The following is a 53,665-nucleotide window of genomic DNA, read 5'->3' as shown; positions in this document are numbered from 1 at the left end:
CGCTCAGGTCCGGCGTGGAGGCGCTGTGGAACTGGATCACCGCCAAGTTCGCCGCCGGCTGGAACTTCGTGTCGGGGCTGATCCCGGATTGGGCCAAGAAAGGCATCGGGATCACAGCGAACGCGACCGGATCGCTTGGCAGCGTATCGGCGGGGTCGGTCGTGAATGCGGGCCGCTCTGCGGTGAACCAGACCGTAACCCAGACCGCGAGCGTCCAAGTTACCGCACCTCCTGGCGGCAACCCCGCCGCCTATGGCGCAGCCGCACAGCGCGGCACCAGCAAGGCCATGACCGGCTTCCAGTACCAGCTGCCGACGCCGGTCGAGAGCTTCTAAACCACTCGGCGCGCGCCATGGCTTTGGCCGTGGCCGCGCCCGCAACATGAGGCCAGTTGGCGCATGGAATTCTTCCAAGGTTTCACCGTTACCTGGGCGGCAGACGGTCCGGTCGCAGATCTGTCCGAAGAGGCCGTTCGAGCCGGATGGGGCTTCATAGGCCAGGTTCCGCCTGCGGTCGAGCAGTTCAACGCGGTGCACCGCGGCGACGGTCTTCGACAGCAGTGGCTGTACAACCAAGTCAAAGGAGTCACCAACGCGGCAGGAATGCCGCTGGCGGCGGATGCAACCGATACGTTGTGGCTCGCCATCAAGTCCAAGTTGGACCTGAAGCAAGACGGCTTAGGGTTCATGCCCGTGCAGCAGGGTGGCGGCGTCGGGCAAGGGAACAACAAGGTATTCATCGGCTGGTCCGGGAGCACGCTGCAGGCGCAGGTCGAGTCCACGAACCTTGGCTCATTCGTGTTTGCTGGCAGGCAGTTCACCGCAGGGGCGGGCCTGACCGGCGGCGGCACCCTTGGCGCGGACCGCGTGATCGCCATGGGAACACCCAGCGCCATTACCGCGGGCAGCCAGAACGCGGCAGGCGGGACGACCCATACCCATGCATTTAACGTGCAACTGCAGGAGATGGGCGGAACGCTTCCACTCAACAAGGGCGGCACCGGCGCAACAACCGTAGGACAAGCGCGCAGCAACCTCGGATTGGACCCGTTCGCAGCAATCGCGGACGCAATGATGTCCGAGAACGGCTTCATGGAGCTGGTGAATGGGATCAACAGCTTTCGCTTCATCATCCAGTGGGGCGTCGCCACAGTGCCGGCTGACTCCTCGCTGCGGATCTCGTGGCCGAAGCCATTCCCGACCGCCTGCCTGAACGCGTTCTCCTGCCTGGGCTTCATCTTCAGCACGACCGGCGATGCAGGTTGCTCCATCCGCGACCTCGACGCGAATGGCGGAACATTGCTACAGGGCACTGCTACACCTGGGATCGTCCGCTACTTCGCAATCGGGTACTGACCATGGCGCTGACTGCACTGACCTTCAGCTCGGTGTTCGGCACTCGTGCGGCCGTCGGCGCACTGGAGTTGGATGCTCTCATCAGCGAGGACACGGTGCTGGATAGCTATGCGACCGTCTACCCCGTCGAGGATGGCAGCACCATCACCGACAACGTGTCGAATGATGCCGAGAAGCTGTCGCTATCGGGCATGGTGACCTCGGCGCAGATCACGGTCTTCGGCGCCAACGGCTGGCAGAAGCTGGTCCAGGCCAAAGACGTTCTGAGACGACTTCATGAGGCCCGCGAGCTGGTCACGATCAGCACCGGCATGGATACCTACACAGAGATGGTCATGGAGCGGTGCCGAATTGGCCGCACGAACGAAGGAGACCACTTCTCCATCGACTGCGACTTCCGGAAGATCGTCAAGGCCCAGTTGAAGACGGAAACCGTGCCTGAGGATAAGGCTGCGCCCAGGGCCAAGGGCAAGGCGGGATCGACACGTACGAGCGCCGGTAAGGCCAGTACGGAAGACCTTGACGAGAGGAGACGTCAAGAGGCCACGCGTTACGTAGATGAGGGCCTGAAGCTTGGACGTGATGGCGTTTCGCCGGGGGTCATCTGATGTTCGAGATCACCACGATCGATGCCAATGACCAACTGCTGGAGGTCGAGCTTGACGGCGAGACCTACTTTGTCCGCTTGAGCTGGAACAGCGAGGCCTCACAGTGGTCGATGGAGGTCCAGAACTACAACCGAGAGACCATCGTTGCCGGGATCGTCGTGGTGCCCAACGTTCCGCTACTTGCTCGGTTTCACTACCTCGCGCTACCGCCTGGAGAGCTGATGGCATTGGTGCTGGGCGACACGCCGGGAATCCCCCGTGACGGATTCCGGAAGGGCTTGGCCAGCCTTATCTACATTCCCGCTGCGGAGATCGCCTGATGCCACGGTTCCGCCGCACCTATCGCCTGGTCGTTGGACCTCCAGGCGGGCAGGGCACAACCATCCTGCCGCCGATGCAGATCCAGTTCGACGTGCAGAAGGATGCTGAAGAAGATCCTAACGTTCACTCGATCCGGATCTATAACCTCGCTCCGTCGACGCGGAAAGCTCTGGAGAAGCCTGACCTTCGCGCCTATCTGTACGCGGGATACGAGGAAGAGAGTGGAGCCATCCTGCTGGCGGCTGGCACGGTGGTCGATGCCTTCACTCGCTTCGATTCGCCCGATGTGGTCACCGAGCTTGCGATCGCCGACGGGTATGGCGAGCTTCGCGACAGCGCGGTGAGCCTGAGTTATGGCGCAGGATCAACGTCGGCCACCATCATCCAGGACGTGGCGGGAAAGATGGGATTGGTCCTGAACATGCCTCGGTCTCTGACGCCAAGGACGTGGGAACACGGCTTCAGCTTCTACGGGCCTGCCCGTGCCGCGCTGCACAAGCTATGCAGGGGGGCAGGTCTGGAATGGTCAATCCAGAACCAGACCCTGCAGGTAGTGGCCACCAAGGGTGTGACCGAGCGCAGCGTGGTCGTGCTGAACGCTGCATCCGGACTGATCGGTTCACCGGAGCGTGTGCGCGAGGCCAGCCGGGAGAAGGACGCCGGCGGTGGAAAGACTGTCCGATCCGAGCGGCAGCGTCGAGACGGCTGGCGCGTCCGGTCACTGCTGCTTCCCTGGTTGAATCCGGGCGACCGGGTGCGCATGGACAGCCGGCAGGTTAAGGGGATCTGGCGCGTCGAATCAGTCTCGCACAGTGGCGACTACCACGGTGGTGACTGGACAACCGACCTGCATATCGTGGAGGTGTCATGAGTCAGGCATCCGACCTTCGGCGGCTGATCGCCACCGAGCTGGCAGAGGTACACACATGCCTGCCTGGCAAGATCGTGAGCTTCGACGGGCATGCTGCTGTAGTTGAGCCAGCTCTTAGCAAGGCTCTGTCCTCGGGCGAGGCGCTGGTAGCGCCACGGATCGTCAGCGTTCCCGTGCACTTCCCGCGCGGCATGGCCGGCCAGGCAACCATCTCGGTGCCGCTTGCGGCTGGGGATGACGTGACGCTGCACTTCTCCGAGCGGGCGCTGGAGAATTGGCTGTCCGGGGAAGACGGAGAGCCGGGAGATCCCAGGATGTTCGATCTTAGCGACGCGTTTGCGACGCCAGTCTGTCGGCCTGGCGTGCAGAAGGTCGACACCGAGAACCTGGTGGTCCAATTCGGCTCGGCCAGCATCACCATATCTCCCGCAGGTGATATCACCATCACGGCAAGCGGTGCAGCGAACATCTCTGCTCCTGCTGGCCTGACCATCGATGCGGACGTTCTGCTCAGAGGAAAGCTGGAGGCTACGGGCGATGTCACCGCAGGCGGCGTGAGCCTGATCGAACACATCACGACCGGCGTCACGCCGGGAACTGGTACTTCTGGGAAGCCGCAGAAATGAGTTTGGACCTCAAGCTTAATGCGGTGCACGACCTTGCGGTGGACGGCGCCAATGTGGTGCTCGTGGACGGCGCGTTCCGCGTGCGCCAGCAGATCAAAGTGACACTGATGACGTGGTTTGGCGAGTATTTCCTCGACGTTACCTTCGGTGTCCCTTATCTCGAGTCGATCCTCGTGAAACGGCCCAATCGCAGCGAAATCGAGGCGGTGCTGCGGCGACGAATCAACGACGTTCCGAGCGTGACCGCAGTCACGAGTATGCGGCTCAACATCGACCGCGAGGCCCGCAAGCTGGAAGTGAGTTTCCAGGCAAGCACCGACGAAGGCCTCGTTGCGGACACCATCACTCTGGAGTAACCCATGGCCGACTTCGGCGTAACCCCGGCCGGCTTCATCCGTAAGCGCTTGGCGGACATCCGGCCTGAGATCATCTCCGCACTTCGCAACAACCTCCAGGGGGCAGGACTCTCCGGAGACATTGAGACTCGGCCTGATTCAGTTATGGGAATTCTGATAGATACCTTCGCCGAGCGTGAGGCTGCTCTCTGGGAACTCGCCGAGGGGGTCTACGGAGCCATGTATCCGATCAGCGCATCGGGTGTCTCGCTGGACAACGCAGTTTCCTTCACGGGGGTGCAGCGTGAGGGTGCCACCGAGTCCAGAGGGTACGTGCTTCTGTCAGGAGCTCCGGGTACGGTGATTGCTGCCGGGTCTCGCATCAGGAATGTCGCCACGAAGGAGCTGTGGGAGCTGGCGAGTCAGGCCAGTATCAGCACCAGCTCGGCCGGCGCGGCGCGGCTGCTGGTTCCAGCCGATGCGGTCGCCGGCGAACAGTTTGTGATCCGTATCGACGGAGGCATCTATACGTGGTCGGCACCACCTGGCGGAGCCACGGCGCAGGTGGTGGCCACCGGGCTGGCTGCGGCCGCATCCGGTTCTCCAGTAGCAGTTCTGGCCGATGGAGCGCGGGTGCTGGCAGCCACTGCCGCCGGATCCGCATTCGTCCTGGCCCACTCGAGCAACCTGGTACTGGAAGCTCTTTCCTCGCCGGCCATTGCTCAGACCATTGAACCGTCCACCCTTGGAGCCGAGGCCGGGGTCCTGACCGAGATCGTTGATGCCGCTGCGGGCTGGGATGCCGTGACCAACCCCGAGCCGGCGGTCGCCGGCTCACCCCCTGAAAGCGATTCGGACCTGCGCAATCGCTACGCGACGGGAATGTTCGCTTTGGGTGGAGCGACTCTGGACGCGATTGCCTCGACCATCAAGGCCCGTGCGCCAGGCGTGACGAAAGTGGTCGGGTTCGAGAACGTTGGGAACTATCCCGACATGGTGGGGCGTCCGCCACACTCGGTTCACATGGTGGTTGATGGTGGCCTTGATCGGGAGGTGGCGCAGGCGATCTATGACTCCAAGGCTGCCGGCATCGATACCTTCGGTGACACGACGGTCGCTGTGCAGAACTACATCGGCGTTCCGACCTTGATCAACTTCGATCGGCCTGTTCCGATCTACATCTGGATCAAGGCCTCAGTGTCGCTTTTGTCCGCGAGCGAGCAGCCCTTCCCTGACAACGGCTTCGAGGACATCAAGCGCGCCTTGGTCGAGATGGGACAGCAGCTCGAGATTGGCGACGATGTGATCTGGCAGAGCTTCTTCAAGGCCGTATACGGCGTCTCCGGGGTCGCATATGCGAATCTTCTATTCGCATCGTCGCTGGATCCCGACTCACCACCAACATCAGGCGCGTTCAAGGCGGCCAACATCCCGATCAGCGATCGGCAAAAGGCGGCGTTCTCGGCTCAACGCGTGGAGGTGAGCAGTGGATCTTGATCAGGATCACGCTGCCGTCGCGTGGTCAAATTGGACCGCTCAGTTCAAAGACTCGCCAAGGTTGAGGGCGCTCGTTCAGGCGCTGCTGGAGCCAGCCAATACGGTTCAGGCGGCAATCAAGCAGCTCCGGGACGAGAGGTGGCTCGACACTGCAGTGGGAGAGCAACTGGACGGCATTGGCAGCATCCTGGGCCGTCCTCGCCGCATCTCGAACACGAGGGCAATCTGGCATTTCGGCTTCGACGGACAGCCCTACATTGGCGGGTTCGGCGCGTTCCCGATGTTCCAGGCCGGTGGCGGGCTCTTCACCGGCGGGAAGGTCCTTGGCGATGACGACTATCGACGCCTGCTGCGCTGGAAGTTGCTCGTCAACAGCGGATACGGAACGGCATGGTTGATCGAAGAGGCAGCAAGGACACTCTTCGACGTAGAGAGAATCGCGGTCGAGGATATGGGGAATGCCCGAATCCGCGTGCATATCGGTCGCCAACCAACCCCTGAAGACAGCTTCCTTGGGAACCCTTTGCAGTGGCTTCCCAAGGCTGGTGGCGTGATGGTCGATTTCAGGACATACGATCCCGACGATGACTTCGAGCTGTCGCCAGGGAACGGAATTTTTCGCTTGATCAGTGAAGAGGGAGATCCCCTCTTCGATGAGAGCGGTTTTCCTCTTTATGGAATCCAGTGATGGCCGACAAGACTCTATCTTCCTACCCGTCTATCTCCGCCGACGATATTGATGAGAACACCCGCATTGCGGTTGTAACGGGATCTGTGGGCCGGAACCGTCAGCTGCCCGGTCCCCAGCTCGGAAAGTTCGTAGACCGGAAGGGCTACACGAACCCCATGGCGCGGGCAGGCGTCGGATATCCCCAGGCTCCTGTGGATTATGCCGGGGGAATCTTCGTTGACTCCACTGAGCTGACTGTGGTTTTTAACGAACGCCTGTTCCAGCCGGTCGCTGCGGCACTACCATTCGTCACCACAGAGGCGTTCAACCCCTCGTTGTGGAACGTAGTGCAGGGCGTGAGCACGAGCCTTCTGAAGGCGAATGACGGCGCTGCCCTGATCGGATTCATCCAGGATGGACCCGGCGCGGTGCTTCGTACGCTGGAGCGAAAGTCGCGTGAGCAGACTTCTCCTGAAGACTTTGGCGCTATCGGCGATGGACAGCCTCACTTCTTGTCAGAGCGATTCTCGACGCTGCAAGAAGCTCAGGAGGCCTATCCCTTTGTTACGTCGCTGACGCAGAGCATCGATTGGGCTGCAATCACCGCTGCGGTCTTGACCGGACGCCAGGTGCTTGGCAGTCCGACGGCCAACTACATGCTCTCTCAGTCGGTTGAAATGATCGATGCAAGCTGCTTGTTTGACGGCAGGCAATGCCAGATCACGGCGATGAGTGGAAGCTTCCCGACCTTCAGCGTGATTGCCAACTACGGCGCCCAGGTGGCGGTGAATGCCATTGAGATGGCTGTGGTTGACTATACCGAAGGGCAGGGCGGCGGTGCGACGCCGACGCACTCGCTGGTTGTCAGCACTACTACTGGGTTCTCTGTCGGCGACATCATCAAGGTCATGTCGGACGACTTTATTCCTGGCTCGCGTGCGGCAGATCTGGAGCGAATCGGAGAGCACACGGCGGTAGGTGGGATCGACGCGAACAGGATCAATCTCTACAGCTACCTTTTTGAGAAGTACGTGTCGAACATCCGAGTGGCAAGGATGAACTCGGACGTCCTGGTCGACATCAGGAACTTCAGGTCCGACTACGTGGAGCCAGGCAATGCGGCGATTGTCTACGTTCAGGGGTGCTTGGCGCCAGATGTGTCGGGGATCCGCGCCATGCGTGCAAAGTCTGAGACGGTGGAGTTCGTTTCCTGCCTTTTCGACCGGACACACAACATCGTAACCTCCAATGGCACGACCGATTTCACAACAGGCGCTTACGCCTACGGGGTAGTCGAGTACGGGTGCGAGTTCGGCATGCACAGCGATCTTTTCGGCTATCAAATCCGGCATGTATACACCGACGGATCATTGATCACGCAGCCCAACGACGAGAGAACCTACCGCTACGGTCGAACCAAGGGATCGGCAGTGGTCAACTCAAAGGGGTGGCTGTGCCAGAACGCCGCTTTCGACACTCATTGGAGCAGTCACGGCATTCAGTTCATGGGTTGCCACGGGTATGCACCCTTCAATGGCCCCAACTCGTCGCAGAGGAATTTTCAGCTGCGTGGAAGCTTCGGCCTCGTGCAGGATTGTGTCTCTTACGGCGGCACTGGAGTCAACGTGTTTCAGGGTGTCGCCCACCCGGAGGCGTGTCAGGGCAACAGGATTGAGAATCTGTCGCACTTCTTCTTGAAGGAGTCTCAGGGGCGAGCCGCAATCCAGATCACAGGACAGTCCGCCAACGAGGATACGATCCCGACGGTTTACGTGGACGGGCTGGTCACGAACCAGGACAATAGCGGAACCTATCCACATGTTGTCGCCACGCGTGGAATCGCGCGCGTTAGCCGGCCCACGATGGTCACAAAGCAAGGCGGCGCGAACGTTGCCTGTGCGTTCCTTGCAGACGAGGGCGGGCAGATCTACGTTGATGGAGGAAGTGTCGACGCACGTGGTGCGAGCGGAACCGGTCTGCGTCTGTGCAAGATGGGTCCGGGTAGCCGAATTGAACTGAGCAATCTTCAGGTCCAGGGCCAGTTCACCCACTTGCTGGATGGGCAGCAGAACAACGACATCATGTTCGACTGTAGGGACGTCCGTCTTGACCGGGCCCTGGCACAGGGGCCTGGCTACACGAACTCGCTCAGTTCCAACATCCGGGTCGACTATACCGTCGGCTTCCGCCGCACCAGTCGCGCTGTTTTCGCGCAGACCTACGCACAGGCGGGCGACAAGGTCCTTTCGCTGGAGCGTCGGGGAGGCCGGACGTTGCACTTCTCGGCAACCGTCTCTGCTGGCACCGGGGTGACGAGGATCTCAACCATTGATGCCGGTGCGATGGATGGTCAGGAGTTGGTGATTCGCAACAGCAGCAGCTCGGTTGCCTTGCTGCGTGTCGCCGCAAATGCAGCTATCGCCATCAGCGCGGACCGAGATCTGGCCCCGGGGGCGCTGCTCAGGCTTATCTACTCAGACGCCGCTGCAGCATGGCTGCCGGCATAACAAGCGGAGATCACATGGCAAAGTACGTGGAGCGGGCCGTCGATGCGGTCCAGTGGAACCAGCCTGGGGACCACCCGGATGTCGTCAGCATGCCGGAGTTCGCTCAGCAGTCTGGCATGCGGCCTGCGCCGGGCACGCTGTTCGATCCCGGCGCACACGTGTTGGTCACGGGTGAGGGATACGCATTCCTTGCGCCCGGTGACTGGATCGTCACTGACTGGGAGGGGAGAACGTCGCTCGTGAACGAGGAGGCCTTCGCGGAGCGCTTCCAACCCGTGGAAAGCTCGATGCCGGTCAGCGAGGACGGTTGAGCTGGTGGCGCTCTATTCCACCTGGTTGAGTAGCGCCTCGCCGTTATTTCGCGGGGTGTTGACCGCCCGGCTGACCCGGTAGGCCTCCATGGATGGGGGCTCGCTGGCCAGTAGCATCGCCATCGCATCGTCGGGGCTGGCTGCCATCCACTCATCGATCTGGCTGGCCAGCAGCCAGACCGGCATGCGGTCGTGGATGTCGGCCGACACGCCGCTGCTGTCCCCGGTGATGACGGTGAAGGTTCCCAGGTTGCCGTCTGCCAGCAGCGGGCTGCTGTCCTCCCACAGGCCTGCCGCCAGCAGCGGCTCGGCCGCGTGGATGAACCACGGATCCTTCTTCCCGTCGATCGGGCTGACCGACCACTCGTAGTAGCCGGCCATCGGGATGACGCATCGGCGCTTCTTAAACGCGGTGCGGAATGCCGGCTTGGTGGCCACGGTCTCGATGCGGGCGTTAATGGTTGAGCCCTGCAGGCCTTTGGCCTTGGCCCAGAACGGCAGCAGGCCCCAAGCCAAGCGGGTGACCTGCCGGCCTTCGCCGCGGTCCAGGATCACGGATGCGCGCTGCGTCGGCGCCAGGTTGTAGCTGGGCTGGATCTCGGCCAGGCCGGGAGCAAGGTCAGCCAGCCCCGCCTGGCCGAAGTCGATCACGGGGAGCTGGACGAATCGGCCGCACATGGCCGGATCGTAGGCTGAGGGAGTGTATCCGGCGCGTGTATTAGGGATGGCTAAGTTGTTGATAACCATCGAAACTTACTTGACTGCGCAGTTTGGATGGGCATCGCATAAGTTATTGATCCGCGCGCCGATGCTGGAACCCTTGCAGCACAAAGGATTGCCGAATTTCACTACATTTGGCGTTGACGAGGCTGAACCGCCTCACTATCTTGTGGCCGTCGGGATTCCCCGGCCACCGTCGGGGCAATAAAAAGCCCCACCTAGCGCCAACTAGGTAGGGCGGTGTTACGCAAGCAGTGCCGAGCAGTGGCAACAACTTACCTAGAAGTAACGGAGCGAATCATACGCCGTATGTCATATGTGTCAATCAGTCGTTACTAACGATTTGTGACGTGCGTCGTAGTTCCGCTAGTTGAGGCCATGGCTTTGCCTGCAACACAAGAGGCTAAGTCCACATGACCAGCAACACCCAGCAGCTGTCGCTGCATCTCATCCATCGCCAGATGGAGAACACCCTCATTGAGCAGCGCAAGCTCGATGGGTACATCAATGCCACTGCCATGTGTCAGGCAGTGGGAAAGCTCTTCGCGGACTACCGGCGCCTAGCTTCAACCGAGGCCTTCCTGACAGAGCTTTCCGACGATATGGGAATTCCCATATCGCTTCTTGTTCAGTCAGTTAGGGGCGGGCAGGGTGCCCAAGGAACGTGGGTTCATCCCGATGCAGCAGTGCATTTGGCCCAGTGGTTGTCCCCGAAATTTGCGGTAGCGGTAGCTAAGTGGGTGCGCGAGTGGCTGTCCGGTCGGCAGCCCAATGGTGCACCGGCGCCGGGCCTGCCTCCTCACATCCAGCGCTATCTGGCGAACAAGGACAAGGTCCCTTATACCCACTTCTCGATCCTGAGTGAGCTGGCAATTACCTTGATAGCCCCGCTGGAATCGCGCGGGTACACGCTGCCTGAACACATGGTTCCGGACATCTCAGAAGGGAAGATGTTCGCGAGGTGGCTGCGTGAGCAGGGAGTTGATACCTCCAAGATGCCGACTTACAAACATCGCTATGCAGACGGTCGTGTCTGCGACGCAAAGATGTATCCGGTCGGCTATTTGCACGCATTCCGCCTTCACTTCAATGAGGTCTGGCTGCCCAACAAGGCTCACCAGTATTTCCGCGAGCGCGATCCTACGGCTTTGCCTTTCCTCGACAAGATCCTGCTCGAGGCACCTGGCGTTCCGAAGCTTCCCGCTGCTTGAGCAATGCGCCCCGGCCAGCCCGGTCGGGGCGACCTTTCAGTAAGGCACACACTGAGGCTGACAATGTCATTGAGCAATGAGTGGGAAGACGAGCACCTGACACCGTCCGGTTGGGTGAGTGGTAGTTGCAAGCATGATTTCGGACGCGAAGAGCGTCCTGTTCCGCTGGACGCCGTTCTAACGGTGCGCAAGCATGTCGTTGTGGGGGCCATTGGCGCATTGCCGCATGTTGATGTGAGTGAAACGAATCTCACGGATGACATTGGCCTGATCGCTTCTCTCCGCAAGACGTTCGGCGAGCCGAAGTTCGGTTGTTGAGCAAGCCCGAGCCGGGTCGTTCTCGATGCGACCCGGCTTGGAGTAGGGCGCTTTTCTCGATCAACTTCGAATGATTCAGGGACGTGGGCGGGGCGTTCGCATGATCTGCGACGGCCGGTCGTATCCTTCCGGCCATGCTTCCTTCGCACGGCCACCATGGTTTCCGCACCGCCGCAGTCCCGTCCGGCTGGGTCCAGACCGGTGAGCGCTGGGCGCTCTGGTACAACGGCCGGGAAACGGCCGGCGTTGCCCCCGATGGTGCTGCCGGCGTGCGCCTGTGGATGGAAGGCCAGAAGATGTGGCAGGTGAAGGAAGTGCGCGCGGCCAGCGTCCGGCAGGCGAAGCGGTACGCCGAGCGCTGGTGCGCGGCCAGGCTTTATCCCGACCTGCCCCTGCGCGAGGCCGTCGCCAGGCTGACGGACAGCACCCCGATCCGTCTGCCCCCGCCACTGCCCGGCCTGCCGCCTACGCGCGAGCAGCAGCAACAGGCGCGCCGACTGGCTGAGTCTGGGGCGCTGGATGTGACACGGATCAAGGAAGCCCTGGAGCCGCGCAAGCCGCCGGCAGAGACGAAACCCCGCGCGAGAGACGTCCGCACCAAGGCGTGGGTGAGGGCAGGGCTGCAGCAGCTGCGGCGGGGCGTTTAGCGTTCTGAAAAATGCGCTGCGACGCATGGTCGCAGTGGCGCTGTCTTCGCGCTACGGCATCATTCCTCTGGCGGTGCGCCAGGGCCGCGCTGTCTCAGCGTGTAGGTGGGGATCGATGTCGACCGCCAACTATCCAGCACATTCCCGCACACGCTGCAGTTGACCGCATCGTTGTCCTTGAAGGGCGCGGTGAAGATCTTGGTGCTGTAGATGGAGCCGCAACTGGCGCAAGTCTTGTCGGCGCCGGTCGTGGTTTTGAACGTGTTGCTCATGGTCGTCCCTGTGTCTATCCAATGTCCATTTGCGGAGCGAGCTTGAAATTGCGGAGCAAAGGCTTATCGCTGAAATGTCGCAAAAGCCTTGGTGCCCGGAGCCGGAATCGAACCGGCATGACCTTGCGGTCGGCGGATTTTAAGTCCGATGCGTCTACCAGTTTCGCCATCCGGGCCTGCAGTGCGGCGCCGATTGTAGCCCAGCGGGGGCTCCAGCACCGGCGGCCGGGCATCGCACGGCGTGCTTAACTGTATCGCCCATTCATGCCATAGTCCCGACCATCGTTCCCAGGGGGGGAGCCACCTGATGTCGCTCTACGCGATCGCCTACGTCAGCGATGCCCGCGCCGATCTGCGGACATCCGATCTTGACCGCCTGCTGGCCGATGCCACGGCGTTCAATCGCGTGGCTGGCGTCACCGGGGTGCTGATGTTCGACGGTACACGCTTCCTGCAGTATCTCGAAGGTCCGCAGGATGGTATCGATTCGGTGTTCCCGCGCATCCTCAATGCCCGCAGCCATACCCAGCTGAAGGTGCTGTGCCGGGCGCCCGTGCCGCAGCGGGCGTTCCCCCGCTGGAACATGGGGACGCGACGCATCGAGGCGGAGCTGCTGGCACAGATCGTCGGTGAGGCGTGGCCGGGGTTGACGCTGGGCAGCGTGGGGTTCGAGCACCTGCTGCAGGCCTGGACCGGGGCCGATGGCGAGCTGGAGCCTGCCGCGGTCGCACTGGGCTCCTGACCTTGGCGACAAGGTCCTGACACCGTTACGCTGTAGCCCTCTTGCGAAGACTTCCCGGAGTGGGCAGCGAATGAGCGTGATGGCCGAAGCGGCGGCAGTGGGCGATCCGCCGCTGCCGGCATGGCGGGTGCATTGATGAGCGTGCCGGTGTCGGCGGCGGAAGCGCCCCGGTTCGCGGTGATCGGCCTGGGTTACGTGGGCCTGCCACTGGCCGTGGCATTCGGCCGGGAACAGCCGACGCTCGGCTTCGACATCGACCCCGAACGCATCGCCGAGCTGCGCGCGGGCCAGGACCACACGCTGGAGGTGGAGGCCGGGGAACTCGCCGCTGCACGCCAGCTGGAGTACAGCAGCGACCCTGCGCGGCTGGACGAGTGCAACGTGTACATCGTCACCGTGCCGACGCCCATCGATGCCTACGAGCAGCCTGATCTGGAACCCCTGCGCTCGGCGACGCGGTTGATCGCCAGCCATCTGCGCTCCGGCGATCTGGTGATCTACGAGTCCACGGTCTATCCCGGCACGACCGAGGAAGTCTGCGTGCCCTTGCTGGAGCAGGGTTCGGGCCTGCGATTCAACGAAGATTTCTATTGCGGCTACAGTCCGGAGCGGGTCAGCCCGGGGGACCGCCAGCGCCGTCTGGCCGACATCCGCAAGATCACCTCGGGTTCGACACCGGAGGTGGCGTCGGTGGTCGATGGGCTGTACCGCCGCATCATCGACGCAGGCACCTTCCCGGCGCCATCGATGCGCGTGGCCGAAGCGGCCAAGGTGGTCGAGAACATCCAGCGCGACGTCAACATCGCCCTGGTCAACGAGCTGGCGCTGATTTTCGACCGTCTCGGCATCGACACCCAGGACGTGCTGGACGCCGCGGGGAGCAAGTGGAATTTCCTGCCGTTCCGTCCCGGTCTGGTCGGTGGCCACTGCATCGGCGTGGATCCCTACTACCTGCTGCACAAGTCGGAAAGTGTGGGTTACCACCCGGACCTCATTCACACCGCGCGGCAGGTCAACAACCGTGTCGGCGAGCACGTGGCCACGCGTGTCCTGGCCATGTTGGCCGAGCGCGGGCGGACCGCGGCCCAGGCGCGCGTGCTGGTGCTGGGCGTCACCTTCAAGGAAGACTGCCCCGATCTGCGCAACAGTCGTGCGCTGGAGCTGGCGCAGCGCCTGGCAGACGCAGGCGCCCAGGTCGATGTCAGCGATCCATGGGTGGGCCCGGCGGCCTTGGCCGATGCCGGTGTGCGGTGGCTGGCCGAGCCGAAGGCCGGCTGTTACGACGCGGTCGTATTGGCAGTGGCGCATGCCAGTTTCAAGGCGATGGATGAAGCCCGCATCCGCGGCCTGCTGGCGCCCGGCGGCCTGGTGTATGACGTGAAATCGGCCTGGCCGCGCAGCGTGGTCGACGATCGCCTGTAGGCGTTGATGATGGTGGGCGCGGTAGACTCGGCTGCAGTTGCAACCAAGGAACGCCATGCACCGGTATATCGTCTACCTGCTCGCCATCCTGATGTTCCCCGTCTGCCTGTGGCTGGCCACGATATGGCCTGCCTGGTACTGGGGCGTCGGTCTGACCGCCGCGATGGTGGCGCTGGGGACCTGGGATCTGCTGCAGAAGCGCAGCACCCTGCGCCGCAACTATCCGGTCATGGCGCACTTCAGATACGGGCTGGAATCGATCGGCCCGGAGATCCGCCAGTATTTCGTGCAGAGTGATCTGGAAGACGTGCCCTTCTCGCGTCAGCAGCGCGCACTGATCTACCAGCGTGCCAAGAACGAGATGGATACGGTGCCGTTCGGCACGCTGCGTAGTGCATATGCGGTGGACTACGAATGGATCAACCATTCGCTGGCACCGACCACCATCGCCCGGCACGATTTCCGTGTGCTGATCGGCGCAGGCTGCGCCAAGCCCTATTCGGCCAGTGTGTTCAACATCTCGGCGATGAGCTTCGGCTCGCTGTCGGCCAACGCGATCCGAGCGCTCAACGAAGGCGCACGCCGTGGCGGCTTCTATCACGATACGGGCGAAGGCTCGATCTCGCCGTACCACCGTGAGATGGGCGGCGATCTGGTCTGGGAGATCGGCTCGGGCTACTTCGGTTGCCGCGACGAGAAGGGCGGTTTCAGCGAAGAGCGGTTCGTCGCCAACGCCACCCATGACCAGGTGAAGATGATCGAGATCAAGCTGTCCCAGGGGGCCAAGCCCGGTCATGGCGGCGTATTGCCCGCGCCGAAGGTGACGGCCGAGATCTCCGTGACCCGGGGCGTGCCGATGGGGGTGGACTGTGTATCTCCGTCGCGGCACTCGGCGTTTTCCACGCCGGTCGAACTGCTGCAGTTCGTCGCCCGCCTGCGTGAACTGTCCGGTGGCAAACCGGTCGGCTTCAAGCTGGCCATCGGCCATCCCTGGGAGTGGTTCGGTATCGCCAAGGCGATGCAGGAGACCGGCCTGTTGCCAGACTTCATCGTTGTCGATGGCGCCGAGGGCGGCACGGGCGCGGCACCGGCCGAGTTTGTCGATCATGTCGGCGTGCCGATGCACGAGGCACTGCTGCTGGTCCACAACACCCTGGTCGGGCTGGACCTGCGCGAGCGCATCCGCATCGGTGCGGCCGGCAAGATCACCAGCGCATTCGACATTGCCCGGACCATCGCGCTCGGCGCGGACTGGTGCAATGCCGGTCGTGGCTTCATGTTCGCACTGGGGTGCATCCAGTCGTTGAGCTGCCACACCGACAAGTGCCCGACCGGCATCGCCACGCAGGACCCGGCGCGCTGGAAGCACCTCGACGCGCCTGACAAGGCCACGCGCGTGCACAGCTACCACGAGCACACGCTGCATGCCCTGAAGGAGCTGTTGTGCGCGGCCGGCCTGAATGATCCGGCCGAACTGGGGCCGGAGCACATCCTGCGCCGCGTGTCGCCGGTGGAGATCCGCTCGCTGGCGACGCTGTATCGCTATCTGGAGCCGGGAGAACTGCTGCGGCGGGTGCCGGATCACGCGGTATTCCATGCGTTCTGGGCAGACGCGCGCAGTGATTCATTCCAGCCGCCGGCCCGGATCCAGGCGCTGAGAGCCAGCAAGTCGCGGTGATGGGTTCCACACGGAGGTTGCATGCAGTTCAGGACCGGGACGATCGACGATGTCACGCCGCTGTGGGCCCTGCGCACGCGGTGCGTGCGCGAGACCTGCAGCAGTCACTATCCGCCGGAGGTGATCGCACCCTGGGCGGCGTCGCCGCCGCCGGCGCAGTATCCGCGGCTGCTGTCGCAGGGCGGCTGTGTGGTGGCCGAAGGCGGGCAGGGCGAGCTGCTCGGCTTTGGCGTGCTCGATATCGATGGCAATGAGGTGGATGCGCTGTTCGTCGATCCGGATCGTGGTGGACAGGGTATCGGTCAGGCGCTGATGCAGCGGCTGCTGGCGCTGGCCGATCCGGGGCGCGAGGTGGTGCTGTCGGCCTCGCTCAATGCCGTGTCCTTCTATCAGCGGCAGGGTTTCATCCGCGAACGCGAGGAAATCTATCCCCATCCCAGCGGGGTACCACTCGCCTCTGTACGCATGCGAAGGCCGTGGTGAGGCGCTGCTTCCGGTAGCGCCGAGCCACGCCCGCTGCTACCGCAGGCGATTCAGCGTGTGGCCAACCACTGGATCACGCCTTCGGCGGCGCGCAGGCCACTGGCATAGCAGGCCGTCAGCAGGTAGCCGCCGGTCGGCGCTTCCCAGTCCAGCATTTCACCGGCACAGAACACGCCGGGCAGGGCACGCAGCATCAGCCCTGCATCGAGCGCGTCCAGCCTTACCCCTCCGGCTGTGCTGATCACCTCGGCCATCGGCCGCGGGCGCAGCAGTTTCAGCGGCAGGCGCTTGAGCGTCGCTGCGACCGCAGCAAGATCGTTGCCCGCGTCTTTGCCGAGGTGCTCGAACACAAGTGCCGCTTTCACTGCGTCCACCCCGGCCTGGCGGCGCAGGTGTTCACCGAAGCTGCGGCCCTTGCGTGGACGCGACAGATCGGCCAGCAGGCGTGCTTCATCGCGGGCAGGTGCCAGGTCCAGCCACAATGGCGCACAACCCTCGCGGTTGATGGTTTCGCGCAGGTCGGCCGACAGCGCGTAGATCAGGCTGCCTTCGATGCCATAGTCGCTGGCGACGCATTCGCCCTGCAGTGACCGTGGTTGGCCAGTCAGGTCGATCCAATGCGCTACCACTGGTTTCAAAGGGGCACCGGCATTGCGCTGGGCGAACAGGGGCGTCCAGTCGACGTCGAACCCGCAGTTGGCGGCCTGTAACGGCGCGATGTCCACGCCGCGCGCCTGCAGCGGTGCCACCCAGGCACCGTCGCTGCCGAGATGCGGCCAACTGCCGCCGCCCAGCGCCAGCATGGTGGCATCAGCGTGCACGTCGAGGTGGCCGTCTTCGGTGTTGAAGCGCAGCGCGCCGTCGCTGGCCCATCCGCACCAGCGGTGATTCACGTGCAGGCGTACGCCCTGCTCCTTCAAGCGGCGCACCCAGCCGCGCAGCAGGGGCGCAGCCTTGCGATCGACCGGGAACACGCGGCCGGAACTGCCGACATAGGTCTCCACGCCGAGATCGGCGGCCCAGTCGCGCAGTGCCTGCGCGTCGAACCCGTCCAGCCAGCGGCCGACTTCACCGGCCTGCTCGCGGTAGCGGCTGTCGAACAGCGGGCGCGCATCGGAGTGGGTCAGGTTGAGCCCGCCCTTGCCGGCGATCAGGAACTTGCGACCGGGGGAACCCTTGGCTTCATAGAGGTCCACCTCCAGGCCGGCGGCGCGCAGGCGCTCCGCGGCGAACAGCCCCGCCGGGCCGCCACCGACGACAGCCACGCGGCGCGGTGCATGTGGATCAGGGTTGGACATCGAGCAGCTCGACATCGAACACCAGCGAGGAGCCCGGCGGGATCGGGCCGGCGCGACGGCTGCCGTAGCCCAGGTCCGGGGGGATCATCAGGGTGCGCTTGCCGCCGACCTTCATGCCGGCCACGCCTTCATCCCAGCCGCGGATGACCTGGCCGGCACCGAGCACAAAGGTGAACGGCTGGCCGCGTCCGACCGAGCTGTCGAATGTCTTGCCATGCTTGCTCTCGGTGCGGTTGTCGTAGATCCAGCCGGTGTAGTGCACGGTGACCTTCCGTCCCGCCACCGCTTCGGCCCCGGTACCGGGCTGGGTGTCGATGCGCTCGAAGGTGGTCAGCGTGCCTCCCGGCGGTGGGCCGGACGGCTCCATCGAGCAGCCGGCAGCAGCAAGGGACAGCAACAGGGGAAGCAGCAGTCGGCGCATCGGGCATCTCCGTCGGGCGCAGGGCGAGGGCGGCAAGGGTAGCGCATCGGCGCCGGGTATCATGGCGCCATGGCCAAACTCCTGCTCAATCTGCGCAATGTCGGCGATGACGAATACGCCGACGTCTGCACGCTCCTGGATCGCCACGGCATCGCCTGGTACCGCACCGAACCCAGTCCCTGGGGCATTTCCAATGGCGGGTTGTGGCTGCGCGAGGATGGTGATCATGCGCGCGCCAAGGCATTGATGGCCGAGTACCAGGCCGAGCGCGCGCCACGCATCCGTGCCGAGCGTGAGCAGGCCCTGCGCGATGGCACGGCCGAGACCTTCGGCAGCCTGCTGCGGCGCCGGCCGCTGTATGTCGTGCTGGTACTGCTGGCGATGCTGGGCGCTGCTGCCCTGGTGCTGCTGCCGTTCATGCTGCTGCGGGGGTAGGGCGCTCCAGCCGCCGATCATTGACCCCGGGGCCTGACCCGATGGCGGCCAGGCGCTAAAATGCGCGGATGATCGCCAATACCGCCGCCTATCATTTCACCGCCATCGACGCCCCCGAGGTTCTGTGCGACCAGCTGCTGGCGCGTGCCGAAGCGGCTGGGCTGCGCGGCACGATCCTGGTGGCGGGCGAGGGCCTGAATCTGTTCCTGGCGGGCGCCCCGGCCGCTATCGAGGGCTTCTACGCGGCACTGCGTGAGGATCCGCGTCTGGCCGGAATGCGGGTCAAGACCAGCTTCAGCGAGCATCAGCCCTTCGCACGGCTCAAGGCCAGAGTGAAGCCGGAGATCATCAGTTTCCGCCGCGATGACGGCCAGCCGCTGGCCTATCCACGCGCGCCGGCGGTCGATCCGGCCACCGTACAGCGTTGGTTGCGGCAGGGCCACGACGATGCGGGAAAGCCGGTGGTGATGCTCGATACCCGCAATCTGCAGGAGGTGGAGTACGGCACGTTCAAGGACGCGCTGGTGCTGCCGATCCACAAGTTCACCGATCTGCCGGAGGCCCTGGCGCCGCACCGCGACGCATTGAAGGACAGCACCGTGGTCAGCTTCTGCACGGGTGGCATCCGCTGCGAGAAGGCCGCACTGTGGATGCTCAATGACGGCATGGACAACGTGCTGCAGCTCGATGGCGGCATTCTCGGCTACTTCGAAGAGGTGGGCGGCGAGGGCTACGACGGGCGCTGTTTCGTGTTCGACGAACGGGTGGCGCTGGATGCGGAGCTCAGGCCGCTGGTGGATGAGCCGCTGCCGGAACCACGCCCCAGCGCCTTCTGAGCGGCTGTCCCGGGCGCCGGTCGTGCACGGCTGTCCGGTCCACCTGGGGAGCTGACCCGCCCGGCAGGAATCAGCGTCCCGCCACCGGCACTGGCCGCCGTGCCGGGCCGACCCCATGCAGAGGGGATCTTTTGACGGAAACCGCCTGATGATCCCGTTGTCGATCCTCGACCTGGCCCCGGTCTGCGAGGGCAGCGATACCACCGCCGCCTTCTCCAACATGCTGGAACTGGCCCAGCATGCCGATGCGCTGGGCTACCGCCGCTACTGGCTGGCCGAACACCACAACATGCCCGGTATCGCCAGCGCGGCCACCGCCGTGCTGATCGGGCACGTTGCCGGTGGCACGCAGCGCATCCGTGTCGGTGCAGGCGGCATCATGCTGCCCAACCATGCGCCGCTGCAGGTGGCCGAGCAGTTCGGCACGCTGGCCTCGCTCTATCCGGACCGCATCGATCTGGGGCTGGGGCGGGCGCCCGGCACCGACCAGCCGACCGCCCGCGCGCTGCGGCGCTATTTCGACAGCGCTGACCAGTTCCCGCAGGATGTGCGTGAGCTGCTGCATTACTTCGAGCCGGTCCAGCCCGGTCAGGCGGTGCAGGCCGTGCCTGGCGGCGGCCTGCGGGTGCCGACGTGGATACTGGGTTCCAGCCTGTTCGGTGCGCGCATGGCGGCATCGATGGGGCTGCCGTACGCCTTCGCCTCGCACTTCGCCCCGGACGCGATGGATGAGGCGCTGGCAGTCTACCGCCGCGAATTCCGTCCTTCGGCCACGTTGAAGCAACCGCACGCGATGCTGGCATTGAACGTGGTGGCCAGCGACAGCGAAGCCGAATCGCGCCGCCTGTTCACCAGCCAGCAGCAGAGCTTCGTCAATCTGCGCCGGGGGCGTCCCGGCAAGATCCCGGCACCGATCGACGACATCGAATCGTTCTGGGAGCCGCACGAGAAACTGGGTGTCGAGCGGGCATTGGCGTGCACGGTGCTGGGTGATCCGCAGCAGGTGGCCGAGGGTATCGCCGCGTTCGTCCAACGCCATCGACCTGACGAACTGATGCTCACCGCCAATCTGTATGACCATCGCGCGAGGCTGCGCTCGTTCGAGCTGACCATGCGGGCGTGGCACGATCGCCACGCGGGCTGAACGATTGCATCACGGCGCATTGCAGACCTTCCGCGTCTGATGGGGGCTCCCTACCCCTGGAGCTCCCCATGTCGGATTCCCGCGCAGAACACATCGCCCAACTGGCCGAACTGATCAAGGACGTGGAGGTGGCGATGTTCACCACGGTCGGTGTCGATGGTCGCCTGTACAGCCGTCCGCTCGGCACCCAGCAGGTCGCCTTCGATGGTGACCTCTGGTTCGCTACTGCAGCCGACAGCCCGAAAGTGGCGGAAATCGCGCTCAATCCGCGGGTCAACGTGGCCTACGCTTCGACGTCGAAGAACACCTATGTGTCCGTGGCGGGCAATGCGCGCATCGTCGACGATCGGGCCAAGGTGGAAGCGCTGTGGTCGCCAGCGATGAAGCTGTTCTTCCCCGGCGGCAAGGACGATCCGAACCTTCGGCTCATCCACGTGCAGGCCGAATCGGCCGAGTACTGGGATGGGCCGGGCACGCTGCTGGGCAGGGCGCTGACGTTCGTGCTGTCTGCGGTACAGGATGAGCCAGGCCAGCTTGCCGACAACGGTTTCGTCGACCTGCGTTGATGGGCCCGGTTCAGAACCAGCGCTGGAACAGTTCGACGGTGTAGCTCACCAGTTGGCCGGAACTGAAACCAAAGAACGCGATTGCCGCCAATGCTCCGATCCAGTTGACCAGCATCAGCGCGCCGTCGCGCTCGAGCAGGGCCAGGGAGAACAGCAGCAGCTGGAAGCCGAACAGATAGTTGGTGAACGGGATCGGCAGCGACAGCAGGATGCCCAGCAGGACCAGCAGTGCGCCGGTGAACGCGTGAGCCGGCAGCGGCTTGAGCAGCTGCGGCAGGCGTGGCTTGAGCATGCGGTCCAAGCGCCGCAGCGGGCGGTCGATGCGGTCCAGGAACCGGTGCATGGTGCCGCGCTTCGGCCCGCGGCGGGCAATGAAGCCCGGCAGCCAGGGGCGCCGCATGCAGCACAGCATCTGCAGGCCGATGAGGATCACCAGGGGGCCACTGACCGCACCGCCCAGCCCCGGAATCGGGATGAACGATGGCAGGATCGCCACGAACAGGAAAACGCCGAAGGCGCTCTGCTGCAGATCCTGCAGGATCTGGCCCAGCTTCATGTGCTGGGCCGGATCACCCCAGGCGAACATTTCCAGCAGCGTGCGGATGCCTTCGTTGCGATAGGCAGGTGCTGCGTGGCGCGGGCCGGACTCAGGCGGTGAGCTCATCGGCCTGCTCGTCCGACAGCGTGCGCAGCAGCAGCTTGTCCACACGTGCACCGTCCAGGTCGACGATCTCGAAGCGCCAGCCGGCCCAGTCGAAGTACTCGCCCGCGTGCGGGATGCGGCCGAAGTAGTGGATGCACATGCCGGCCAGGGTGTAGTAGTCGCCCTCTTCGGCGTCGGGAAGCTCGTTGCTGCCGATCAGCTCGCGGAGGTCGTCCACCGGCAGCGAGCCGTCCACCAGCAGCGAGCCGTCCTCACGGGTCACCACCAGTGCGTCCTCGTCGGCATTCTCCACCGCCTGCAGGCGGCCGACCACTGCGCCCATCAGGTCGCTGATGGTGACCAGTCCCTGGATCTCGCCGTATTCGTCGACGACCAGCGCCATCGACTGCTGTTCTTCCCGGAAGATCTCCAGCAGCTTCATCGCATGGGTGGACTCGGAAACGTACAACGGCTCGCGCAGGGTCTGGAACAGCGCGTTGTCGCCGCGTGCCATGCGGGTCGCCAGCGATTTCAGTTCAAGCACACCAACCACATCCATGTCGTTGTCGCGATAGACCGGATAGCGCGAGAACTCATGCTCGGCCATGATTTCCAGGTTGCGGTCCAGGCCGGCCTGCGTGTCCAGCCAGGCGATCCGGTTGCGCGGCGTCATCAGGCTGTCGGCGGTGCGATCGCCCAGCCGCATCACGCGGTTCATCATGTCGCGCTCATGGGTGTCGATCACACCTGCCTCGTGGCTTTCGGCCACCAGCATGCGGATCTCCTCTTCGGTCACCGAGGCGGCTTCGTCCTTGCCCAGGCCAAGTGCCTTCAGCACCAGCTGGGTCGTCCTGGACAGCAGCCAGACGAAGGGCAGGGCCAGTTTGGCCAGCCAGCTCATCGGCATGGCCACCAGGCTGGCAATGGCCTCGGAGCGGGTCAGGGCCAGCCGCTTGGGCACCAGCTCACCAAAGATCAGGGTCACGAAGGTGATGAGGGTCACGGCCAGCGTGGTGCCGACCTGGGAGGCGTAGGCGAAGCCGGGCATCAGGCCCTGCAGCCAGCCGGCGATGGCGTCGCCGATGGCATCGCCGCCCAAGTAGCCGGTCAGCACGCCGATGACAGTGATGCCGATCTGGACCGTGGACAGGAAGCTCTCGGGCTTTTCGGACAGCTCCAGGGCCTTGGCGGCGCGCTTGGAGCTGCCGGCCATCTGCTTGAGACGGCTCTTGCGCGAGGTCATGACCGACATCTCGGACATGGCGAAGAAGCCGTTCAACAGAACCAGCGCGAAGACAATCAGGATCATTTCAAACACGGGCGTCGTCCCCGGTTGGTGGCAGGGAGGGCGGGTGCTTGCGATGGCGGCAGGCGCTCAGGAGCAGAGTCCGGCGCGGCGCTGGGGGATAAGGGTCGTCGTCCATAAGGTGCGCCCGAGGGCGCGCTGGCATCTTAGCAAAGGGCCATGGCAAGGTGGCAACTGCCTGTTCAGGTTGGCGGGTTCCACCCCCGGAAAGGGGGCGGGGATACCCGAGATGGTCATCTAGCCGTCATAATTCCGTCCGGTGCCGTCCTTCCCGCGACGGCTGACAGGTTTCTCAATGTTCTCTCTGCAGACCATTTTCGGTTCCGGCAAACAGTTCTACACCCTGCTCGATGAGGCTGCCGTCGCGGCCTCCGACGCCGCCAAGGCGCTGCATTCCATGCTGCGCGAGGCCGACCGCCAGCCCGCGCTGGACGCCTTCAAGCTGGCCCGCCTGCGCGAGCGCGCGGCGTCGGACAAGATCAGTCAGGCGCTGGTGGACAGCTTCATGACGCCGATCGAGCGTGAAGACATCGAAGCGCTGGGGTCGGCGCTGTACAAGATCCCCAAGCAGATCGAGAAGTTCGCCGATCGCTATTCGCTGGCCACGACCCACCTGGAGCACATCGACTTCGCGCCGCGCGCGGCGATGCTGGAGCAGGCCGCCGGCGTCGTGGTGGAGATGGTGGCTGACCTGCGCCACATGAACCTGGACCGGATGACCGCGCTCAACGAGAAGCTGCGCTCGCTGGAGAACGAGGCCGACCGGCTGATGCTGGAGCTGTACCGTGACATCTATTCCGGGCGCCTGGACAACCTGCAGATGTTCCTGCTCAAGGAATTCTTCGAGATCCTGGAAAAAGCCATCGACCGCTGCCGCGAGGCCGGCGTGGTGGCGTACCAGATCGTGCTGAAGAACAGCTGACGGACGCCGCCGCATGTTGACCCTCGTCCTGGTGGTGATCCTGGCTGCGCTCGTCTTCGAGTTCATCAACGGCTTCCACGACACCGCCAACTCCATCGCCACCGTGGTGGCGACCAAGGTGCTCTCGCCCGGCTGGGCGGTGATGCTCGCCGCCTTCATGAACCTGATCGGTGCCCTGACCGGTACGGCGGTGGCGCTGACCATCGCGTCGGGCCTGCTCAACACCAACGTGGTCGATGTCACCCCGCAGGTGATCCTGTGCGCCCTGCTGGGCGGCATCATCTGGAACCTGATCACCTGGTGGAAGGGGCTGCCGTCCTCGTCCTCGCACGCCCTGATCGGTGGCCTGTGCGGCGCCGGCCTGGCGGCCGCCCACAACAACTGGGATGCGCTGATCTGGTCCGAGCGGCTCGGCAGCTGGGCGCAGAACAAGGGCCTGCTGTGGAAGGTGTTCGTGCCGATGATCACCTCGCCGATTGCCGGCTTCCTGCTGGGCATCGTGGTGATGGTGCTGCTGTGGGGCCTGATTGCGGGTCTGGCCAGGATCGGTGGTGCGATCGGCCGCCTGGCCCGTCCGCGCTGGGTCAATGCCTTCTTCGGCAAGGCGCAGATCGTCTCGGCCGCCTACATGGGCTTCGCACACGGGCACAACGACGCACAGAAGACCATGGGCATCATCGCCATGACCCTGATCGGTGCCGAAGCCACCGGTGCACTGGACAACCTGCCGTCCTGGCTGGCCTTCATGCACCCGGATGCGCAGGCCGGTGACGGCATCGCGATGTGGATCGTGCTGACCTGTGCGGTGGTGATGGCCGCCGGTACGGCTTCGGGTGGCTGGAAGATCATCAAGACGCTGGGCCACAAGATGGTCAAACTGCATCCGATCCACGGCTTCGCCGCGGAGACCAGCTCGGCCACCATCCTGACCCTGGCCGCCCATTTCGGCATGCCGGTCTCGACCACGCACAGCATCTCCACCGCGATCATGGGCGTGGGCTTTGCCAAGAATCCGCGTTCGCTGAAGTTCGGCGTGATCGAGCGCATCGTCTGGGCCTGGATCCTGACCATCCCGGCGGCAGGCGGCTGTGCGTACCTGATCCTGAAGCTGTTCGAGCTGTTCGGCTGGACCTGATGCCAGCAACCCTGGGGTCAGAGCCCTTTCCCTGCAGATAGGGATCTGACCCCGGAAATGAAAAAGCCCGCCGGATTCCGGCGGGCTTTTTTCATGGGCAGATCGTTTTTCCGTATCCAGCGTGTCGACCAAGGTCGACACCCACCAACAGCAGCAGGAACCTCGCCAGCCCACGGAAACCCGGCTTTTGCCGTTGCCGTTGCCGTCAGCGGGCGCCGGGCCGCGACCCGGCCGAACCCCTCAGTTGCGCTGGAACAGTGCCTGCACATCCTTGCGGAATGCCGCCTGGCTGTCGGCACGGCTGTAGAACATGTGCCCACCCGGGTAGCTGCGCACCTGCACGCGGTCCGGATTGCTGCCCATCGCTGGCATCTGATCCACGGTCAGGATCGAGCCCATGAACGGGCACGACAGGTCATTCCAGCCGTGCGCGATCAGCACCTGCAGATTCGGATCGATCGCCACCGCCTGGCGCAGCTGGGTCACCGCGCCCTGGCGCAGATCGCCGTTGCGGTCCCACAGCCGGTTCACCTCGTAGTTCAATGCCTGGTAGCGCGCATCGACCTTCCAGCCCACCACGCGGGTGACGAAGTCGACCATCGCGGTGGTGGTCGGCGCGATGATGCTGTCGAGCAGGGGATCGTTGGCGCGCTGTTCCGGATCGTTCGGGAACGGATCAAACGCCGTCACGTTCGAGTCGTAGCGGCTGCCCAGCGTGCCCTTGTCGCGGAACACTTCGCGCAGATAGGCCTGGGTTTCCAGGCGGCCGCCGGCACGACGCACGAACTGCGGGTCCAGCCCGGTCAGCTCGGTGACCCGGCGCAGCATCGCCTCGGTGGCCTGTGGATCGCTGCGGCCCTTCATCAGGGCGGTGGCGTAATCGCCGCGGGTGTACTCGATCACCTCGCGCATCGCCGCGTCGGTCAGGCGGCCCTGGCGCTCCAGGTGCGCCGCTGCGATCGACGGCAGCGTCTGCATCCACGCCATCGGCGAAACGTCGGCATTGTCTTCCAGGGTCGGGCTCAGGTACGGCGAGACCAGCACCAGGCCGTTCATCGCAACGCCCAGCCGCGTCTGCAGGTAGTGGGTGATGCGTGGGCCGCGGTAGCCACCGTAGCTCTCACCGGTGAGATACTTGCGCGACGCCATGCGCTGGTTGCGCAGCAACCAGTCGTAGATCGATCGCGACAGGTACTCGATGTCGGCACTGGGGTTGTACAGTGCCTTCTTGGCTTCGTCATCGCCGATGCGGGCACGGCTGAAGCCGGTGCCGACCGGGTCGATGAAGACCAGGTCGGTGAAGTCCAGCCACGTTCCCGGATTGTCGTGCAGCGTGGCCGGCGCCGACGCGCTGTCGCCCTCCGAGCCGAAGGTCACGACCTTCGGGCCGATGGCGCCCAGATTGAGATACACCGAGGACGCGCCGGGCCCGCCGTTGAGCGCGAAGGTCACCGGCCGGTCCTTGCCGGGCATCGTGTAGGCGGTGAACACCACATCGGCGATCACCTTGCCCTTCTCGTCACGTACCGGCAGGGTCCCCACGGTGGCGGTGTAGTCGAGCGTGCGGCCCGCCAGGCGGATGCTCTGGCGGGTGGAGGCGTCGGCCGGCAGCGCAGGTGCTTCGGCCCTGTCGCCCCTGGCATCGGGCTTGGACTCGGCGGCGGGCGCGGCCAGCACGCTGGCAGGAGCGATAAGCAGGCCGACGCAGAGCGCGGCAGTGTGCAGCAGGAACTTCATGGCACCGGATCGGCAGCGGAAGGGGGTTCCGATGCTAGGCCTCCAGGGTGCCGCGTCGTATGTGTCCAAAGCCATGGCCGGGCGTTGTCGTCGGTTGCGGCCAGATTGGGTCAAGTGGGCAGGGCGCTCGCGGCTTCGTCATCGGCCAGCAGCCCGTACACAGCCGAGTCCGCCAACTCGCCCTGGATGCGCCAGCGCTGGCGCAGGAGGCCCTCACGATGGAAGCCGAGGCGTTCAAGCACGTGCGCGGAGGCCGCATTGCGCGGATCGATCTCGGCTTCGACGCGATGCAGGCGCAGCGTCCGGAACAGGTAGGCCAGCACCTGCTGCAACGCCTCATGCATGTAGCCCCGGCCCTGGACCTCAGGTGCCAGCAGATAGCCGATCTCGGCACGCGCAGCATCGCGATCGACGGCAAACACCACGCAGATGCCCAGCAACGGGCCTTCCAGCGATTCGCGCACGGCCAGCTTGAGCTGGGTGCCGATGGCGTGTGCGGCGAGGTCGTCGTCGATCTGTTCGCGGGCTTCGCCCGGCCGTGTCCAGGCAGGATGGTTCCACCAGCGCATCACCGCCGGGTTGGATTGCAGCGTGAACAACGCAGCAGCGTCATCACGACGGATCGGGCTCAGGACCAGCCGCGTGCTGTGCAGCGGCAGGCCGGGGAACAGCAGCGAGTGGCTGGGCAATGCGGTGGTCCACGCGGATGAGCGCGCATTATGGACCCGCAGGGTTTGCCGATGGGGGTGTAATGCCCCGGAGGGCGGCCTGGACCGGTACTGCCAGGCCATGCAGCCAGAGCCGTTTCCCGACAGGAAACGGCCCCGGCCCGCGCTGGGGTCAGACTTCCAGCGACGCCAGATCGCCCTTGGTCTCCAGCCAGCCCTTGCGGTCAGACGCCCGCTTCTTGGCCAGCAGCATGTCCATCAGCGAACGGGTCTGCTCGCGATCGTCCACGGTCAGCTGCACCAGGCGACGGGTGTCCGGGTGGATGGTGGACTCACGCAGCTGCGACGGGTTCATTTCGCCCAGGCCCTTGAACCGGGTCACGTTGACCGCGCCCTTGATCTTCTCGCGCTCGATCTTGTCCAGCATGGAGCGCTTTTCTTCCTCGTCCAGTGCGTAGAAGACCTGCTTGCCCACGTCGATGCGGAACAGCGGCGGCATTGCCACGAACACGTGGCCGGCGTCGACCAGCGCCGGGAAGTGCTTCAGGAACAGCGCCGTCAACAGGGTGGCGATGTGCAGGCCGTCCGAGTCGGCGTCGGCCAGGATCACCACCTTGCCGTAGCGCAGGCCGCTGATGTCATCCTTGCCCGGATCGCAGCCGATGGCGATGGCCAGGTTGTGCACTTCTTCCGAGGCCAGCACGCTGTTGGAGGAGACTTCCCAGGTGTTCAGGATCTTGCCGCGCAGCGGCATGATCGCCTGGAAATCCTTGTCGCGTGCCTGCTTGGCGCTGCCGCCTGCCGAATCACCTTCCACCAGGAACAGTTCGGTACGCGACAGGTCCTGGCTGATGCAGTCGGCCAGCTTGCCCGGCAGGGCAGGGCCCTGGGTGACCTTCTTGCGGACCACCAGCTTTTCGGTCTTCAGGCGTGCGCTGGCGCGCTCGATGGCGATCTGCGCGATCTTCTCGCCCAGTTCCACGTTCTGGTTCAGCAGCAGGCTGAATGCATCGTGCGCGGCACCTTCCACGAAACCGGCGGCCTGCCGCGAGGACAGGCGTTCCTTGGTCTGCCCGCTGAACTGCGGATCGGTCATTTTCAGCGACAGCACGAACGACACGCGGTCCCACACGTCTTCCGGCGCCAGCTTCACGCCACGCGGCAGCAGGTTGCGGAAGTCGCAGAACTCGCGGAGCGCCTCGGTCAGGCCGGTGCGCAGGCCGTTGACGTGGGTACCGTGCTGGGCGGTCGGGATCAGGTTGACGTAGCTTTCCTGGACCAGCTCGCCTTCCGGCAGCCAGGCCACGGCCCAGTCCACCACTTCGGTGTCCTTCTTCAGGTTGCCGACGAACAGGTCGGCCGGCAGCATTTCGCGCTCGCCCAGCTCCAGCTTCAGGTAGTCGCGCAGGCCGTCCTCGTAGTACCAGGTGTCGACTTCGCCGGTGGCTTCGTCGGTCAGCTTCACGGTCAGGCCCGGGCACAACACCGCTTTGGCGCGCAGCAGATGCTTGAGCGCGCGCACCGCGAACTTCGGCGTATCGAAGTACTTCGGGTCGGGCCAGAAGCGCACGCGGGTGCCCGTGTTCTTCTTGCCGACCGTGCCCACCACTTCCAGCGGCGTGGCGCGGTCACCGTTACGGAAGGTGATGCGGTGTTCGGCACCTTCACGCTTGATGTGCACCTCCACCAGGGTCGACAGCGCGTTGACCACGCTGACGCCGACGCCGTGCAGGCCGCCGGAGAAGGTGTAGTTGTTGTTGCTGAACTTGCCGCCCGCGTGCAGGCGGGTCAGGATCAGCTCGACACCCGGGATCTTCTCTTCCGGATGGATGTCCACCGGCATGCCACGGCCGTCATCGCTGACCTCCACGCTGCCGTCCTTGTACAGGGTGATCTCGATCGAGCGGGCGTGGCCGGCGAGGGCCTCGTCCACCGAGTTGTCGATCACTTCCTGCGCCAGGTGGTTGGGGCGCGCGGTGTCGGTATACATGCCGGGACGGCGCTTGACCGGGTCAAGGCCGGACAGGACTTCAATATCGGCGGCGTTATAGCGGGCGTTCATCTATGTTCTAAAGCGCGGAGCGACGCGCAAGTGTGCGGTCTGGGCGGCGAATTTGCACGCCTGCGGTTCAGCCTCGCCACCGGGGAGGGGGTAAAATGGCAGCCGCTGGAATCCGGACGCCAGCGTCCCCATGTCCCAGCCATACCGCGAGGAGGACTCCATGAAGAAGTTGCTGACCATTGCGATCCTGGCCGCTGCCGCCGTTGCGGTGCCGCTGGTGATGGCGCAGAACGCCGGCCAGCCGGCCCCGCAGCAGGGTGACCAGGCCGACAAGGCACAGGCCGAAGCCGACGCCAAGGCCAAGCGCCGCGCGCAGGCCAATGCGGAGCTGAAGGCCAAGGGCCAGCCGGTTCCGCAGCAGGAAGAAGAGGAAGAGGCGCGCAAGAAGCGCTGAGCGCACGCGCACCCTCCCTTTCCCACGGAAGCCCTGTAGAAGCGGGCTTCTGGCGACGCCACGCCCCCGCAAGGGGGCGTTTTTCGTTCGGTCGGCCTGCACAAGCCTCTTGGGTTGGCGGCCATCTATCTGTAAACTATGGCTTTCCGGGAGTAGTGCGTGTCCACCATTTGCGAATGGGCTGGCACGGCCATGCGTGGCCTCCAGCAATGCGGGTCGCAGGTGACGGTCGATGTGACCGGCGCGGTTGCCCCGACCTCGCGCGATGGTTACCGTCTGGCGCCAGCCGCCGCACGGATCGGCACCTCCCTCGCTGCCCCAGCGAACCGGAAAACCCCCTTCAAGCGCCATGTCCGCCCCCAGGGCGTGCGTGGCGCTGTCGTTTTCCATTTCCAGACAGGATGCTTGCAGCCATGACTCCCTTGATTTTCGTAACCGGCGGCGTGGTGTCCTCGCTCGGCAAAGGCATTGCCGCTGCGTCGCTGGCCGCCATTCTCGAAGCCCGTGGCCTGAAGGTCACGATGATGAAGCTCGACCCCTACATCAACGTTGATCCGGGCACCATGAGCCCGTTCCAGCACGGCGAGGTCTATGTCACCGATGACGGTGCCGAGACCGATCTCGATCTGGGCCACTACGAGCGGTTCGTGCGGACGCGCCTGAGCCGCAAGAATTCGGTCACCACCGGTCGCATCTACGAGAACGTGATCCGCAAGGAGCGTCGCGGCGATTACCTTGGCGCGACCGTGCAGGTCATTCCGCACATTACCGACGAGATCCGTCGTTGCATCGACGAAGCCACCGAAGGCTATGACGTCGCCCTGGTCGAGATCGGCGGCACCGTCGGCGACATCGAATCGCTGCCGTTCCTGGAGGCGATCCGCCAGGTGCGTACCGAGCGTGGTCCGGAGAAGGCGCTGTTCATGCACCTCACCCTGGTGCCGTACATCGGCGCGGCCGGCGAACTGAAGACCAAGCCGACCCAGCACTCGGTGAAGGAGCTGCGTTCGATCGGCATCCAGCCGGATGTGCTGTTGTGCCGTTCGGAGCAGGCCGTGCCCGATTCGGAGCGTCGCAAGATCGCCCAGTTCACCAACGTTTCCGAACGCGCCGTGATCAGCGTGCCGGACGTGGATGTGCTGTATCGCATCCCTTCGGGACTGCATGCGCAGGGCCTGGATGAGATTGTCGTCAACCAGCTGAAGCTGGCCGACAAGGCCGGTCCTGTCGATCTGTCGGTGTGGGAGGACGCGGTCGACGCCACGCTGCATCCGCTCGACGAGGTGACCATCGCCGTGGTCGGCAAGTACGTCGACCACCAGGATGCGTACAAGTCGGTCGGCGAAGCACTCAAGCATGGTGGCCTGCGCCAGCGCACCCGGGTCAATCTGAAGTGGCTGGAAGCGCAGGACCTGGAAGGCACGGACATGGCCGCGCTGGCCGATGTCGATGGCATCCTGGTGCCGGGCGGATTCGGCGACCGTGGTTTCGAAGGCAAGGTGCTGACCTCGAAGTTCGCCCGCGAGAACCAGGTGCCGTACTTCGGCATCTGCTACGGCATGCAGGCGGCCGTGGTCGATTACGCGCGCAACGTGGTCGGCCTCGAAGGTGCCAACAGCACCGAGAATGATCGCCAGTCGCCAAATCCGGTGATCGGCCTGATCACCGAGTGGCGCACCGCCGCCGGTGACGTCGAGAAGCGCGACGACAAGAGCGACCTGGGCGGCACCATGCGCCTGGGCCTGCAGGAGCAGCGCCTGAAGCCGGGCACGCTGGCGCGTGAGCTGTACGGCAAGGACGTGGTGGCCGAGCGCCACCGCCACCGGTATGAGTTCAACAACCGTTACCGCACCCAGCTGGAAGACGCCGGCCTGGTGATCGCCGGCAAGTCGATGGACGACACCCTGGTGGAAGTGGTCGAGTTGCCGCGCGATGCGCATCCCTGGTTCCTGGCCTGCCAGGCGCATCCGGAGTTCCTGTCCACGCCGCGTGACGGCCACCCGCTGTTCATCGGCTTCATCCGCGCCGCACGCGAGCGCAAGGCCGGTGGCCAGTTGTTGCAGGAAGCGCGCGCCTGACTTGCGATGGGGCCCGCCAGGCCCCATCTTGCTCGCTTGAACCAAGTGCATCGGCCCGTTCGATGTAGCGGACAACTCTAAGGAAACGCCATGAAACTGTGTGGATTCGAAGCGGGGCTGGACCAGCCCCTGTTCCTGATCGCCGGCCCCTGCGTGATCGAGTCGATGCAGTTGCAGCTCGATACCGCCGGCAAGCTGAAGGAGATCACCGGCAAGCTCGGTGTGAACTTCATCTTCAAGTCCAGCTTCGACAAGGCCAACCGCACGTCTGGTACCGCTTTCCGCGGCCCGGGCATGGAGGAGGGGCTGAAAGTCCTGGCCGAGGTCAAGAAGCAGATCGGCGTGCCGGTGCTGACCGACGTCCATGAGTACACCCCGATGGACGAAGTGGCTTCGGTCGTGGATGTGCTGCAGACCCCGGCATTCCTTGTTCGCCAGACCGACTTCATCCGCAAGGTGTGCTCGGCCGGGAAGCCGGTCAACATCAAGAAGGGCCAGTTCCTGGCGCCCTGGGACATGAAGCCGGTCGTGGAGAAGGCCAAGGCGACCGGTAACGATCAGATCATGGTCTGCGAACGCGGTGCCAGCTTCGGCTACAACAATCTGGTGAGCGACATGCGTTCGCTGGCGGTGATGCGCGAGACCGGGTGTCCGGTGGTGTTCGACGCCACCCATTCGGTGCAGCTGCCGGGTGGGCAGGGCACCAGCTCCGGCGGCCAGCGCGAACATGTGCCGGTGTTGGCCCGGGCCGCGGTGGCGGTGGGTATCTCCGGTCTGTTCGCCGAGACCCATCCTGACCCGTCCAAGGCCCTCTCCGACGGTCCCAACGCATGGCCGCTGGACCAGATGGAAGCACTGCTCGAAACGCTGATGGAGCTCGATGCGGTGACCAAGAAGCACGGTTTCTCACGCTTCGCGTGAAGTCTGACCCATGGACGGCGCTGGAAACCCAGCGTCGCCGCCGGCACTGGAAACAGTGGCCGTGGGGCCTGATCGCACTGGGCCTGGCGGGGTTGTTCACGGTGGGCGTGTTCGGTCTGGTGCTGATCGGCGCAGCGTCCGTGCGGTCACCGGGTGATGGCAGCAGCGTGCTCAATCTGCGGGCGTACTTCATGGCGCTGCTGGCCGGCGAGCTGTTGACTGCCGGCGGCTGCATCGCTGCCGCCGTGCTGGCTTGGCGCCTGAATCGCGGCAGGGTGGCCGCCGGGCTGGCGGTTGTGCTGCTTTCGCTGTGGCTCGGTGCGCTGTCCTACGGGGTGCTCTGATGAATGCGAGCACGTCTGCACGCTATTGGCCCTGGGGCCTGATCGCGCTCAGGCTTGCGGCGCAGGCATGGCGCCGTCTGTCCGGCCATTGCCTCTGCTTTGCGGGTGCTCCTGGTATCGCTGCTGCTGCCGGGGCGGGGGCCAGCCGGGGCTGACGCCGTTCACGCCATTTGGCAACGGGCGGGCAGCCGGGGATAATCACGCGGCATTCGTTTTGTCGCCCCCTCTCCATACAGGTAACCGGCCCGACCATGAGTACGATCCGCAGCATCCACGCCCGTGAAATCCTCGACAGCCGTGGCAATCCCACGCTGGAAGCCGAAGTCACCCTGGAGGACGGTTCGTTCGGTCGTGCCGCGGTTCCCTCCGGCGCCTCGACCGGCACCAAGGAAGCGGTCGAGCTGCGTGACGGCGACAAGACCCGCTACCTGGGCAAGGGCGTGCGCAAGGCTGTCGACAACGTCAACACGACCATCGCTGCCGCGCTGAAGGGCTTCGAGGCCACCGACCAGTCCGGCCTGGACCGCCGCCTGATCGACCTTGATGGCACCGAGAACAAGGGCCGTCTGGGCGCCAACGCGCTGCTCGGTGTCTCGATGGCGGCCGCGCACGCCGCCGCAGCATCCAGCAAGCAGGCGCTGTGGCAGTACCTGGCCGGCAGGACCGGCGTGACCCCGTCGCTGCCGGTGCCGATGATGAACATCATCAACGGCGGCGCGCATGCCGATAACAACGTCGATTTCCAGGAGTTCATGGTGCTGCCGGTCGGCTTCACTTCGTTCTCCGAAGCGCTGCGCGCCGGCACCGAGATCTTCCACTCGCTGAAGTCGGTGCTGAAGGGGCATGGCCTGAGCACCGCGGTCGGTGACGAAGGCGGCTTCGCACCGGACTTCCGCAGCAACGTCGAGGCGCTGGACACCATTCTCGAAGCGATCGGCAAGGCCGGCTACACCGCGGGCGAGGACGTGCTGCTGGGTCTGGACGTGGCCTCCAGCGAGTTCTTCGAGAACGGCAAGTACAACCTGGTCGGCGAGAACAAGCGCCTGACCTCCGAGCAGTTCGTCGACTTCCTTGCCGACTGGGCCGCGCAGTACCCGATCATCACCATCGAGGACGGCCTGGCCGAGAACGACTGGGCGGGCTGGAAGCTGCTGACCGATCGCATCGGCAAGAAGGTGCAGCTGGTGGGCGATGACCTGTTCGTGACCAATCCGAAGATCTTCCAGGAGGGCATCGACTCCGGTACTGCCAATGCCATCCTGATCAAGGTCAACCAGATCGGCACCCTGAGTGAAACCCTGGAAGCGATTGCCATGGCTGACCGTGCCGGTTATGCCGCTGTGGTGTCGCACCGTTCGGGTGAAACCGAAGACACCACCATCGCCGACATCGCCGTGGCGACCACTGCCACCCAGATCAAGACCGGCTCGCTGTGCCGCAGCGATCGCGTGGCCAAGTACAACCAGCTGCTGCGCATCGAGGAAGCCCTCGGTGCCGGCGCGCGTTACGCCGGTCGTGACGCGTTCGTTTCGCTGAAGCGCTGAGGCCATGCGCGATTGGCGCTGGCTGCTGCTGGTGCTGGCCCTGCTGCTGGCATGGCTGCAGTACCGTTTCTGGTTCGGCCCGGGCAATTCGGGGGAAGTGATGATGCTCGAAGCCCAGGTTGCCGGCCAGGAACGGGACAACGAAGGTCTGCAGCAGCGCAATGATGCGCTGGCTGCCGAAGTGAAGGACCTCAAGGAAGGCCAGTCCGCCATCGAAGAGCGCGCACGCAGTGAGCTGGGCATGATCAAGCCCGGCGAGAAGTTCTACCGGGTGGTCGACGACGCGCCGGTTCGTCCGGCGCAGCCGCCGGTGCCGATGCCCGAACAGGCGGGCGACCACCCGGCGGACGTGCCATGAGCGCGGCGATCTGGGTGGTCGTTCCCGCTGCCGGTCGTGGCGCCCGCTTCGGTGCGCCACTGCCCAAGCAGTATCTGCAGGCGGGCGGGCAGATGCTGCTGGCCCACACCCTGCAGGCACTGCTGGCCCACCCGGCCGTTGCCGGCGCGATGGTGGTGATCGGCGAGGATGACGCGGATTGGCCGGGCTGGAGCGAATGGGCCGGCAAGCCGGTGCTGACCTGCACGGGGGGGGCGACCCGCGCCGCCTCCGTGCTGGCCGGCCTGCTTGCGCTGCCGGAGAGCGTCCGCGCCGATGAGTTCGTGCTGGTGCACGATGCCGCGCGGCCCAATCTGTCGCTGGCCGACCTGGGCCGCCTGCTGGAGGTTGGCCGTACCGATCCGGTCGGGGCCATTCTTGCCGCGCCGGTACGCGACACCCTGAAGCGGGCCGGTGACGATGGTGGCATCGACGGCACCGAGCCCCGCGAGCGCCTGTGGCGCGCGCTGACCCCGCAGCTGTTCCGCCGCCATCAGTTGATCCGCGCGCTGACCGACGCCGCTGCGTCCGGCGTGGACGTCACCGACGAAGCCATGGCCATGGAACGCCAGGGCCAGCGCCCGCTGCTGGTTGAAGGCAGCGAGGACAATTTCAAGGTCACCACGCCCGCCGACCTGGACCGCTTCGAATTCGTACTTTCCCGCCGCGCCGGCTGAACGCCCGCGCGGCCCTGCTGCAAGGGTTGCATCCATGAGCACTGCTCCGTTCCCGCCCGTCCGCATCGGCCAGGGCTACGACGTCCACGCCTTTGGTGAGGGTGACCACATCATGCTGGGAGGCGTGCGCGTGCCGCACAGCCACGGTGTGCTCGCGCACAGCGATGGCGACGTGATCCTGCACGCGCTGTGTGACGCCATGCTCGGCGCGCTGGCGCTGGGCGACATCGGCCAGCACTTTCCGCCCAGCGATGATCGCTGGAAAGGGGCCGACAGCAGCGACTTCGTCCGCCACTGCGACGCTCTCCTGCGTGAGCGTGGCTGGTGCGTCGGCAACTCTGATGTCACCGTGATCTGTGAACGACCGAAGGTCGGGCCGCATGCGCTGGCAATGCGTGAATGCATCGCGGCACTGTTGCAGCTGCCACTGGATGCGGTCAGCGTAAAGGCCACCACGTCGGAGAAGCTTGGCTTCACCGGTCGCGGTGAAGGCATCGCGGCACAGGCTGTGGTCCTGCTGGTGGCGGTATGATTCCGCTGCCGCTCGCCTTCGGTGCGCCGCTGCTGCAGGCGCGCATCCGCACCACGCCGGAGGATTTCCAGGTCGACGAGCTGCCGGCCTTTGAGGCCACGGGCGAGGGCGAGCATCTGCTGCTGCATGTCCGCAAGCGCGGTGCCAACACCGTGCATGTGGCCAAGGTGCTGGCCAAGTGGGCTGGCTTGCCGGAGATGGCGGTCAGCTATGCCGGGATGAAGGATCGCCACGCGGTCACCACCCAGCGCTTCAGTGTGCATCTGCCCAAGCGCGTCGCGCCGGATCTGGCGCTGCTGGCCAGCGATGATATCGAAGTGCTCGATGCAACCTGGCACAACCGCAAGCTGCAGCGTGGCGCGCTGGCCGGCAATCGTTTCAGGCTGGTGCTGCGCCAGGTACGCGGCGATGCGGTCGCAATCAGCGAACGCCTGCAGCAGATTGCCGATCGTGGTTTGCCGAACTGGTTCGGCGAGCAGCGTTTCGGCCGCGATGGCGGCAACGTTCCGGCAGCGCTGGCGATGTTCGGTGGCCGCCGCATGCGCAAGGACCAGCGCTCGCTGCTGCTGTCGGCTGCGCGTTCAGCACTGTTCAATCGCGTGCTTGCCGCACGCGTGGAGCAGGGTGTCTGGGACCAGCCGCTGGACGGTGAGGTGTGGATGCTGGATGGCAGCCGCAGCGTGTTTGGTCCGGAGCCTTACACCGATGCACTGGCAGCGCGGCTGGCCGGGTTCGATATCCATCCCAGCGCGCCGTTGTGGGGAGAGGGCGAGCTGCGCAGTACCGGCGCCGCCCGCGAGCTCGAACTGCGCGCGCTCGACGACGAGGAATCGAAGGCGCTGCGTGCCGGACTGGAAGAGGCACGGCTGAAGCAGGAGCGCCGCGCGTTGCGCCTGCGTCCTGCGCTGCTGCAGCACCAGTGGCTGGCGGAAGATGTGCTTGAGCTGTCGTTCGCGCTGCCGCCGGGCTGCTACGCCACCGCGGTCCTGCACGAGCTCGGACCGGTCGAGGACGCCGCGCAGTCCTGAGCGGATTGCATCAGCGCCGGGACAGCAGCACTAGTACGGCACCGGTTCCGCCCTGGCTGGTCGGCGCCGAATGGAAGGCAAGCACATCGTTGCGCAGGCGCAGCAGCCGGTCGACCAGATTCTTCAGGACCGGCGCACCACCGTCGGACTGCAGTCCCTTGCCGTGGATGATGCGCACGCAGCCATACTCATGTGCGTGCGCCTCCAGCAGGAACTGGCGCAGCATGGCCTCGGCCTGCGCTGCGGTCGCGCCATGCAGATCCAGCTCGTCCTGCACCGAGTACTGGCCGCGCTTGAGACGCTGGAACAGCCGCGGCGGAAGGGCGTCGCGCCGGTAGCTGGCCACATCCCCGGCTTCCAGCGGTGCGCTGTCGCGCAACAGCCGGGCGAACTCGCCGGCGGCCTCGGCCTCGTCGCGTTCGGCCATGCGCGCGCGCGGCTTCGGCCGGGCAGCGGCCGGCGCGGGTTCGGCGTCTTTGCGCAGCGGCGTCACTTCGCCGATGGCCGCGCGGAAGAGCGCGGCAGGGTCTTCGTCTTCTGGATGCGACATGCGCACAGGGTAAACCGGTGACGCGAGCCTGCCTATCGCAATGCGAGGCCAGTCGTGACCGCCGGCAGGGTAGGACCTGCGGCTCGCATGCGGCACAATAGACGATGCCCCTGCAGGGTCGTCGGCTTCCGCAGGGAAGCACGACGGTCCCGCCAACACCGCACGGTGACGGAATCGAATTCTTGGAAAATCAAGCGGTTAAATCGAAGATGCGAATTCTGGTCAGTAACGACGATGGCGTCGACGCCGCAGGTATCCGGATGCTTGCCTCGGTACTGCGTGACGCCGGCCACGAAGTGACGGTGGTCGCACCCGACCGCGATCGCTCAGGCGCCAGCAATTCACTGACCCTGGACCTGCCCATCCGGCTCAAGCGCATCGATCACTACACCGTGTCGGTGGCCGGCACGCCCACCGACTGCGTGCATCTGGCGCTGACCGGCCTGCTGGAGTTCGAACCCGACATTGTCGTGTCGGGCATCAACAACGCCGCCAACCTGGGTGACGACGTGATCTATTCCGGAACCGTCTCGGCGGCGATGGAGGGGCGCTTCCTCGGCCTGCCCGCGGTGGCGGTGTCCCTGGTGACCCGCAATCACGATCCCCGTCACTTCGAGACCGCGGCGCGTGCCGCCGTGGAAATCGTCGCCCGCCTCAAGGCCGACCCGCTGCCGGCGGACACCATCCTCAACGTCAACGTGCCCGACCTGCCGTGGACCGAGGTCAAGGGTTTCGAAGTCACCCGGCTGGGCAACCGCCATCGCGCCGAAGGCTGCATCCCGCAGAAGGATCCACGCGGCAACGAGGTGTACTGGATCGGTCCGGCGGGCCGCGAGCAGGACTCCGGCCCCGGCACCGACTTCCACGCGGTGCGTACCGGGCATATCTCGATCACCCCGATCCAGGTGGATCTGACCCGCTATCAGGCGCTTGAGAAAGTGGCCAGCTGGGTCGGCGGTCTCAGCGCCGCGCTGGACCAGCCGGCATGAGCCCACGCCTTCGCCTGCAACCGGAAGCCGTCGGCATCGGCATGACGTCACAGCGCGTCCGCGATCGTCTGGTCGATCGCCTGCGCGAAGCCGGCATCGTCGACGAGTCCACGCTGAACGCGATCCGGGTGGTGCCCCGCCATCTGTTCATCGACGAGGCCCTGGCCTCGCGGGCCTATGAAGACACCGCGCTGCCGATCGGCCACGGCCAGACCATCTCGCAACCCTGGGTGGTGGCCCGGATGACCGAAGCGGTCGTGCAGGTGGCGCCCAAGCGGGTGCTGGAGGTGGGGACGGGCTCCGGCTACCAGGCCGCCGTGCTTGGTGCACTGGGTCTGGAGGTCTACACCGTGGAGCGCATCGGCGACCTGCTGCGGCAGGCCCGCAAGCGGTTCCGCGCACTCGGCATGAACATCCGCACCAAGCACGATGACGGCCGTGTCGGCTGGGCCGAGCACGGCCCGTTCGATGCCATCGTCGTCACAGCTGCGGCCCCGGCGCTGGTCGACGCACTGATCGAGCAGCTGGCCGAAGGTGGCCGGCTGGTGGCGCCGGTCGGCGGTGCCAGTGCACAGTCGCTGGTGCAGCTGGACCGCAGGGCCGACGGCAGCGTCGAACAGCGCGTGCTGGCACCGGTCACCTTCGTGCCGCTGCTGTCTGGCATGCTGGATTGAATCCACGGAGCAGGGTTGCATGAAGATTTTCGGACCGCTGTACGAGCGGGCGATGAAGTGGGCGGCGCACGAACGCGCGCCGACCTACCTGACGGTGCTGAGTTTTTTCGAGGCGATCATCTTTCCGGTGATGCCGGAAGTGATGCTGGCCCCGATGTGCGTGGCTCAACCCCGGCGCGGCTGGTGGTTCGCGACCCTCAGCCTGGCCGGTTCGATGGTCGGTGCCGTGGTCGGCTATGCGCTGGGTCACTTCGCATTCGAGGCGATCAAGCCGTTGTTCGAAGTGCTGGGCATGTTGCCGGCAATCGAACAGGGCATCACCACCGTGCAGGAGAAGATGGCCGAATCGCCGTGGGCGGTGTTCACGTTCCTGGTCCTGGGCGGCTTCATGCCCATCCCGATGAAGGTCTTCACGTGGGCATCGGGTATCGTCGGCGTACCGATGCCGCAGTACCTGCTGAGCATGCTGATCGGACGCGGCAAGCGCGTGTATGTGCTCGCTGCCGTGATCCGCATCGGTGGAGCGCGCGCCGAAGCGGCGCTGCGTCGCTGGATTGAACCGCTGGGCTGGATCGCCACCGCCTTGGTGGTGGTGCTGATCGCCTGGCTTGTATGGAGGTCGAAGTTCGCATGAGTGCTGATCGTCTGAGCAAGGGAGTGCGCGTCGGCGCGCTGGTGCTGCTGGTTTCCGGCCTGGCTGCCTGTGGCACTGCCACGGTGGTGCGGCCCAATGGCAGTGGTGGCGGGGCGGCGGTCACTACGCCCAAGACTTCGGTGGCCAAGCCGGGGCAGACCGTGGTCGTGCGCAAGGGCGACACGATCTACGCGCTGGCCCGCATCCACGACATCACCCCGGCCGATCTGATCGCGTGGAACAGCCTGGACAACCCGTCGACGATCTATCCGGGGCAGGTCATCCGCCTGTATCCGCCGGGGGCCAGCAGCGGCCGCGCACCGACCACCGTGGTCACCGCGCCGCGCAGCGGCGGCAGCACGGCACCGGCCACGGCACCGGCCGGTCCGGTGAAGAGCAACATCGCCTGGCGCTGGCCAGCCGATGGCGCGATCGTGGGCCGCTACGTGGCAGGCGACGCAACCAAGCAGGGCGTCGACATTGCCGGCACCAGCGGGCAGGCCGTCAAGGCCACCGCCAACGGTGTGGTGGTGTACTCGGGCGCCGGACTGGTCGGCTATGGCGAGCTGATCATCATCAAGCACAGCGACCAGTGGCTGTCGGCCTACGGCCACAACCGCAAGCGCCTGGTCAACGAGGGACAGAGCGTGAAGGCGGGTGAGCAGATTGCCGAGATGGGGCGCACCGGCGCGAATCGCGACATGCTGCACTTTGAAATCCGCTACAACGGCAAGCCGGTCGATCCGCAGCAGTACCTGCCAGCGCGCTAGCGCAGGCAGGTACGGTAGCGCCGGGCCATGCCCGGCGTACGTGCATCAAGGTAGCGCCGGGCCATGCCCGGCGTATGCGCATCAAGGTAGCGCCGGGCCATGCCCGGCGGTGGTCCTCAACCTTCCAGGATGAACGCGGCCGCCACCTTGCGGCCTTCGCCGGCAAGGATGTTGAAGGTGCGCGCCGCGGCAGGGTTGTTCATCACTTCCAGGCCGATCCCGCGCGACAGGCAGGCGGCCATTACCGCAGCCGACGGAAACACCTGCCGCTCGCCGGTTCCCAGCACGATCAATGCAGGACTCAGTGCCAGCACCGGTTCCAGGTCGGCCACCGTCAGCGCCGCCGCATCGGCGACAGGCCAATGTTCGACCAGCTGGTCCGGCGTCAGCAGAAAGCTGCTGGCCAGCACCGTGTCATTGACCTTGGCCGAGCGGCCATCGGCAGCGCGCAGGCTGTAGGCGTAATCGGGCGGCTCGTGGTTCAGCTGCATGGCGGTAGCGCGATCAGCCGCGCGGCAGCACGATCTGGCGCTGCTCCCTGCTCGGGCGATACAGCACGGCAACGTGACCGATGCGCTGCACCAGCGCACTGTCGGTGGCTTCGACGATCTCGCCGATCATCGCGTCCCGGGCCTCGCGGTCCTCGGCTGCGACCTTGACCTTGACCAGCTCGTGGCGCTCCAGCACTTCGTTCAGCTCCGCGATGAAGGCCGGGGTCACTCCCTTGCCGCCGGTCTGCAGCAGGGCCTTCAGGTCGTGGGCTTGGCCGCGCAGGAAACGGGTCTGGGAGGCGGTCAGGGCGATGGACATGCAGGAAAAGACGGTTGAATGGGGGGATCAGGGTATCATGACGGCCCCATCAGCCCCTATTTCCAATGGCAACCCGCAGCAAAAGCAGCCAGCGCTGGCTCAAGGAACACTTCTCCGACCCCTTCGTGAAGAAGGCGCAGGCCGAAGGCATGCGCTCGCGGGCGGCCTACAAGCTTGAAGAGTTGCTTGAACGTGACCGCCTGCTGAAGCGGAACATGGTCGTGGTGGACCTCGGTGCCGCCCCTGGCGGATGGTCTCAGCAGGTTCGGAGACAGATGGGAGACACCGGCCGCGTGCTGGCGCTGGACATCCTGGAGATGCCGCCGCTGGCGGGTGTGGAGTTCCTTCACGGTGACTTCAGGGAAGAAGCCGTCCTATCTCAGTTTGAAGCCATGCTCGGGGACGAGCCGGTGGACCTTGTGCTGTCGGACATGGCCCCCAATAAAAGTGGCATGGACGCGGTCGACCAGCCGCGGATGATGCATCTGGCGGAGCTGGCGCTGGACTTCGCCGACAACCACCTGAAGACCGGCGGGGCGTTCCTGATCAAGCTGTTCCAGGGTGTGGGCTTTGACGACTACGTGCGTGAAATGCGCCGTCGCTACGACAAGGTCTCCATCCGCAAGCCGGAAGCGTCGCGCAAACGCTCTCCCGAGGTGTACGCCTTGGGTCAGGGCAAACGCGCCCACATGAAGTAAGCTCGCAACGTAAGTTTCAACCCCAACGCAACGCCCGCACTGAGAGGAACACCGGAGCCAATGAGGATGAACGACTTGACCAAGAACCTCCTGCTATGGGTGGTCGTCGCCGTCGTGCTGATGGTGGTCTTCCAGAGCTTCTCGCCCAAGTCCTCCGGGGCCGGTGCGCAGGGTGCGTCCTATTCGCAGTTCCTGGACCAGGTGGACAGCGGCAACGTGCAGAAGGTCGCCTTCGGCGGCGACATGCGCGGCGGCACCAGCCAGATCACCTACACCACCCGGGGTGGACAGTCGTCCACCATCACCGCGCCGTTCGATCGCGACCTGATCAACGTGCTGCGCACCAAGAACGTCGAGATCGTGCAGGAGGAGCCCTCCAGCGGCATCTCCCTGGGCGCGATCCTGATGAATTTCCTGCCGGTCATCCTGATCATCGGCTTCTGGCTGTTCATCATGCGCCAGATGCAGGGCGGCGGCGGCGGCGCCAAGGGCGCGATGTCCTTCGGCAAATCGCGCGCCAAGCTGCAGGGCGAGGACCAGATCAAGGTCACCTTCGCCGATGTCGCCGGCTGCGACGAGGCCAAGGAGGAAGTGGGCGAACTGGTCGACTTCCTGCGCGACCCGTCCAAGTTCACCAAGCTGGGCGGCAAGATTCCGCGTGGCGTGCTGATGGTCGGCCCGCCGGGTACCGGCAAGACGCTGCTGGCCAAGGCCATCGCCGGTGAGGCGAAGGTGCCGTTCTTCTCGATCTCCGGTTCGGACTTCGTGGAAATGTTCGTCGGTGTCGGCGCCAGCCGCGTGCGTGACATGTTCGAGCAGGCCAAGAAGCACGCCCCGTGCATCATCTTCATCGACGAGATCGATGCCGTCGGCCGCCACCGTGGTGCCGGCCTGGGCGGCGGTCACGACGAGCGCGAGCAGACCCTGAACCAGCTGCTGGTCGAGATGGATGGCTTCGAGGGTGGCGAAGGCGTGATCGTGATCGCCGCGACCAACCGCCCGGACGTGCTGGACCCGGCGCTGCTGCGCCCGGGTCGCTTCGATCGCCAGGTGGTGGTCGGCCTGCCCGACGTGAAGGGCCGCGAGCACATCCTGAAGGTGCACATGCGCAAGCTGCCGCTGGCCGACGACGTCGAGCCGCTGGTGATCGCGCGCGGTACCCCGGGCTTCTCCGGCGCGGACCTGGCCAACCTCTGCAACGAGGCAGCCCTGTTTGCTGCGCGTGGCAACGAGAAGGAAGTCCGCATGGACCACTTCGACCGTGCCCGCGACAAGATCCTGATGGGTGCCGAGCGCCGTTCGATGGCCATGAGCGAGGAGGAGAAGACCCTCACCGCCTACCACGAAGCCGGCCATGCCATCGTCGGCCGCCTGGTGCCCGAGCACGACCCGGTCTACAAGGTCACGATCATTCCGCGCGGCCGCGCCCTGGGTGTGACCATGTACCTGCCTGAGGGCGACAAGTACTCGATGAACCGCGTGGCGATCCAGTCGCAGCTGTGCTCGCTGTACGGCGGCCGCGTCGCCGAAGAGCTGATCTTCGGCACCGACAAGGTCACCACGGGTGCGTCCAACGACATCGAGCGCGCCACCAAGATGGCCCGCAACATGGTCACCAAGTGGGGCCTGTCCGAAGAACTCGGTCCGATCGCCTATGGCGAGGAGGACGACGAAGTCTTCCTGGGCCGCTCGGTGACGCAGCACAAGAGCGTGTCCAACGACACCGCGCGCCGCATCGACGAGGAAGTGCGCAACATCCTCGACAAGGCCTACGCCCGCACCACCCAGCTGCTGACCGACAACATCGACAAGCTGCACACGATGTCGCAGCTGCTGCTGCAGTACGAGACCATCGACGCGCCGCAGATCGACGCCATCATGGAAGGTCGCGAGCCGCCGCCGCCGGCGGGCTGGAACAAGTCGAACAAGGACGGTGGCAGCAACGACAAGGGCGGTGATGCTCGCCCGCTGCCGCCGATCGCCGGTCCGGCCGAATCGCACTGACGGCCCGCTGCACGTGATATCAGACGAGGCCGGGGCAACCCGGCCTCGTCGTTTCCGGGCCATCGGCCCACCCCGAAGAACCGATCTGACGCTGGAGCCCGCATGTCCGCCCCGAAGCCCGAACCGATTTCCCACACCGTCGAGATGGTCATCGCCACCGTGGTCGGCGTGGGTGTGGGCCTGGGGGCCGACAATCTGCTGCTGGGCTGCGTGGTGGGTATTGCGATCGGCATCGTCCTGAGCATTGCCAGGACCCTGTACGTGGACCGCAAGCGCCGCCGCCGTTGAGGGGTGTCGGCAGGGCTGACGCCCTGCAACCGGACCGGCCCCGCCTTTCATCAGCAAACCAGCTGTTGCTCTGGCTGTTGTTGTCGCCCTGGCCTCTGCGGGTGCAGGGCGCAGCCCTGCCGAACTAAACTACCCGCCGTTGTCCCTGCAGGATTGCCCATGTTCGATACCTCGCCCCAGCTCGACTGCGCCGGTCGCATCCTGCGCCTGGACCGTGCCCGGGTCATGGGCATCGTCAACGTCACCCCGGATTCGTTCTCTGACGGGGGGCACCATGACACCACGGAGGCCGCGGTCGCGCATGGCCTGAAGCTGGTGGAAGAGGGCGCCGACCTGCTCGACATCGGGGGTGAATCGACCCGTCCCGGCGCTGTACCGGTATCGATGGAGGAAGAGCTCCACCGCATCGTTCCGGTCATCGAGCAGCTTGCGGCGCGTACCTCCGTGCCGATCAGCATCGATACCTTCAAGCCTGAGGTGATGCGCGCGGCGGTGGCCGCCGGCGCCGGCATGATCAACGACATCTTCGGCCTGCGCCAGGACGGCGCGCTGGAAGCGGCCGCTGCGGCCAACGTGCCGGTGGTGCTGATGCACATGCAGGGCGAGCCGGGCAACATGCAGGCCGATCCGCACTACGACGACGTCGTTGCCGAAGTCCACGGGTTTCTCGTGCAGCGCCTGTTCGCCGCCGAGATGGCCGGCATCGCGAAGAAGCATCTGGTCATCGATCCGGGTTTCGGCTTCGGCAAGAACACCACGCACAACATGACCCTGTTGGCGCGTTCGGAGCGTTTTCTGGAACTGGGTGTGCCGATGCTGGCGGGCCTGTCGCGCAAGCGCAGCCTTGGCGAGCTGACCGGGCGTGAAGCGCCGGCCGAGCGGGTGGCGGCGTCGGTGGCCGCGCACCTGATTGCCGTGCAGCGCGGTGCGCGTATCGTGCGTGTACATGACGTCGCCGCCACCGTCGATGCACTGAAGATCTGGCGGGCAGTGGACGCCGTGCCGGCGCCACGCGATGACACCCGGCCGACGATCAGCTGGCCGGACGAAGACTGATGGGCGTTGACCGGCGGCCGCTGGCGATTGCCGTGATGGGGCCGACCGCCAGTGGCAAGACGGCCACCGCGATCGCCCTGGCCCGGCAGCTGGATGGCGAGATCGTCAGCGTTGACTCGGCGCTGGTCTATCGCCATCTGGATATCGGTTCGGCCAAGCCCGACGTTTCCGAGCGCGCACAGGCGCCGCATCACCTGCTGGACCTGCGTGATCCGTGGCAGACCTACTCAGCGGCAGAGTTCGCCGCCGACGCCGGCCGCGTCGTCGCCGACATCGTTGCGCGTGGACGGATGCCGATCCTGGCCGGGGGCACCGGCCTGTACTTCCGCGCCCTGCTGCAGGGACTGTCGCCCATGCCGGAGGCCGACCCGGCCCTGCGCGCCACGCTGGCAGCCGAGGCCGCCGAGCGCGGTTGGGCCGCGTTGCATGCCGAACTGGCGAAGGTGGACCCCGCCGCTGCTGCCCGCATCCATGCGACAGACCCACAGCGGATCCAGCGGGCGCTGGAGGTCTATCGACTGACGGGAACGCCGATCAGCGAGTGGCAGCGCCGGCCCGGCGTGGCGCCGCTGCCGGTACGCACCCTGAAGCTGGTCCTGGCGCCGCACGACCGGGCAATCCTGCACCGGCGGATCGAGGCCCGCTTCGATGCCATGCTGGCCCAGGGCTTCCTCGACGAAGTGCGCGATCTGCGCGCGATGCCGGAAATGGCCGCTGTCGCGGCACCGCTGGACCTGCCGGCGGTGCGTGCGGTCGGGTACCGCCAGGCTTGGGAGCATCTGGACGGCCGGATCGATGCCGGCGGCTTCCGCGACAAGGCGATCTTCGCCACCCGCCAGCTGGCCAAGCGGCAGCTGACCTGGCTGCGCGGTGAGCTTGACGCGCGCTGGTTCGACCCCCATATCGACCACGAGCGGCTGGCCGACGCGGTGTCGACCTTCGTCGCACGCTGAACCGCCGCCAGCCGTGTAACATCACTGTCCGGCGGGCGGCTCGGGGGCCGCGGCGGCCGCCGGCAACCCAATAAGAACAATAATCAGGAGTGAGCAATGTCCAAGGGGCAATCGCTGCAGGATCCTTTCTTGAATGCACTGCGGCGCGAACGCGTGCCGGTTTCGGTGTACCTGGTCAACGGCATCAAGCTGCAGGGCACGATCGAGTCGTTCGATCAGTTCGTGGTCCTGCTGCGCAATACGGTCAGCCAGATGGTCTACAAGCATGCGATCTCCACCGTGGTGCCGGCACGCAATGTGAAGGTTGGGCCGGGCGGTGGTTATGTGCAGTCGGGTGAAGGTGGTCAGGCAGGTGATGAAGCAGACGAGTAAGACCGGAGCGGTGAATGTTTGACCGCTCGAAAAAGGGTGAACATGCCCTGCTGATCCAGCCGCACTTCGGCAAGCTGGAAGACGACGTGCTGGAAGAGTTCGGTGATCTGGCCCGCTCGGCAGGGGCCAGCATCGCTGCCACGATCACCGCGCGCCTGGACCGTCCCAATCCCTCGACCCTGATCGGCAGCGGCAAGCTGGATGAGATCAAGGCAGCAGCCGACGCCACCGGCGCCGATCTGGTGCTGGTCAACCATGCGCTGAGCCCCGGCCAGGAACGCAACCTGGAACGCTTCCTGGAGCGCCGGGTGATCGACCGTACCGGGCTGATCCTGGACATCTTCGCGCAGCGCGCTCACAGCCACGAAGGCAAGCTGCAGGTCGAGCTGGCGCAGCTGCGTCACCTTGCGACGCGGCTGGTGCGCGGCTGGACCCATCTGGAGCGCCAGCGCGGTGGTTCGATCGGCCTGCGCGGCCCGGGTGAAACCCAGCTGGAAACCGACCGCCGTCTGCTGCAGAAGCGGGTGGAGCAGTTGCAGAAGCGGCTGGAGAAGGTCGAAGTCCAGCGCACCCAGATGCGCCGTGCGCGCGTGCGCAGCGAACTGCCGCGTGTGGCCCTGGTCGGTTACACCAATGCCGGCAAGTCGACCCTGTTCAACGCGATGACCGGCGCCGAGGCCTATGCGGCCGACCAGCTGTTCGCGACCCTGGACCCGACGGTGCGCCGCATCGCTGTGCCGGGTGGAAACGTCGTGCTGGCCGACACCGTCGGCTTCGTCCGTGACCTGCCGCACGACCTGGTGGCCGCGTTCCGCTCGACCCTGTCCGAGGCCCGCGAGGCCGATTTCCTGCTGCACGTGGTCGATGCGGCCGATCCGCACCGCGAGGAGCGCATCGCCCAGGTCGACGAGGTGCTGGCTGCGGTCGGTGCGGGTGATCTGCCGCAGCTGCTGGTGTTCAACAAGATCGACCGTATCGAGGGCGCCGAAGTGCGCCACGATGGTCAGGATGGCGTGCCGGACGAGTCGCGCCGCGAGCGGGTCTGGATCTCCGCGCGTGACGGGCAGGGCCTGGAGCTGTTGCAGACGGTGCTGGGCAAGCGCCTGGGGTTGCAGCATGTGACCGGGGAGCTGCGCCTGCCGCCGGATGCGGGCCGCCTGCGCGCGCGCCTGCATCAGCTGGAAGTGATCCGCAGCGAGCAGGCAGACGAGGAGGGCTGGCTGCTGCAGGTCGATCTTCCGATTGCCGAAGCCGAAAAACTCGCGGCGGGCATTGATGGCGGGCCGATCCGTGCCCTGCTGCCGGAAAAGCTGCCGGAATGGTGAGATAGCGCCGCACAATCCCGGTGCGCGCCGCTGCGTAGTCGGGCGCGTACCGGCCGGGACGCGACACGCGTCTGCGATCTGCGGTACAACAGGCGGGTTCTTCACCCCACTGTCATCTCGATGTCCATCCCTACCGACGCCGACCTCAACGCCCAAGCTGCCGCACTCGGGCAGCGCCTGCAGCAGGCCTCGCTGCAGCTTGTGACGGCTGAAAGCTGCAGTGGCGGCTGGATCGCCAAGACCATGACCGACATTGCCGGTTCCTCGGCGTTTTTCGACTGCGGCATGGTGGTCTACAGCTACGAAGCCAAGCAGCGCCTGCTGGGGGTACGTGCGCAGACGCTGGAGCAGTTCGGTGCGGTGAGCCGCGAAACGGTGCTGGAGATGGTGTCCGGCGCCCTGATCAACTCTGGTGCCGGCATCGCGGTGGCGGTTACCGGCATTGCCGGTCCTGGTGGCGGCAGCCCGGACAAGCCGGTCGGCAGCGTCTGGATCGGCTGGAAGCGCCGCGGCGGATACGCCCGGGCGGAACTGTTCCAGTTCGATGGCGACCGCGAAGCCATCCGCAGGCAAACCGTCGCTGCGGCATTGCACGGTATCGACGCCCAGCTGTGACATGCTGCTGCGGTAATCGTCCGGAGCACGCATGATGTGGGAAACGCTGGGCACCGTCCGTGACCTGGGGAGGCTGCAGGAAATTGCAGCGGTCCTGATCCGTTATGGCTTCGGCGACGTGGTGCGCCGGATCGGCCTGGCCACGGTGCTGGAGCGTGCCGGGCGCCTGCTGCACTGGAACGAGGACCGCCAGCATCTGCTGCGGATGACCGCGCCGGTGCGGGTGCGCAGCGCCCTGCAGGACCTCGGTCCGACGTTCGTCAAACTCGGACAGGTGCTGGCGACCCGTGTCGATCTGCTGCCGCCGGAGTGGATCGCCGAGCTTTCCGAACTCCAGAATGCGGTATCGGCCCTTCCTTATGCGCAGATCCGCGCGCAGCTGGAGGCCGATCTGGGCGCGCCTCCGCAGCAGGTATTCGCCTTCCTCGACGAAACACCGATGGCGGCGGCCTCGCTGGCGCAGGCCCATCGCGCGCGCCTGCTGGACGGCCGCGAAGTGGTGCTGAAAGTGCGTCGTCCCGGCATCCGTGACGTGGTCGAAGCCGACCTGCGCCTGCTGGCACGGCTGGCCGAAATCGTCGACGCGCGTCTTCCGGATCTGCGCCGTTACCGGCCGGCAGAGGTGGTGCAGCAGTTCACCGTATCGCTGCGGCGCGAACTCGATTTCGCGGCCGAATGCCGCAACGCGGAGCGCATCGCACGCAACTTTGAAGGTCGCGACGACATCCTTGTTCCCGGCGTGCATTGGCAGTGGACCTGCGAAAGCCTGAACGTGCAGGACTTCGTGGACGGCATTCCGGGCCGCGATCTTGCCGGCGTGGACGCAGCAGGGCTGGACCGTCGCGAACTGGCGCGGCGCGGTGCCAACATCGTATTGAAGATGGTGCTCGAGGACGGCAGCTTCCACGCCGATCCACACCCGGGCAACATCATCTATCTGCGTGACGGCCGCATCGGCGTGATCGACTTCGGCATGGTCGGGGCACTGTCCGAAGTGCGTCGCTTCCAGGTTGCGCAACTGCTGCACGGGCTGGTCGAACAGGACCCGCAGGGGGTGGCCGACGTCCTGCTGGACTGGGCCGGGGGCGTGGAGGTGGATGAGAACCGGCTGCAGCACGACATCAGCCAGTTCGTTGACCAGTACCGTGGCGTGCCGCTGAAGGATCTGCGCATCGGCCTGATGCTGGGCGACATCACCCAGTTGCTGCGCAGCTACAGCCTGACCCTGCCGGCCGACCTCGCACTGATGATCAAGGCGTTCCTCACCCTGGAAGGCATGGGCCGGCAGCTCGACCCGGACTTCGACATGGCCAGTGCCGCACGCCCCTTCCTGGAGCGGGTGGTACTGCAGCGCTACGCGCCGCGGGCATTGCTCAAACGCGGCCGGCGCAGCCTGTTGGGAATGATCGACTTCGCCGGCGATCTGCCGCGCGATCTGCGCAAGCTGGTGCAGGCGGCGCGCCGTGGGCGCCTGCAGCTGAAGGTCGAGACCAGTGCGCTGCAGGGCTTTGGCGAGCAGGTGAACCGTGCGGCCAATCGCATGGTGATGGGCATCGTGACTGCAGCGCTGATCATCGGCTCATCGATCGTCATGCACAGCGTCGGTGGGGTTTCCAGCCGCTGGCTGCTGGCACTCGGGGTCTCCGGATTCGTCGGGGCCGGTATCTGCGGCGTCTGGATCCTGTTCTCCATCTGGAGAAGTGGCAGGCACGACTGAGTGTCGTTCGCTGCGGTATCGCCCGGCACGCTTCGCCTTGTCGTGTCCGGCACTTGCAGTTCCCGTAGTTAGTAGTAATACTACTAACCATGGACCTGACCGACACCCAGCAGGCGATCCTGCAGTTGATCGCCGAGCGTATCGAGAGCGAAGGCGCGCCGCCGTCGCAGACTGAAATCGCACGTGCGTTCGGCTTCAAGGGCGTACGCGCGGCCCAGTACCACCTGGAGGCGCTGGAGCAGGCGGGAGCGATCCGCCGCATTCCCGGCCAGGCCCGGGGCATCCGCCTGGTGCAGGCTCCCCCCGTGGAGACCCTGGCCGAGCCCGGGCTGCCCGAGAGCGTGCTGCGGCTGCCAGTACTGGGGCGGGTCGCCGCCGGCCTCCCTATCGGCGCGGATATCGGCTCGGACGATTTCGTGGTGCTGGACCGGGTGTTCTTTTCGCCCGCGCCGGATTACCTGCTGAAGGTGCAGGGTGACTCGATGATCGACGAAGGCATCTTCGATGGTGACCTGATCGGCGTGCACCGCACCCGCGACGCCCATTCGGGGCAGATCGTGGTGGCGCGCATCGATGATGAGATCACCGTCAAGCTGCTGAAGATCGCGAAGGACCGTATTCGGCTGTTGCCCCGGAACCCCGATTACAAGCCGATCGAAGTGCTTCCCGACCAGGACTTTTCGATCGAAGGCCTGTACTGCGGCCTGTTGCGGCCGAATCGCTGAAGCGTTCGAAGGTGCGTTACCCCGCGGTCTTTTGTGGCGATTCTCTGGTTCCACCGAGGTTGGTACGGATGTCCGATAATTCTTTTCAAAGCGCCGGGCAGAATCTCAGCCTGTGCGATACGTCCGCCTTAAAGTGAAGCCATGGCAAAGAAGACCCCCAAAGACAGCACCCCCAACGAAATGACCTCTGCAAGGACCAATACGATGGACGAGAACAAGAAGCGCGCATTGGCTGCTGCTCTGGGCCAGATCGAAAAGCAGTTCGGCAAGGGCTCGGTGATGCGCATGGGCGACCGTGTGGTCGAGCCCGTCGAAGCCATTCCGACCGGTTCGCTGATGCTCGACATCGCATTGGGCATCGGGGGGCTGCCGAAGGGCCGCGTGGTGGAAATCTATGGACCGGAGTCCTCGGGCAAGACCACGCTGACGCTGCAGGCCATCGCCGAGTGCCAGAAGATGGGAGGCACCGCTGCCTTCATCGATGCCGAGCACGCTCTCGACCCGATCTATGCCGCCAAGCTTGGCGTGAACGTGGACGACCTGCTGCTGTCGCAGCCCGATACCGGTGAACAGGCATTGGAAATCGCCGACATGCTGGTCCGTTCCGGCTCGGTGGACATCCTGGTGATCGACTCGGTCGCGGCATTGACCCCGAAGGCCGAAATCGAGGGCGAGATGGGCGACCAGTTGCCGGGTCTGCAGGCCCGCCTGATGAGCCAGGCGCTGCGTAAGCTGACCGGCAACATCAAGCGCTCGAACACGCTGGTGATCTTCATCAACCAGCTGCGCATGAAGATCGGCGTGATGATGCCGGGCCAGAGCCCGGAGACCACCACGGGTGGCAACGCGCTGAAGTTCTATGCCTCGGTCCGTCTGGACATCCGCCGCATCGGTGCGATCAAAAAGGGCGATGAGATCATCGGTAACCAGACCAAGATCAAGGTCGTCAAAAACAAGCTGGCCCCGCCGTTCAAGCAGGTAATCACCGAGATCCTGTATGGCGAAGGCATCAGCCGTGAAGGTGAACTGATCGACATGGGCGTGGATGCCAAGCTGGTCGAGAAGGCCGGTGCCTGGTACAGCTATGGCGAAGAGCGCATCGGCCAGGGCAAGGACAACGCCCGCGGTTATCTGCGTGACAACCCGACCGTCGCCGCCAAGCTCGAAGCCGAGCTGCGCGAGAAATTCCAGCCGTCCGAGGCCGTCCGTGAGGACGGCGACGACGAAGGCGACGACGAGTAAGTCTTGCTGTGGGGTAGGGTGACGCCGTCAGTGACGTCGCTCTACCCCGCAGGTTCGAACCGCCCAGGATGGGCAGGGTGCCAGGGACGGCGCCACCCCTGGAGGGATTGATGTCCGACAGCGACGAACCTACCTCGACAGGCCGAAAGCGCCGGCCTCGCGAGCAGACTCCGGTGCAGCGGGCACTGGGCCTGCTGGTCCGCCGGGAGCATTCACGCAAGGAATTGACCCGCAAACTGACTGCGCGGGGTATCGAAGACGAAGCCGCGCAGGCAGCGGTCGCCAAGCTGACCGAGGCGGGGTGGCAGGACGACACCCGGTTTGCCGAGAACCTGGTGCGCATGCGGGCCAACACCGGTTACGGCCCCATCCATGTGCGTGCCGAACTGGGGACCCATGGGCTGGACAGTGCCGCGATTGCCGCAGCGATGGACAGCTACGAGGGCGACTGGCAGGAGAACGCCCGTGATCTGGTCCGCCGCCGCTTTGGCGAGGCCGGCCCACAGGACCTGGCGCAGCGCCGCAAAGCGGCGGATCTGCTGGCGCGGCGGGGCTTCGACGGTGACAGCATCCGCCGTGCGA

Annotated in this window: 61 protein-coding genes and 1 tRNA gene (2 of these 62 only partly in view); 49 read left to right on the top strand and 13 right to left on the bottom strand. The window is 65.3% G+C overall.

Annotation, left to right across the window (positions count from 1 at the left end; translation table 11 throughout):
- The 11 genes from ACVOJ1_RS02780 to ACVOJ1_RS02730 form a co-directional block, all read left to right on the top strand.
- Positions 1-335: the end of a tape measure protein gene (locus ACVOJ1_RS02780; RefSeq protein WP_346479959.1), read on the top strand. Its footprint begins 1,723 nt before the window's first position; 335 of the gene's 2,058 nt are visible here — the last part of the coding sequence; its start codon lies beyond the left edge, outside the window; the stop codon is at positions 333-335.
- Between the two features lie 63 nt (positions 336-398).
- The gene (locus ACVOJ1_RS02775; RefSeq protein ID WP_346479958.1) at positions 399-1,355 is read left to right on the top strand and encodes a gp53-like domain-containing protein; all 957 of its coding nucleotides are present in this window, start codon (positions 399-401) and stop codon (positions 1,353-1,355) included.
- 2 nt (positions 1,356-1,357) lie between these two features.
- A complete protein-coding gene (locus tag ACVOJ1_RS02770) occupies positions 1,358-1,963 on the top strand; it encodes a phage baseplate protein (RefSeq protein ID WP_346479957.1) in 606 nt (201 codons plus the stop codon).
- Entirely contained in the window at positions 1,963-2,283 is a 321-nt protein-coding gene (locus ACVOJ1_RS02765; protein WP_346479956.1) for a phage baseplate plug family protein, read from the top strand. The genes ACVOJ1_RS02770 and ACVOJ1_RS02765 overlap by 1 nt, the downstream gene beginning before the upstream one ends.
- Positions 2,283-3,155, top strand: coding sequence for a phage protein (locus tag ACVOJ1_RS02760; protein ID WP_053517534.1), 873 nt, complete (start codon positions 2,283-2,285; stop codon positions 3,153-3,155). The genes ACVOJ1_RS02765 and ACVOJ1_RS02760 overlap by 1 nt, the downstream gene beginning before the upstream one ends.
- Positions 3,152-3,781 carry a Gp138 family membrane-puncturing spike protein gene (locus tag ACVOJ1_RS02755; protein ID WP_346479955.1) on the top strand — a complete coding sequence of 210 codons (630 nt, stop codon included), beginning with the start codon at positions 3,152-3,154 and terminating at the stop codon, positions 3,779-3,781. Before ACVOJ1_RS02760 ends, ACVOJ1_RS02755 begins: the two co-directional genes overlap by 4 nt.
- A complete protein-coding gene (locus ACVOJ1_RS02750; protein ID WP_346479954.1) occupies positions 3,778-4,137 on the top strand; it encodes a contractile injection system sheath initiator in 360 nt (119 codons plus the stop codon). The genes ACVOJ1_RS02755 and ACVOJ1_RS02750 overlap by 4 nt, the downstream gene beginning before the upstream one ends.
- A gap of 3 nt (positions 4,138-4,140) precedes the next feature.
- Entirely contained in the window at positions 4,141-5,613 is a 1,473-nt protein-coding gene (locus ACVOJ1_RS02745) for a hypothetical protein (protein ID WP_346479953.1), read from the top strand.
- Positions 5,603-6,301, top strand: coding sequence for a baseplate wedge 1 family protein (locus ACVOJ1_RS02740; protein WP_346479952.1), 699 nt, complete (start codon positions 5,603-5,605; stop codon positions 6,299-6,301). Before ACVOJ1_RS02745 ends, ACVOJ1_RS02740 begins: the two co-directional genes overlap by 11 nt.
- Positions 6,301-8,790, top strand: coding sequence for a hypothetical protein (locus ACVOJ1_RS02735; protein ID WP_346479951.1), 2,490 nt, complete (start codon positions 6,301-6,303; stop codon positions 8,788-8,790). The genes ACVOJ1_RS02740 and ACVOJ1_RS02735 overlap by 1 nt, the downstream gene beginning before the upstream one ends.
- Before the next feature lie 14 nt (positions 8,791-8,804).
- A complete protein-coding gene (locus ACVOJ1_RS02730; protein WP_346479950.1) occupies positions 8,805-9,101 on the top strand; it encodes a hypothetical protein in 297 nt (98 codons plus the stop codon).
- Positions 9,102-9,113: 12 nt separating this feature from the next.
- Here ACVOJ1_RS02730 and ACVOJ1_RS02725 read toward each other — a convergent pair whose 3' ends face one another.
- Positions 9,114-9,779: an SOS response-associated peptidase gene (locus ACVOJ1_RS02725; RefSeq protein ID WP_346479949.1), complete on the bottom strand. Its 666-nt coding sequence runs from the start codon at positions 9,777-9,779 to the stop codon at positions 9,114-9,116.
- Between the two features lie 455 nt (positions 9,780-10,234).
- Between ACVOJ1_RS02725 and ACVOJ1_RS02720 the strand changes: the two genes are divergently transcribed.
- The 3 genes from ACVOJ1_RS02720 (at position 10,235) to ACVOJ1_RS02710 (ending at position 11,997) form a co-directional block, all read left to right on the top strand.
- Positions 10,235-11,032 (top strand): KilA-N domain-containing protein, encoded by a 798-nt coding sequence (locus ACVOJ1_RS02720; RefSeq protein ID WP_346479948.1) that lies wholly within the window; start codon positions 10,235-10,237, stop codon positions 11,030-11,032.
- A 63-nt stretch (positions 11,033-11,095) separates the two neighbouring features.
- On the top strand, positions 11,096-11,350 hold the full coding sequence (locus ACVOJ1_RS02715) for a hypothetical protein (protein WP_346479947.1): 255 nt from the start codon (positions 11,096-11,098) through the stop codon (positions 11,348-11,350).
- Between the two features lie 134 nt (positions 11,351-11,484).
- On the top strand, positions 11,485-11,997 hold the full coding sequence (locus ACVOJ1_RS02710) for a hypothetical protein (RefSeq protein WP_346479946.1): 513 nt from the start codon (positions 11,485-11,487) through the stop codon (positions 11,995-11,997).
- Positions 11,998-12,056: 59 nt separating this feature from the next.
- On the opposite strand, the gene ACVOJ1_RS02705 is transcribed toward ACVOJ1_RS02710, so the two are convergent.
- Both ACVOJ1_RS02705 and ACVOJ1_RS02700 read right to left on the bottom strand, forming a co-directional pair.
- Positions 12,057-12,269 (bottom strand): hypothetical protein, encoded by a 213-nt coding sequence (locus ACVOJ1_RS02705; RefSeq protein WP_180876679.1) that lies wholly within the window; start codon positions 12,267-12,269, stop codon positions 12,057-12,059.
- An 89-nt stretch (positions 12,270-12,358) separates the two neighbouring features.
- Positions 12,359-12,445, bottom strand: a tRNA-Leu gene (locus ACVOJ1_RS02700).
- A 131-nt stretch (positions 12,446-12,576) separates the two neighbouring features.
- Between ACVOJ1_RS02700 and ACVOJ1_RS02695 the strand changes: the two genes are divergently transcribed.
- The 4 genes from ACVOJ1_RS02695 (at position 12,577) to ACVOJ1_RS02680 (ending at position 16,594) form a co-directional block, all read left to right on the top strand.
- Entirely contained in the window at positions 12,577-13,011 is a 435-nt protein-coding gene (locus ACVOJ1_RS02695) for a BLUF domain-containing protein (RefSeq protein ID WP_065174913.1), read from the top strand.
- A 135-nt stretch (positions 13,012-13,146) separates the two neighbouring features.
- A complete protein-coding gene (locus ACVOJ1_RS02690; RefSeq protein ID WP_197570962.1) occupies positions 13,147-14,433 on the top strand; it encodes a nucleotide sugar dehydrogenase in 1,287 nt (428 codons plus the stop codon).
- A gap of 55 nt (positions 14,434-14,488) precedes the next feature.
- Complete coding sequence (locus ACVOJ1_RS02685) at positions 14,489-16,111, top strand: FMN-binding glutamate synthase family protein (RefSeq protein ID WP_053519800.1); 1,623 nt, start codon at positions 14,489-14,491, stop codon at positions 16,109-16,111.
- A 21-nt stretch (positions 16,112-16,132) separates the two neighbouring features.
- Positions 16,133-16,594, top strand: coding sequence for a GNAT family N-acetyltransferase (locus ACVOJ1_RS02680; RefSeq protein WP_065174915.1), 462 nt, complete (start codon positions 16,133-16,135; stop codon positions 16,592-16,594).
- Positions 16,595-16,644: 50 nt separating this feature from the next.
- Here the strand turns inward: ACVOJ1_RS02680 and ACVOJ1_RS02675 are convergent, their stop codons facing one another.
- Together ACVOJ1_RS02675 and ACVOJ1_RS02670 are read right to left on the bottom strand one after the other, a co-directional pair.
- The gene (locus tag ACVOJ1_RS02675) at positions 16,645-17,892 is read right to left on the bottom strand and encodes a TIGR03862 family flavoprotein (RefSeq protein WP_263177904.1); all 1,248 of its coding nucleotides are present in this window, start codon (positions 17,890-17,892) and stop codon (positions 16,645-16,647) included.
- On the bottom strand, positions 17,879-18,313 hold the full coding sequence (locus ACVOJ1_RS02670) for an FKBP-type peptidyl-prolyl cis-trans isomerase (protein WP_053519803.1): 435 nt from the start codon (positions 18,311-18,313) through the stop codon (positions 17,879-17,881). Before ACVOJ1_RS02670 ends, ACVOJ1_RS02675 begins: the two co-directional genes overlap by 14 nt.
- Positions 18,314-18,382: 69 nt before the next feature.
- On the opposite strand from ACVOJ1_RS02670, the gene ACVOJ1_RS02665 reads away from it, so the two are divergent.
- The 4 genes from ACVOJ1_RS02665 (at position 18,383) to ACVOJ1_RS02650 (ending at position 21,294) form a co-directional block, all read left to right on the top strand.
- Positions 18,383-18,748 carry a DUF6164 family protein gene (locus ACVOJ1_RS02665; protein ID WP_053519804.1) on the top strand — a complete coding sequence of 122 codons (366 nt, stop codon included), beginning with the start codon at positions 18,383-18,385 and terminating at the stop codon, positions 18,746-18,748.
- Between the two features lie 68 nt (positions 18,749-18,816).
- Positions 18,817-19,584 carry a sulfurtransferase gene (locus ACVOJ1_RS02660; protein WP_053519805.1) on the top strand — a complete coding sequence of 256 codons (768 nt, stop codon included), beginning with the start codon at positions 18,817-18,819 and terminating at the stop codon, positions 19,582-19,584.
- Between the two features lie 148 nt (positions 19,585-19,732).
- Positions 19,733-20,728, top strand: a complete 996-nt coding sequence (locus tag ACVOJ1_RS02655; protein ID WP_065181249.1) for an LLM class flavin-dependent oxidoreductase — start codon at positions 19,733-19,735, stop codon at positions 20,726-20,728.
- 68 nt (positions 20,729-20,796) lie between these two features.
- On the top strand, positions 20,797-21,294 hold the full coding sequence (locus tag ACVOJ1_RS02650; RefSeq protein ID WP_053519807.1) for a pyridoxamine 5'-phosphate oxidase family protein: 498 nt from the start codon (positions 20,797-20,799) through the stop codon (positions 21,292-21,294).
- A 10-nt stretch (positions 21,295-21,304) separates the two neighbouring features.
- Here ACVOJ1_RS02650 and ACVOJ1_RS02645 read toward each other — a convergent pair whose 3' ends face one another.
- Positions 21,305-21,958, bottom strand: coding sequence for an exopolysaccharide biosynthesis protein (locus tag ACVOJ1_RS02645; protein ID WP_111186061.1), 654 nt, complete (start codon positions 21,956-21,958; stop codon positions 21,305-21,307).
- The gene (locus tag ACVOJ1_RS02640; RefSeq protein ID WP_053519809.1) at positions 21,942-23,246 is read right to left on the bottom strand and encodes a hemolysin family protein; all 1,305 of its coding nucleotides are present in this window, start codon (positions 23,244-23,246) and stop codon (positions 21,942-21,944) included. The genes ACVOJ1_RS02645 and ACVOJ1_RS02640 overlap by 17 nt, the downstream gene beginning before the upstream one ends.
- 292 nt (positions 23,247-23,538) lie before the next feature.
- On the opposite strand from ACVOJ1_RS02640, the gene ACVOJ1_RS02635 reads away from it, so the two are divergent.
- Positions 23,539-24,165, top strand: coding sequence for a DUF47 domain-containing protein (locus ACVOJ1_RS02635; RefSeq protein WP_004152833.1), 627 nt, complete (start codon positions 23,539-23,541; stop codon positions 24,163-24,165).
- A gap of 13 nt (positions 24,166-24,178) precedes the next feature.
- On the top strand, positions 24,179-25,300 hold the full coding sequence (locus tag ACVOJ1_RS02630) for an inorganic phosphate transporter (RefSeq protein WP_053519810.1): 1,122 nt from the start codon (positions 24,179-24,181) through the stop codon (positions 25,298-25,300).
- 240 nt (positions 25,301-25,540) lie between these two features.
- On the opposite strand, the gene ACVOJ1_RS02625 is transcribed toward ACVOJ1_RS02630, so the two are convergent.
- The 3 genes from ACVOJ1_RS02625 to parE form a co-directional block, all read right to left on the bottom strand.
- Positions 25,541-27,037 carry a S10 family peptidase gene (locus ACVOJ1_RS02625; RefSeq protein ID WP_197570957.1) on the bottom strand — a complete coding sequence of 499 codons (1,497 nt, stop codon included), beginning with the start codon at positions 27,035-27,037 and terminating at the stop codon, positions 25,541-25,543.
- 110 nt (positions 27,038-27,147) lie between these two features.
- Positions 27,148-27,726 carry a GNAT family N-acetyltransferase gene (locus tag ACVOJ1_RS02620; protein ID WP_053519739.1) on the bottom strand — a complete coding sequence of 193 codons (579 nt, stop codon included), beginning with the start codon at positions 27,724-27,726 and terminating at the stop codon, positions 27,148-27,150.
- Positions 27,727-27,877: 151 nt separating this feature from the next.
- Positions 27,878-29,767, bottom strand: coding sequence for a DNA topoisomerase IV subunit B (gene parE, locus ACVOJ1_RS02615; protein ID WP_053519719.1), 1,890 nt, complete (start codon positions 29,765-29,767; stop codon positions 27,878-27,880).
- A gap of 160 nt (positions 29,768-29,927) precedes the next feature.
- Between parE and ACVOJ1_RS02610 the strand changes: the two genes are divergently transcribed.
- The 9 genes from ACVOJ1_RS02610 to truD all read left to right on the top strand — a co-directional run bounded on the left by ACVOJ1_RS02610 (position 29,928) and on the right by truD (position 37,661).
- On the top strand, positions 29,928-30,161 hold the full coding sequence (locus ACVOJ1_RS02610) for a hypothetical protein (protein ID WP_053519720.1): 234 nt from the start codon (positions 29,928-29,930) through the stop codon (positions 30,159-30,161).
- Between the two features lie 413 nt (positions 30,162-30,574).
- Positions 30,575-32,239 carry a CTP synthase gene (locus ACVOJ1_RS02605; protein ID WP_065174923.1) on the top strand — a complete coding sequence of 555 codons (1,665 nt, stop codon included), beginning with the start codon at positions 30,575-30,577 and terminating at the stop codon, positions 32,237-32,239.
- Between the two features lie 90 nt (positions 32,240-32,329).
- Entirely contained in the window at positions 32,330-33,160 is an 831-nt protein-coding gene (kdsA, locus tag ACVOJ1_RS02600) for a 3-deoxy-8-phosphooctulonate synthase (RefSeq protein ID WP_128989037.1), read from the top strand.
- Complete coding sequence (locus tag ACVOJ1_RS02595) at positions 33,157-33,504, top strand: hypothetical protein (protein WP_053519723.1); 348 nt, start codon at positions 33,157-33,159, stop codon at positions 33,502-33,504. Before kdsA ends, ACVOJ1_RS02595 begins: the two co-directional genes overlap by 4 nt.
- 251 nt (positions 33,505-33,755) lie before the next feature.
- The gene (gene eno, locus ACVOJ1_RS02590) at positions 33,756-35,048 is read left to right on the top strand and encodes a phosphopyruvate hydratase (protein ID WP_053519724.1); all 1,293 of its coding nucleotides are present in this window, start codon (positions 33,756-33,758) and stop codon (positions 35,046-35,048) included.
- Between the two features lie 4 nt (positions 35,049-35,052).
- Entirely contained in the window at positions 35,053-35,406 is a 354-nt protein-coding gene (ftsB, locus tag ACVOJ1_RS02585) for a cell division protein FtsB (RefSeq protein WP_053519725.1), read from the top strand.
- Entirely contained in the window at positions 35,403-36,101 is a 699-nt protein-coding gene (ispD, locus tag ACVOJ1_RS02580; protein WP_053519726.1) for a 2-C-methyl-D-erythritol 4-phosphate cytidylyltransferase, read from the top strand. The genes ftsB and ispD overlap by 4 nt, the downstream gene beginning before the upstream one ends.
- Before the next feature lie 34 nt (positions 36,102-36,135).
- On the top strand, positions 36,136-36,633 hold the full coding sequence (gene ispF / locus ACVOJ1_RS02575) for a 2-C-methyl-D-erythritol 2,4-cyclodiphosphate synthase (protein WP_164152231.1): 498 nt from the start codon (positions 36,136-36,138) through the stop codon (positions 36,631-36,633).
- Positions 36,630-37,661 (top strand): tRNA pseudouridine(13) synthase TruD, encoded by a 1,032-nt coding sequence (truD, locus tag ACVOJ1_RS02570; protein ID WP_164152232.1) that lies wholly within the window; start codon positions 36,630-36,632, stop codon positions 37,659-37,661. The genes ispF and truD overlap by 4 nt, the downstream gene beginning before the upstream one ends.
- A 10-nt stretch (positions 37,662-37,671) precedes the next feature.
- Here truD and ACVOJ1_RS02565 read toward each other — a convergent pair whose 3' ends face one another.
- On the bottom strand, positions 37,672-38,211 hold the full coding sequence (locus tag ACVOJ1_RS02565) for a Smr/MutS family protein (RefSeq protein WP_346479945.1): 540 nt from the start codon (positions 38,209-38,211) through the stop codon (positions 37,672-37,674).
- A 209-nt stretch (positions 38,212-38,420) separates the two neighbouring features.
- On the opposite strand from ACVOJ1_RS02565, the gene surE reads away from it, so the two are divergent.
- Genes surE through ACVOJ1_RS02545 form a run of 4 tightly spaced genes read left to right on the top strand, consistent with a single transcriptional unit; the run spans position 38,421 to position 41,278 of the window.
- Positions 38,421-39,200, top strand: coding sequence for a 5'/3'-nucleotidase SurE (surE, locus tag ACVOJ1_RS02560; RefSeq protein ID WP_053519730.1), 780 nt, complete (start codon positions 38,421-38,423; stop codon positions 39,198-39,200).
- Entirely contained in the window at positions 39,197-39,874 is a 678-nt protein-coding gene (locus tag ACVOJ1_RS02555; RefSeq protein ID WP_053519731.1) for a protein-L-isoaspartate(D-aspartate) O-methyltransferase, read from the top strand. The genes surE and ACVOJ1_RS02555 overlap by 4 nt, the downstream gene beginning before the upstream one ends.
- A gap of 19 nt (positions 39,875-39,893) precedes the next feature.
- Complete coding sequence (locus ACVOJ1_RS02550) at positions 39,894-40,508, top strand: YqaA family protein (protein WP_053519732.1); 615 nt, start codon at positions 39,894-39,896, stop codon at positions 40,506-40,508.
- Positions 40,505-41,278 carry a peptidoglycan DD-metalloendopeptidase family protein gene (locus tag ACVOJ1_RS02545; protein ID WP_053519733.1) on the top strand — a complete coding sequence of 258 codons (774 nt, stop codon included), beginning with the start codon at positions 40,505-40,507 and terminating at the stop codon, positions 41,276-41,278. Before ACVOJ1_RS02550 ends, ACVOJ1_RS02545 begins: the two co-directional genes overlap by 4 nt.
- 116 nt (positions 41,279-41,394) lie before the next feature.
- On the opposite strand, the gene ACVOJ1_RS02540 is transcribed toward ACVOJ1_RS02545, so the two are convergent.
- Positions 41,395-41,769 carry an Mth938-like domain-containing protein gene (locus tag ACVOJ1_RS02540; protein ID WP_053519734.1) on the bottom strand — a complete coding sequence of 125 codons (375 nt, stop codon included), beginning with the start codon at positions 41,767-41,769 and terminating at the stop codon, positions 41,395-41,397.
- A 13-nt stretch (positions 41,770-41,782) separates the two neighbouring features.
- Positions 41,783-42,088 (bottom strand): ribosome assembly RNA-binding protein YhbY, encoded by a 306-nt coding sequence (yhbY, locus tag ACVOJ1_RS02535; RefSeq protein ID WP_053519735.1) that lies wholly within the window; start codon positions 42,086-42,088, stop codon positions 41,783-41,785.
- Positions 42,089-42,153: 65 nt separating this feature from the next.
- On the opposite strand from yhbY, the gene rlmE reads away from it, so the two are divergent.
- From rlmE to recX, 12 genes are all read left to right on the top strand, one after another.
- The gene (gene rlmE, locus ACVOJ1_RS02530) at positions 42,154-42,786 is read left to right on the top strand and encodes a 23S rRNA (uridine(2552)-2'-O)-methyltransferase RlmE (RefSeq protein WP_065181256.1); all 633 of its coding nucleotides are present in this window, start codon (positions 42,154-42,156) and stop codon (positions 42,784-42,786) included.
- A 66-nt stretch (positions 42,787-42,852) separates the two neighbouring features.
- Positions 42,853-44,790, top strand: coding sequence for an ATP-dependent zinc metalloprotease FtsH (ftsH, locus tag ACVOJ1_RS02525; protein ID WP_053519737.1), 1,938 nt, complete (start codon positions 42,853-42,855; stop codon positions 44,788-44,790).
- Positions 44,791-44,892: 102 nt separating this feature from the next.
- Positions 44,893-45,078, top strand: coding sequence for a hypothetical protein (locus ACVOJ1_RS02520; RefSeq protein WP_053519738.1), 186 nt, complete (start codon positions 44,893-44,895; stop codon positions 45,076-45,078).
- Positions 45,079-45,237: 159 nt separating this feature from the next.
- Positions 45,238-46,134, top strand: coding sequence for a dihydropteroate synthase (folP, locus tag ACVOJ1_RS02515; RefSeq protein WP_346479944.1), 897 nt, complete (start codon positions 45,238-45,240; stop codon positions 46,132-46,134).
- Positions 46,134-47,087: a tRNA (adenosine(37)-N6)-dimethylallyltransferase MiaA gene (miaA, locus tag ACVOJ1_RS02510; protein ID WP_065181258.1), complete on the top strand. Its 954-nt coding sequence runs from the start codon at positions 46,134-46,136 to the stop codon at positions 47,085-47,087. Before folP ends, miaA begins: the two co-directional genes overlap by 1 nt.
- Positions 47,088-47,183: 96 nt before the next feature.
- Complete coding sequence (gene hfq, locus ACVOJ1_RS02505) at positions 47,184-47,459, top strand: RNA chaperone Hfq (protein WP_004152891.1); 276 nt, start codon at positions 47,184-47,186, stop codon at positions 47,457-47,459.
- A gap of 14 nt (positions 47,460-47,473) precedes the next feature.
- On the top strand, positions 47,474-48,784 hold the full coding sequence (gene hflX, locus ACVOJ1_RS02500) for a ribosome rescue GTPase HflX (protein WP_346479943.1): 1,311 nt from the start codon (positions 47,474-47,476) through the stop codon (positions 48,782-48,784).
- Positions 48,785-48,904: 120 nt separating this feature from the next.
- Positions 48,905-49,399, top strand: a complete 495-nt coding sequence (locus ACVOJ1_RS02495; protein WP_053520002.1) for a CinA family protein — start codon at positions 48,905-48,907, stop codon at positions 49,397-49,399.
- Between the two features lie 34 nt (positions 49,400-49,433).
- On the top strand, positions 49,434-51,116 hold the full coding sequence (gene ubiB / locus ACVOJ1_RS02490; protein WP_346480043.1) for a 2-polyprenylphenol 6-hydroxylase: 1,683 nt from the start codon (positions 49,434-49,436) through the stop codon (positions 51,114-51,116).
- Positions 51,117-51,205: 89 nt separating this feature from the next.
- Positions 51,206-51,841, top strand: coding sequence for a transcriptional repressor LexA (gene lexA / locus ACVOJ1_RS02485; protein WP_053520003.1), 636 nt, complete (start codon positions 51,206-51,208; stop codon positions 51,839-51,841).
- A 204-nt stretch (positions 51,842-52,045) separates the two neighbouring features.
- Positions 52,046-53,083 (top strand): recombinase RecA, encoded by a 1,038-nt coding sequence (gene recA / locus ACVOJ1_RS02480; protein ID WP_128990793.1) that lies wholly within the window; start codon positions 52,046-52,048, stop codon positions 53,081-53,083.
- A 110-nt stretch (positions 53,084-53,193) separates the two neighbouring features.
- On the top strand, positions 53,194-53,665 hold the 5' portion of the coding sequence (gene recX / locus ACVOJ1_RS02475; protein ID WP_111186069.1) for a recombination regulator RecX. Its footprint extends 23 nt past the window's final position; 472 of the gene's 495 nt are visible here — the first part of the coding sequence; it begins with the start codon at positions 53,194-53,196; its stop codon lies beyond the right edge, outside the window.

This window comes from Stenotrophomonas sp. STEN225, from assembly GCF_056756445.1.
The sequence above is the reverse complement of the archived record's forward strand: the minus strand, read 5'-3'. Positions and strand labels throughout refer to the sequence as shown.

Bases quoted from the DNA above. Each gene is read 5' to 3' on its own strand.
- ACVOJ1_RS02775 (WP_346479958.1), top strand. From the start codon at position 399: ATGGAATTCTTCCAAGGTTTCACCGTTACCTGGGCGGCAGACGGTCCG.
- ACVOJ1_RS02770 (WP_346479957.1), top strand. From the start codon at position 1,358: ATGGCGCTGACTGCACTGACCTTCAGCTCGGTGTTCGGCACTCGTGCG.
- ACVOJ1_RS02765 (WP_346479956.1), top strand. From the start codon at position 1,963: ATGTTCGAGATCACCACGATCGATGCCAATGACCAACTGCTGGAGGTC.
- ACVOJ1_RS02760 (WP_053517534.1), top strand. From the start codon at position 2,283: ATGCCACGGTTCCGCCGCACCTATCGCCTGGTCGTTGGACCTCCAGGC.
- ACVOJ1_RS02755 (WP_346479955.1), top strand. From the start codon at position 3,152: ATGAGTCAGGCATCCGACCTTCGGCGGCTGATCGCCACCGAGCTGGCA.
- ACVOJ1_RS02750 (WP_346479954.1), top strand. From the start codon at position 3,778: ATGAGTTTGGACCTCAAGCTTAATGCGGTGCACGACCTTGCGGTGGAC.
- ACVOJ1_RS02745 (WP_346479953.1), top strand. From the start codon at position 4,141: ATGGCCGACTTCGGCGTAACCCCGGCCGGCTTCATCCGTAAGCGCTTG.
- ACVOJ1_RS02735 (WP_346479951.1), top strand. From the start codon at position 6,301: ATGGCCGACAAGACTCTATCTTCCTACCCGTCTATCTCCGCCGACGAT.
- ACVOJ1_RS02730 (WP_346479950.1), top strand. From the start codon at position 8,805: ATGGCAAAGTACGTGGAGCGGGCCGTCGATGCGGTCCAGTGGAACCAG.
- ACVOJ1_RS02725 (WP_346479949.1), bottom strand. From the start codon at position 9,779: ATGTGCGGCCGATTCGTCCAGCTCCCCGTGATCGACTTCGGCCAGGCG.
- ACVOJ1_RS02720 (WP_346479948.1), top strand. From the start codon at position 10,235: ATGACCAGCAACACCCAGCAGCTGTCGCTGCATCTCATCCATCGCCAG.
- ACVOJ1_RS02715 (WP_346479947.1), top strand. From the start codon at position 11,096: ATGTCATTGAGCAATGAGTGGGAAGACGAGCACCTGACACCGTCCGGT.
- ACVOJ1_RS02710 (WP_346479946.1), top strand. From the start codon at position 11,485: ATGCTTCCTTCGCACGGCCACCATGGTTTCCGCACCGCCGCAGTCCCG.
- ACVOJ1_RS02705 (WP_180876679.1), bottom strand. From the start codon at position 12,269: ATGAGCAACACGTTCAAAACCACGACCGGCGCCGACAAGACTTGCGCC.
- ACVOJ1_RS02695 (WP_065174913.1), top strand. From the start codon at position 12,577: ATGTCGCTCTACGCGATCGCCTACGTCAGCGATGCCCGCGCCGATCTG.
- ACVOJ1_RS02690 (WP_197570962.1), top strand. From the start codon at position 13,147: ATGAGCGTGCCGGTGTCGGCGGCGGAAGCGCCCCGGTTCGCGGTGATC.
- ACVOJ1_RS02685 (WP_053519800.1), top strand. From the start codon at position 14,489: ATGCACCGGTATATCGTCTACCTGCTCGCCATCCTGATGTTCCCCGTC.
- ACVOJ1_RS02680 (WP_065174915.1), top strand. From the start codon at position 16,133: ATGCAGTTCAGGACCGGGACGATCGACGATGTCACGCCGCTGTGGGCC.
- ACVOJ1_RS02675 (WP_263177904.1), bottom strand. From the start codon at position 17,892: ATGTCCAACCCTGATCCACATGCACCGCGCCGCGTGGCTGTCGTCGGT.
- ACVOJ1_RS02670 (WP_053519803.1), bottom strand. From the start codon at position 18,313: ATGCGCCGACTGCTGCTTCCCCTGTTGCTGTCCCTTGCTGCTGCCGGC.
- ACVOJ1_RS02665 (WP_053519804.1), top strand. From the start codon at position 18,383: ATGGCCAAACTCCTGCTCAATCTGCGCAATGTCGGCGATGACGAATAC.
- ACVOJ1_RS02660 (WP_053519805.1), top strand. From the start codon at position 18,817: ATGATCGCCAATACCGCCGCCTATCATTTCACCGCCATCGACGCCCCC.
- ACVOJ1_RS02655 (WP_065181249.1), top strand. From the start codon at position 19,733: ATGATCCCGTTGTCGATCCTCGACCTGGCCCCGGTCTGCGAGGGCAGC.
- ACVOJ1_RS02650 (WP_053519807.1), top strand. From the start codon at position 20,797: ATGTCGGATTCCCGCGCAGAACACATCGCCCAACTGGCCGAACTGATC.
- ACVOJ1_RS02645 (WP_111186061.1), bottom strand. From the start codon at position 21,958: ATGAGCTCACCGCCTGAGTCCGGCCCGCGCCACGCAGCACCTGCCTAT.
- ACVOJ1_RS02640 (WP_053519809.1), bottom strand. From the start codon at position 23,246: ATGATCCTGATTGTCTTCGCGCTGGTTCTGTTGAACGGCTTCTTCGCC.
- ACVOJ1_RS02635 (WP_004152833.1), top strand. From the start codon at position 23,539: ATGTTCTCTCTGCAGACCATTTTCGGTTCCGGCAAACAGTTCTACACC.
- ACVOJ1_RS02630 (WP_053519810.1), top strand. From the start codon at position 24,179: ATGTTGACCCTCGTCCTGGTGGTGATCCTGGCTGCGCTCGTCTTCGAG.
- ACVOJ1_RS02625 (WP_197570957.1), bottom strand. From the start codon at position 27,037: ATGAAGTTCCTGCTGCACACTGCCGCGCTCTGCGTCGGCCTGCTTATC.
- parE (WP_053519719.1), bottom strand. From the start codon at position 29,767: ATGAACGCCCGCTATAACGCCGCCGATATTGAAGTCCTGTCCGGCCTT.
- ACVOJ1_RS02610 (WP_053519720.1), top strand. From the start codon at position 29,928: ATGAAGAAGTTGCTGACCATTGCGATCCTGGCCGCTGCCGCCGTTGCG.
- ACVOJ1_RS02605 (WP_065174923.1), top strand. From the start codon at position 30,575: ATGACTCCCTTGATTTTCGTAACCGGCGGCGTGGTGTCCTCGCTCGGC.
- kdsA (WP_128989037.1), top strand. From the start codon at position 32,330: ATGAAACTGTGTGGATTCGAAGCGGGGCTGGACCAGCCCCTGTTCCTG.
- eno (WP_053519724.1), top strand. From the start codon at position 33,756: ATGAGTACGATCCGCAGCATCCACGCCCGTGAAATCCTCGACAGCCGT.
- ftsB (WP_053519725.1), top strand. From the start codon at position 35,053: ATGCGCGATTGGCGCTGGCTGCTGCTGGTGCTGGCCCTGCTGCTGGCA.
- ispD (WP_053519726.1), top strand. From the start codon at position 35,403: ATGAGCGCGGCGATCTGGGTGGTCGTTCCCGCTGCCGGTCGTGGCGCC.
- ispF (WP_164152231.1), top strand. From the start codon at position 36,136: ATGAGCACTGCTCCGTTCCCGCCCGTCCGCATCGGCCAGGGCTACGAC.
- truD (WP_164152232.1), top strand. From the start codon at position 36,630: ATGATTCCGCTGCCGCTCGCCTTCGGTGCGCCGCTGCTGCAGGCGCGC.
- ACVOJ1_RS02565 (WP_346479945.1), bottom strand. From the start codon at position 38,211: ATGTCGCATCCAGAAGACGAAGACCCTGCCGCGCTCTTCCGCGCGGCC.
- surE (WP_053519730.1), top strand. From the start codon at position 38,421: ATGCGAATTCTGGTCAGTAACGACGATGGCGTCGACGCCGCAGGTATC.
- ACVOJ1_RS02555 (WP_053519731.1), top strand. From the start codon at position 39,197: ATGAGCCCACGCCTTCGCCTGCAACCGGAAGCCGTCGGCATCGGCATG.
- ACVOJ1_RS02550 (WP_053519732.1), top strand. From the start codon at position 39,894: ATGAAGATTTTCGGACCGCTGTACGAGCGGGCGATGAAGTGGGCGGCG.
- ACVOJ1_RS02545 (WP_053519733.1), top strand. From the start codon at position 40,505: ATGAGTGCTGATCGTCTGAGCAAGGGAGTGCGCGTCGGCGCGCTGGTG.
- ACVOJ1_RS02540 (WP_053519734.1), bottom strand. From the start codon at position 41,769: ATGCAGCTGAACCACGAGCCGCCCGATTACGCCTACAGCCTGCGCGCT.
- yhbY (WP_053519735.1), bottom strand. From the start codon at position 42,088: ATGTCCATCGCCCTGACCGCCTCCCAGACCCGTTTCCTGCGCGGCCAA.
- rlmE (WP_065181256.1), top strand. From the start codon at position 42,154: ATGGCAACCCGCAGCAAAAGCAGCCAGCGCTGGCTCAAGGAACACTTC.
- ftsH (WP_053519737.1), top strand. From the start codon at position 42,853: ATGAACGACTTGACCAAGAACCTCCTGCTATGGGTGGTCGTCGCCGTC.
- ACVOJ1_RS02520 (WP_053519738.1), top strand. From the start codon at position 44,893: ATGTCCGCCCCGAAGCCCGAACCGATTTCCCACACCGTCGAGATGGTC.
- folP (WP_346479944.1), top strand. From the start codon at position 45,238: ATGTTCGATACCTCGCCCCAGCTCGACTGCGCCGGTCGCATCCTGCGC.
- miaA (WP_065181258.1), top strand. From the start codon at position 46,134: ATGGGCGTTGACCGGCGGCCGCTGGCGATTGCCGTGATGGGGCCGACC.
- hfq (WP_004152891.1), top strand. From the start codon at position 47,184: ATGTCCAAGGGGCAATCGCTGCAGGATCCTTTCTTGAATGCACTGCGG.
- hflX (WP_346479943.1), top strand. From the start codon at position 47,474: ATGTTTGACCGCTCGAAAAAGGGTGAACATGCCCTGCTGATCCAGCCG.
- ACVOJ1_RS02495 (WP_053520002.1), top strand. From the start codon at position 48,905: ATGTCCATCCCTACCGACGCCGACCTCAACGCCCAAGCTGCCGCACTC.
- ubiB (WP_346480043.1), top strand. From the start codon at position 49,434: ATGTGGGAAACGCTGGGCACCGTCCGTGACCTGGGGAGGCTGCAGGAA.
- lexA (WP_053520003.1), top strand. From the start codon at position 51,206: ATGGACCTGACCGACACCCAGCAGGCGATCCTGCAGTTGATCGCCGAG.
- recA (WP_128990793.1), top strand. From the start codon at position 52,046: ATGGACGAGAACAAGAAGCGCGCATTGGCTGCTGCTCTGGGCCAGATC.